This window comes from Dokdonella sp. (genome assembly GCF_051958935.1).
Lineage (GTDB): Bacteria > Pseudomonadota > Gammaproteobacteria > Xanthomonadales > Rhodanobacteraceae > Dokdonella_A.
On record NZ_JBQCFP010000181.1, the window covers coordinates 1 to 43,530 of the forward strand.

Annotated in this window: 39 protein-coding genes; 16 read left to right on the forward strand and 23 right to left on the reverse strand. The window is 69.3% G+C overall.

The annotated features are described in order from the left end of the window. Positions 1–123 precede the first annotated feature (123 nt). Complete coding sequence (locus ACTHK2_RS16695) at positions 124–510, forward strand: hypothetical protein (protein ID WP_440246867.1); 387 nt, start codon at positions 124–126, stop codon at positions 508–510. Between the two features lie 468 nt (positions 511–978). Here the strand turns inward: ACTHK2_RS16695 and folP are convergent, their stop codons facing one another. From folP to rlmE, 4 genes are all read right to left on the reverse strand, one after another. Beyond that, complete coding sequence (gene folP, locus ACTHK2_RS16700) at positions 979–1,872, reverse strand: dihydropteroate synthase (RefSeq protein ID WP_440246868.1); 894 nt, start codon at positions 1,870–1,872, stop codon at positions 979–981. Positions 1,873–1,987: 115 nt separating this feature from the next. After that, complete coding sequence (locus ACTHK2_RS16705; RefSeq protein ID WP_440246869.1) at positions 1,988–4,624, reverse strand: S8 family serine peptidase; 2,637 nt, start codon at positions 4,622–4,624, stop codon at positions 1,988–1,990. A 196-nt stretch (positions 4,625–4,820) separates the two neighbouring features. Beyond that, positions 4,821–6,758, reverse strand: coding sequence for an ATP-dependent zinc metalloprotease FtsH (gene ftsH / locus ACTHK2_RS16710; RefSeq protein WP_440246870.1), 1,938 nt, complete (start codon positions 6,756–6,758; stop codon positions 4,821–4,823). 106 nt (positions 6,759–6,864) lie between these two features. After that, positions 6,865–7,485 carry a 23S rRNA (uridine(2552)-2'-O)-methyltransferase RlmE gene (gene rlmE, locus ACTHK2_RS16715; protein WP_440246871.1) on the reverse strand — a complete coding sequence of 207 codons (621 nt, stop codon included), beginning with the start codon at positions 7,483–7,485 and terminating at the stop codon, positions 6,865–6,867. Between the two features lie 140 nt (positions 7,486–7,625). Between rlmE and yhbY the strand changes: the two genes are divergently transcribed. The 5 genes from yhbY (at position 7,626) to ACTHK2_RS16740 (ending at position 12,527) form a co-directional block, all read left to right on the forward strand. After that, positions 7,626–7,922, forward strand: a complete 297-nt coding sequence (gene yhbY / locus ACTHK2_RS16720) for a ribosome assembly RNA-binding protein YhbY (protein ID WP_440246872.1) — start codon at positions 7,626–7,628, stop codon at positions 7,920–7,922. Between the two features lie 4 nt (positions 7,923–7,926). Next, positions 7,927–8,325 carry an Mth938-like domain-containing protein gene (locus ACTHK2_RS16725; RefSeq protein WP_440246873.1) on the forward strand — a complete coding sequence of 133 codons (399 nt, stop codon included), beginning with the start codon at positions 7,927–7,929 and terminating at the stop codon, positions 8,323–8,325. A gap of 100 nt (positions 8,326–8,425) precedes the next feature. Then, positions 8,426–8,806, forward strand: coding sequence for a DUF2946 family protein (locus ACTHK2_RS16730; RefSeq protein WP_440246874.1), 381 nt, complete (start codon positions 8,426–8,428; stop codon positions 8,804–8,806). Positions 8,807–8,868: 62 nt separating this feature from the next. Next, the gene (locus tag ACTHK2_RS16735) at positions 8,869–11,172 is read left to right on the forward strand and encodes a TonB-dependent receptor (RefSeq protein WP_440246875.1); all 2,304 of its coding nucleotides are present in this window, start codon (positions 8,869–8,871) and stop codon (positions 11,170–11,172) included. Then, complete coding sequence (locus ACTHK2_RS16740; protein WP_440246876.1) at positions 11,172–12,527, forward strand: PepSY-associated TM helix domain-containing protein; 1,356 nt, start codon at positions 11,172–11,174, stop codon at positions 12,525–12,527. Before ACTHK2_RS16735 ends, ACTHK2_RS16740 begins: the two co-directional genes overlap by 1 nt. 37 nt (positions 12,528–12,564) lie before the next feature. Here ACTHK2_RS16740 and ACTHK2_RS16745 read toward each other — a convergent pair whose 3' ends face one another. The 4 genes from ACTHK2_RS16745 to ACTHK2_RS16760 form a co-directional block, all read right to left on the reverse strand. After that, positions 12,565–12,948 (reverse strand): VOC family protein, encoded by a 384-nt coding sequence (locus ACTHK2_RS16745; protein ID WP_440246877.1) that lies wholly within the window; start codon positions 12,946–12,948, stop codon positions 12,565–12,567. A 64-nt stretch (positions 12,949–13,012) separates the two neighbouring features. Next, positions 13,013–13,273 (reverse strand): hypothetical protein, encoded by a 261-nt coding sequence (locus tag ACTHK2_RS16750; protein WP_440246878.1) that lies wholly within the window; start codon positions 13,271–13,273, stop codon positions 13,013–13,015. 178 nt (positions 13,274–13,451) lie between these two features. Further along, entirely contained in the window at positions 13,452–13,721 is a 270-nt protein-coding gene (locus ACTHK2_RS16755; RefSeq protein WP_440246879.1) for a hypothetical protein, read from the reverse strand. After that, complete coding sequence (locus ACTHK2_RS16760; protein ID WP_440246880.1) at positions 13,718–14,020, reverse strand: hypothetical protein; 303 nt, start codon at positions 14,018–14,020, stop codon at positions 13,718–13,720. Before ACTHK2_RS16760 ends, ACTHK2_RS16755 begins: the two co-directional genes overlap by 4 nt. 186 nt (positions 14,021–14,206) lie before the next feature. Between ACTHK2_RS16760 and ACTHK2_RS16765 the strand changes: the two genes are divergently transcribed. Together ACTHK2_RS16765 and ACTHK2_RS16770 are read left to right on the forward strand one after the other, a co-directional pair. Beyond that, positions 14,207–15,715, forward strand: a complete 1,509-nt coding sequence (locus ACTHK2_RS16765; protein WP_440246881.1) for a PAS domain-containing protein — start codon at positions 14,207–14,209, stop codon at positions 15,713–15,715. A 173-nt stretch (positions 15,716–15,888) separates the two neighbouring features. Continuing rightward, entirely contained in the window at positions 15,889–17,937 is a 2,049-nt protein-coding gene (locus tag ACTHK2_RS16770) for a hypothetical protein (protein WP_440246882.1), read from the forward strand. 99 nt (positions 17,938–18,036) lie between these two features. Here the strand turns inward: ACTHK2_RS16770 and ACTHK2_RS16775 are convergent, their stop codons facing one another. The 5 genes from ACTHK2_RS16775 to surE are packed head-to-tail and all read right to left on the reverse strand — an operon-like array spanning position 18,037 to position 22,112. Continuing rightward, positions 18,037–18,903 (reverse strand): sigma-70 family RNA polymerase sigma factor, encoded by an 867-nt coding sequence (locus ACTHK2_RS16775; protein ID WP_440246883.1) that lies wholly within the window; start codon positions 18,901–18,903, stop codon positions 18,037–18,039. Between the two features lie 55 nt (positions 18,904–18,958). Further along, positions 18,959–19,990 (reverse strand): peptidoglycan DD-metalloendopeptidase family protein, encoded by a 1,032-nt coding sequence (locus ACTHK2_RS16780; RefSeq protein ID WP_440246884.1) that lies wholly within the window; start codon positions 19,988–19,990, stop codon positions 18,959–18,961. 9 nt (positions 19,991–19,999) lie between these two features. Then, positions 20,000–20,605, reverse strand: a complete 606-nt coding sequence (locus tag ACTHK2_RS16785; RefSeq protein WP_440246885.1) for a YqaA family protein — start codon at positions 20,603–20,605, stop codon at positions 20,000–20,002. Positions 20,606–20,651: 46 nt separating this feature from the next. Further along, entirely contained in the window at positions 20,652–21,332 is a 681-nt protein-coding gene (locus ACTHK2_RS16790) for a protein-L-isoaspartate(D-aspartate) O-methyltransferase (protein ID WP_440246886.1), read from the reverse strand. 3 nt (positions 21,333–21,335) lie between these two features. After that, positions 21,336–22,112: a 5'/3'-nucleotidase SurE gene (gene surE / locus ACTHK2_RS16795; protein ID WP_440246887.1), complete on the reverse strand. Its 777-nt coding sequence runs from the start codon at positions 22,110–22,112 to the stop codon at positions 21,336–21,338. A gap of 343 nt (positions 22,113–22,455) precedes the next feature. On the opposite strand from surE, the gene ACTHK2_RS16800 reads away from it, so the two are divergent. Next, a complete protein-coding gene (locus tag ACTHK2_RS16800; RefSeq protein WP_440246905.1) occupies positions 22,456–23,028 on the forward strand; it encodes a Smr/MutS family protein in 573 nt (190 codons plus the stop codon). A gap of 459 nt (positions 23,029–23,487) precedes the next feature. Here the strand turns inward: ACTHK2_RS16800 and ACTHK2_RS16805 are convergent, their stop codons facing one another. The 9 genes from ACTHK2_RS16805 to ACTHK2_RS16845 form a co-directional block, all read right to left on the reverse strand. After that, entirely contained in the window at positions 23,488–23,688 is a 201-nt protein-coding gene (locus ACTHK2_RS16805; protein WP_440246888.1) for a hypothetical protein, read from the reverse strand. Positions 23,689–23,830: 142 nt separating this feature from the next. Continuing rightward, on the reverse strand, positions 23,831–24,856 hold the full coding sequence (gene truD / locus ACTHK2_RS16810) for a tRNA pseudouridine(13) synthase TruD (RefSeq protein ID WP_440246889.1): 1,026 nt from the start codon (positions 24,854–24,856) through the stop codon (positions 23,831–23,833). Next, positions 24,853–25,407, reverse strand: coding sequence for a 2-C-methyl-D-erythritol 2,4-cyclodiphosphate synthase (gene ispF, locus ACTHK2_RS16815; RefSeq protein WP_440246890.1), 555 nt, complete (start codon positions 25,405–25,407; stop codon positions 24,853–24,855). Before ispF ends, truD begins: the two co-directional genes overlap by 4 nt. 154 nt (positions 25,408–25,561) lie before the next feature. Beyond that, positions 25,562–26,275, reverse strand: coding sequence for a 2-C-methyl-D-erythritol 4-phosphate cytidylyltransferase (gene ispD, locus ACTHK2_RS16820; protein ID WP_440246891.1), 714 nt, complete (start codon positions 26,273–26,275; stop codon positions 25,562–25,564). Next, a complete protein-coding gene (ftsB, locus tag ACTHK2_RS16825; RefSeq protein WP_440246892.1) occupies positions 26,265–26,582 on the reverse strand; it encodes a cell division protein FtsB in 318 nt (105 codons plus the stop codon). The genes ispD and ftsB overlap by 11 nt, the downstream gene beginning before the upstream one ends. Before the next feature lie 12 nt (positions 26,583–26,594). Continuing rightward, complete coding sequence (eno, locus tag ACTHK2_RS16830; RefSeq protein WP_440246893.1) at positions 26,595–27,905, reverse strand: phosphopyruvate hydratase; 1,311 nt, start codon at positions 27,903–27,905, stop codon at positions 26,595–26,597. Continuing rightward, positions 27,902–28,201, reverse strand: a complete 300-nt coding sequence (locus tag ACTHK2_RS16835) for a hypothetical protein (protein ID WP_440246894.1) — start codon at positions 28,199–28,201, stop codon at positions 27,902–27,904. Before ACTHK2_RS16835 ends, eno begins: the two co-directional genes overlap by 4 nt. A 193-nt stretch (positions 28,202–28,394) precedes the next feature. Beyond that, the gene (gene kdsA / locus ACTHK2_RS16840; RefSeq protein ID WP_440246895.1) at positions 28,395–29,225 is read right to left on the reverse strand and encodes a 3-deoxy-8-phosphooctulonate synthase; all 831 of its coding nucleotides are present in this window, start codon (positions 29,223–29,225) and stop codon (positions 28,395–28,397) included. Further along, on the reverse strand, positions 29,222–30,895 hold the full coding sequence (locus ACTHK2_RS16845; RefSeq protein WP_440246896.1) for a CTP synthase: 1,674 nt from the start codon (positions 30,893–30,895) through the stop codon (positions 29,222–29,224). Before ACTHK2_RS16845 ends, kdsA begins: the two co-directional genes overlap by 4 nt. A 243-nt stretch (positions 30,896–31,138) precedes the next feature. Here ACTHK2_RS16845 and ACTHK2_RS16850 point away from each other — a divergent pair, with 243 nt between their 5' ends. Both ACTHK2_RS16850 and ACTHK2_RS16855 read left to right on the forward strand, forming a co-directional pair. After that, complete coding sequence (locus tag ACTHK2_RS16850) at positions 31,139–32,734, forward strand: hypothetical protein (protein WP_440246897.1); 1,596 nt, start codon at positions 31,139–31,141, stop codon at positions 32,732–32,734. 153 nt (positions 32,735–32,887) lie between these two features. Further along, on the forward strand, positions 32,888–34,369 hold the full coding sequence (locus tag ACTHK2_RS16855) for a choice-of-anchor Q domain-containing protein (protein ID WP_440246898.1): 1,482 nt from the start codon (positions 32,888–32,890) through the stop codon (positions 34,367–34,369). 44 nt (positions 34,370–34,413) lie between these two features. Here the strand turns inward: ACTHK2_RS16855 and mdtD are convergent, their stop codons facing one another. Further along, the gene (gene mdtD, locus ACTHK2_RS16860; RefSeq protein WP_440246899.1) at positions 34,414–35,829 is read right to left on the reverse strand and encodes a multidrug transporter subunit MdtD; all 1,416 of its coding nucleotides are present in this window, start codon (positions 35,827–35,829) and stop codon (positions 34,414–34,416) included. 154 nt (positions 35,830–35,983) lie between these two features. Between mdtD and parE the strand changes: the two genes are divergently transcribed. The 5 genes from parE (at position 35,984) to ACTHK2_RS16885 (ending at position 43,473) form a co-directional block, all read left to right on the forward strand. Continuing rightward, a complete protein-coding gene (gene parE, locus ACTHK2_RS16865; RefSeq protein ID WP_440246900.1) occupies positions 35,984–37,873 on the forward strand; it encodes a DNA topoisomerase IV subunit B in 1,890 nt (629 codons plus the stop codon). Between the two features lie 122 nt (positions 37,874–37,995). Beyond that, entirely contained in the window at positions 37,996–39,243 is a 1,248-nt protein-coding gene (locus ACTHK2_RS16870; protein WP_440246901.1) for a serine hydrolase domain-containing protein, read from the forward strand. Between the two features lie 134 nt (positions 39,244–39,377). Next, positions 39,378–41,198, forward strand: a complete 1,821-nt coding sequence (locus ACTHK2_RS16875; protein WP_440246902.1) for a DUF885 domain-containing protein — start codon at positions 39,378–39,380, stop codon at positions 41,196–41,198. Between the two features lie 436 nt (positions 41,199–41,634). Then, entirely contained in the window at positions 41,635–42,117 is a 483-nt protein-coding gene (locus ACTHK2_RS16880; protein WP_440246903.1) for a putative metal-binding motif-containing protein, read from the forward strand. A gap of 246 nt (positions 42,118–42,363) precedes the next feature. Continuing rightward, positions 42,364–43,473: a hypothetical protein gene (locus ACTHK2_RS16885; protein ID WP_440246904.1), complete on the forward strand. Its 1,110-nt coding sequence runs from the start codon at positions 42,364–42,366 to the stop codon at positions 43,471–43,473. Positions 43,474–43,530: the final 57 nt, after the last annotated feature.

Sequence of the window (43,530 nt, forward strand, 5' to 3'; positions counted from 1 at the left end):
GTGGCCGGGCGCCGGGGGCTGATCGACGCGACAACCGGCGCGACGAACGCCGCGACGACCCGCGCCGCGCGCCGGCGGCGCGGACGAGTGACCAGAGGCGGTCCGACGTAGGAACACGGCGACATGCCGTCGATCATCCAGTTCGCCCGACTCGCCGACGCCGAACTCGCGCGGGCCGCGCAACGCCGCGACGATGCCGAGCGCGACTATGCGGCCGCATTCGCGGAGGCGGAGCGCTGGGGGGTACCGCAGGACCTCGCCCTCGTCGTCTTTTCGTACGGCTCGAGCCTGATCGCCGATCGCGAGCTCGACCGCGCCAGCGAGGTCGTCGGCCGCGTCGCCCGCTGGGCCGAGCAGGACTACGACTGCGCCCTGCTGCAGGCGCGACTGTACGAGGCGCTGCACCAGACCGATGCCTGGCGCGCGGCGCTCGCCCGCGTGCGCGCGCTCGCCGGCGAGCGGTCGGTGCCGAATGCCGACGGATCCGGACCGGTGACGGGCAACGGCTGAGCCGGCCGGATTCCCCCCGCTGTTGGCCGCGCCCCCCCCGCTGGACGGCCGCCCAGCCGGCCGTACAGCGCCATGTCAGCTCCACTTCATGTGATACGAACGGAAAGCGAATGAAGATGGAGTGCTCAGGCGCGCCATCCCCGCGATGATGTCCCCACTGCAACCGAGGGGGGCGGTCGCCATGCACCAGCGCATCCTTTCCGGCGTCACGGGCGCCGGTCCGCCCGACCCGGTGAGCCGCCTCGCCACCTGATACCGATGTGGCCGCGACGAAGCGGCCGCGAGCATCGTCCTCGATGCAAGGTCCCCCCGGTCGGGGTACCCCCCAACAGCCCCGACCGGCCCCGCCGTCGCCTCCCTCTCTCCCTCGCGCGACGGCGGGAATTTCTCCCGGGCGCTTCCGGTCCGCCGTTTTGGGCGAATCGGAACGCGTGCGTGTCGGGCCACCGCGAGGACCGAGCAAATCGCTCAGTCGTCGTCCCAGAGACTCGTCTTCTTCGCGGCCGCCGGCTTGCGTCCGCTACCGTCGCCGGCGGCGACCGCCTGCCAGACCGCGAGTGCATCGCGCGTCGGCGCGACGTCGTGCACGCGTACGATCGCCGCACCGCGCTGCGCGGCGATCAAGGCCGCGGCGACCGAACCTGCAACGCGCTCGTGCGGGTCTTCGCGCCCGGTCAGCACGCCGATCGAGCGCTTGCGCGACAGGCCGGCCATGACCGGCGCGATCTCCGTAAAGCGATCGAGCGCGCGCAGCAGCGCGAGATTGTGCTCGAGCGTCTTGCCGAAGCCGAAACCGGGATCGACGAGGATCTTCTTCTTGTCGATCCCGGCCATCTGCAACGCGAACAGGCGCTCGGCGAGGAAGCGATGCACCTCACCAACGACATCGTCGTAATGCGGCGCATCCTGCATCGTGCGCGGCTCGCCCTGCATGTGCATCACGCAGACCGGCATGCCGAGCGCGGCCGCCGCGTCGAGCGCACCATCGCCGCGCAATGCGCGGACGTCGTTGATGAGTCCCGCGCCCGCGCCGACCGCCGCGCGCATGACCTCGGCCTTCGATGTGTCGATCGAGATGGGCACCTCGACCTGCCGCGCGAGCGCTTCGATCACCGGCACGACCCGCGCGATCTCGGTCGCCGCGTCGACCTCGCCCGCGCCCGGCCGCGTCGACTCGCCACCGATGTCGAGCAGGTCCGCGCCCTGCTCCACCAACGCGAGGCCGTGTGCCACCGCGCGCGCGGGATCGAGGAACTCGCCTCCGTCCGAGAACGAATCGGAGGTCACGTTGACGATGCCGCAGACGAGCGTGCGGTCGAGCACGAGTTCGCGGCCGTTGCAGTCGAGGCGGGGATGGAACATGCCGGCATCCGCGTGGGCGAGACACGGATTATTCCATCCCGCGCACCTTCGCGGATGCGCGCGCGTGGCGACGACGGATCGGGCCCTCGCGGACGGCAGGACCCGAACCGGGCGCCTACATCGCCGGCTCGAAGCCGTCCGCGAAAAGGACGTCGTCGAGCGGCGTCGACACCGACGCGATGTCGTCGGTGGAGTCGGCATCCGTTTCGTCGGCCGAGACCGCGAACGCGGCCACCACCGGGTCGCCCGGGGTCGCACCGACGGTCGCATCGAGCACGAGGGTCGAGGTCGCACCGGCGGCGAGGGGTTCGGCGCGCGTGCAAGCCACATTCGCGTGCAAGTCGGAGCAGGTCCACCCCTGCCCGTCGGCTGCGGCGATGTCGGCGAGGTCGGGCGCATCGATCGCGACGCGCACGTTCGTCGCCGCATCCGGGCCGTCGTTGTGCACGTCGATCGTGTACCGGATCGCCTGGCCCGCGACGACGGCGCTCGCGTTCGCGCTCGCGGTGACGGCGAGATTCGCCGACGCCGCCGCCTCGCCGACGCAGTTGTAGCAGACGAGCGCGAAGTCCTGGTCGGTCGCGTCACCCGAATGCGGCAGCGCGTCCGAATTGATGTCGCTCGCGAGCACCTCGACGGTGACGGAGCCCGCGTGCTGCGCCGCCTGCAGGAATACGGCTTCGGTATTGTTCTTCGCATCCGCGCTGCCGCCCCCGGTCGACCAGCCCGCGTTGTCGAGCACGTTGCCGCGATAGACGTTGCCGTTCGCGGTCACGCGCAGGTCCAGGTCGTTGTTCCACGCCGGCGTCGAACCACCGAGGCCGTGGCCGGGCGCGTCGGTCCAGGTCAGCATGATGCGGATCGGCTTGGCCGGATCGGCCGCCGTGTAGGTATGCGTCCAGCTCTCGCCGGTATTGTCGAGCACGGTCGTCTGGTCGACGTACTCGACCGCTTCGGTCGGCACGAGCACGGGCGGCAGTTGCAGGCGCCCCCAGCCCTGCTTGTTGTCGAACAGGCGGGTGAGGACGACCCCGTCCGCATCGCGGTTGCCGGTGAGATTCTTCGCGACCGCGGTGAACGCGGCCTTGATCATCGCCGGGCTCGGATCGCGGCCGAACAGGTTGCGGTAGTACTCGACGAACAACGCGGATGCACCGGTCACGTGCGGCGAGGCCATGCTCGTGCCACACATGAGCTGGTAGCCGGTCGAACTCGCGCTCGAGTCGACGCTGCAGCCGGGCGCGACCATCGCCGGGATGCTGCGGCCGTCGAGCGCGGGACCATGCGCGCTGTTCGAGGAGATGTCGTCGATCTCGGTGATCTGCACGGTCGGCGAACTCTGCATCTTGGTCGAGCCGATGGTGAATATGTTCTTCGCTTCGTCGGGCGTGCCCTGCGAGCTCACGCCGCCGTTGCCGTTCATGATCGACAACACGAAGTGGAACGGCTGGTCGCCCGCGGCCGCGGGATCGGCGTCGCGCACGCCGACGTCGACCTGGCGCGTGTCGTCGTCGTAACCACGCGGCGAACCGGCCGGACCCCAGCTGTTGCCGGACATCACCGCACCGTTGCGCTGCGATTCGGTCATGAGCAGCAGCATGCCGCCGGCCTGCGTGAAAGTCGGGTCGTACAACTGCTCGACGAGCTTCGCGCCGGGCGCCATGCCGAGCCCGCGCAGGAAACCGTTCGCGAGCGTCCCGGAGCTGCCGTCCGCAGCCATGATGCCCGCCGTGTGCGTGCCGTGCGCGTCGGTCGCGGAACCGCCGCAGGTCGTGCCCGTGCACGGCAGCATGCGGTGCACGAGATCGGGATGGGTGTCGTAGATGCCGCCGTCGACGTCGGCGATGATCACGCCGTTGCCGTTCACGCCGGTCTGCGCGAGCCAGGCGAGATAGCCCGGCACGGCGAGATTGTTGCCGCCGTAGTTGCCGGCAACGATCTGGTCGCTCATCTCGCCGCGCATGCCTCCGTCACGCGGCACGGGCTGGATGCTGTAGACGCCGGCAACGCGCGCGAGCGTACCGAGACGATCGCCGCGCACGCGCGCGTCGACGATCGAGAACCCGCGATCCACGGCGCGCTCGCCGACGACCCCCGCCCCGGCAGCGCGCAATCGCACGGCGACGTCGCCGGCGCCGCGATACGTGCTTACGTGCACGTCGATGAGGTCGGCGGACAGCGCACGCCATTGCGGCAGCACGCGGTACGCGGGCGCGAAGTCGCCGCTCCAGCGCACCGCGGCGCGCGAGCGGGCCGCCTGCATCTGCGACGGGCGCGCCCACACGACGTAGGTGAACGGATGGATGTACTGCACCGGCTCGACACCGGCCACGCGCAACGCGTCGAGTTCGACTTGGCGCACCGGGCCGCCGAACTGCAGGAGATGCAGATCGCTGCCGTCCGCATCGGCGCGCGCGCCGTCGCGCCAGTCCGCGGGAAGTGACGGCGATGCCTGCGCGGGATCGAAGCGCACGCCGCCGAGATCGAGCACGAACGGCTCGGCGATCTCGTCCACATCGAGCCCCGCGGCATGCAGGCGCTGCAGCTGCGCATCGTCGACCGCGAGCCATTGGAAACGCCCGTAGTCGCTGCTGCCCGCGGACGTGCCGCGCACGCGTTCGAGCTGTTGCGCGCCGGTTTCCACGCGCACCCAGTGCGCGCGTGCCGACGGATCCGGCGCGGCGACCGCGGTGATGGACGATGCCACGGCGACCGCGGCCGCGATCAGGGTCGGACGATTGCTGCGAGCCATGCGCTACTCCCCGGAGCGGCTGGGGATCCGCCGGTGCGGCCACGCCATGAGGATGGTCGGACGTCCCCAGGGCGTCCGCCGCATCGCGTGGCAAAAATCCAGTGTATACCAGCGCGCACGTCGGCCGGGTCCGGCGCACGCCAAACGAAAAGGCCGTCCCGGGGGACGGCCTTCGTCATGCTGCGGACGGATGCACTCAGTCGTCGAGGCGTTCGCGCGGCTGCACCGCGGGGCCGCCGATCGGGCTTTCGCCGCGCGGCTTGTCGCCACCGCTGCCGGGCTTCTTGTCGCCGCGCCAGTCCTTCGGCGGGCCCGGGGTGCGGCCGGCCATGATGTCCTCGATCTGCTGCGCGTCGATCGTCTCGTACTGCAGCAGCGCCTCGGCCATCGTGTGCAGCTTGGAGAGGTTCTCGGTGAGCAGTTCCGTGCTGCGCGCGTAGGCGCGGTCGAGGATGTCGCGCACTTCCTCGTCGATGCGGCGCGCGGTCTCGTCGGAGACGTTCTTGTGCTGCGTGACCGAACGGCCGAGGAACACTTCGTCCTCTTCCTCGCCGTAGGCGATCGGGCCGAGCTTGTCCGACAGGCCCCACTTGGTGACCATGTTGCGCGCCATCTTGGTCGCGCGCTCGATGTCGTTCGACGCGCCCGTGGTGACCTTGTCGGCGCCGAAGATGAGTTCCTCGGCGACGCGGCCGCCGTACAGCGAGCACAGCCGGCTGATGATGTTTTCCTTGTTGTAGCTGTAGCGGTCGTTCTCGGGCAGGTACATCGTCACGCCGAGCGCGCGGCCGCGCGGGATGATCGTGACCTTGTAGACCGGGTCGTGGTCGGGCACGAGGCGACCGACGATCGCGTGGCCGGCCTCGTGGTACGCGGTCAACTTCTTCTCGTCCTCGCTCATGATCATCGAGCGCCGCTCGGCGCCCATCATGATCTTGTCCTTCGCGCGCTCGAAGTGGTCCATGCGCACTTCGCGCGAGTTCTCGCGCGCGGCGAACAGCGCCGCCTCGTTGACGAGGTTGGCGAGGTCGGCGCCGGAGAAGCCGGGCGTGCCGCGCGCGATCGTCATCGGCTCGACGTCGTTCGACACCGGCACCTTGCGCATGTGCACCTTGAGGATCTGCTCGCGGCCGCGCACGTCCGGCAGCGGCACGACGACCTGGCGGTCGAAGCGCCCCGGGCGCAGCAGCGCGGGATCGAGCACGTCGGGGCGGTTGGTCGCGGCAATCACGATCACGCCCTCGCTGCCCTCGAAGCCGTCCATCTCGACCAGCAGCTGGTTCAGCGTCTGCTCGCGCTCGTCGTGGCCGCCGCCGAGGCCGGCGCCGCGATGGCGACCGACCGCGTCGATTTCATCGATGAAGATGATGCACGGCGCGTGCTTCTTCGCCTGCTCGAACATGTCGCGCACGCGCGCGGCGCCGACGCCGACGAACATCTCGACGAAATCGGAACCGGAAATCGAGAAGAACGGCACCTTTGCCTCGCCGGCGATCGCCTTCGCGAGCAGGGTCTTGCCCGTGCCGGGCGAGCCGACCATGAGCACGCCGCGCGGGATCTTGCCGCCGAGTTTGGTGAACTTGGACGGGTCACGCAGGAACTCGACGAGTTCGGAGACTTCCTCCTTCGCCTCGTCGCAGCCGGCGACATCGGCGAACGTGACCTTGACCTGGTCCTCGCCCTGCAGCTTCGCGCGCGAACGGCCGAACGACATCGCGCCGCGCCCGCCCGCACCCGCCTGCATCTGGCGCATGAAGTAGATGAGCAGGCCGATGAAGATGAGGATCGGCACCCAGTCGAGCAGGATGCGCCAGAGCGGCATCACATTGTCGGCTGGGGCCTGCCGCACCTCGATCCCGTTCTTCGCGAGCAGCTCGAGCAGTTCCTTGTTGCCCTCCCACGGCACCATCGTCGACACCGTGTTGGTGCCGTCCTTGAGCTTGGCCGTCGCCTTCGTGGGGATGTCGGCACTGAACGTCACGGACGCGACGCTGCCGTTGCCCACCTTCTGGGTGAACTCCGAGTACGGCACGTCCGACGGCGGCGCAGTGCGCGGATTGAAACTCTGGAACACGGTCAGCAGCACGACGGCGATGACCACCCAGAGCAGCAGATTCTTGGCCATGTCGTTCATCGTGCGGATCCTGCGCAAGCGCCGGCGCGGTATTGCGCGAACGTCTCACGAAAAGCGTCGGTGGTCTGGAAGTCGGTGGTCTGGAAACGGTCGAACATGAATGCCCTCACGCGCGCTTGGCCGTGGCCAGCGCATATACCTCCGGGCTACGCGCCCGGGAGGCCTTCGGCTTGCGGATGCTGACTCGCTCATAGCCTGCACGCAAGCGCCTTACGAAATCGTCAAATCCCTCGCCCTGGAAGACCTTGGTGAGGAATGCCCCGCCCTTGCGCAGATGCTGGGCGGCGAATTCCTCGGCAAGTTCGACCAGATGCATCGAACGGGGCTGATCGACCGCGTTCACGCCACTCATGTTGGGGGCCATGTCGGAAAGCACAAGATCGACCTGTGCCGCGCCGAGCGCCGTTTCGAGCTGCGCGAGCACCGATTCCTCGCGGAAATCGCCGAGGATGAACTCCACCCCGCCGATGCCCTGCATCGGCAGGATGTCCAGCGCGATCACGCGGCCCTTGTCGCCGAGCCGTTCGCGCGCGACCTGCGACCAGCCGCCCGGCGCCGCACCGAGATCGACGGTGACCATGCCGGGCTTGAGCAGGCGATCGCGCGCGATCAGTTCCTCGAGCTTGAACACCGCGCGCGAGCGCCAGCCTTCGGCCTGCGCGCGCTTCACGTAGGGGTCGTTGAAATGCTCCCGCAACCAGCGGGAACTCGATTTGCTGCGTGCCATGGGCCCGAACCGCGATTCATGCCCGTGGCGGCCGCGCGCCGATGGCCGGCAGGCGCCTGCGAGGGACTCGTCCAGTGGGGCATGATACCCTGTCCGACCCGCAGACGGTTCCTCCGCCTGCCCCGATTCGGTTGCCGTTCATGCCCTTGTCCTCGTCCCAGAAGCGCCATCTGCGTGGGTTCGCCCACGACCTGAAGCCGGTGATCCTGGTCGGGCAAAAAGGTGTCACGCAAGCGCTCCTGGCCGAATTCGACGGCGCGCTCGACCACCACGAGCTGGTCAAGGTCAAGCTCGCGGACGACGACCGCGAGTCGCGGGCGGCCTCGATCGAGGCGATACGCGCGCATTCGGGCGCCGAACTCGTGCAGGTGATCGGCAAGATGGCGTGCTTCTTCAAGCGCAATCCGGACCGCAACCAGTACCCGCTGCCGAAATAGGGCCGTGCAACTCACCCACGAACTGCCGGAAGGCCATTTCTTCTTCCGTGCCTGTGCGCCGGATGCGGTCACGGTCGTCGATCGCGTACTCACGGCGAGCCTCCTGCTTGCACCCGACCGCATCGTCGAGAACTGGCCGGTCGCGCGGCCTGGCGACTTCGACGTCGCGGCTGCGGAGTCGATCGCCGCGCTCGAACCCGAGGTGGTGCTGCTCGGTACCGGCCAGACGCAGGTGTTTCCGCCTCGCGAAGCGCTGGTCGCACTGCTCCGGCGCCACATCGGCGTCGAAGTGATGGCGAACGCGGCCGCCTGCCGCACCTACAACCTGCTCGCCGGCGAAGGCCGCCGCGTCGTCGCGGCGATCATCCTGCCGCATCGCGCCGCGCCTGCTTCGGCCGACTGACCCCGCGACAACCTTCCCGCATCCTCGCGGTACCTACCTGCAGGCGGCAGGCTGGGACGGTTTGCCGCATCGCCGCTTCGGGGATCTGGGCAACAATCGCATGATGGGGATCGCACGCCACCGGCTGCACCGCGCCGTCGCATGGATGGGCCTCGTCGCCATCCTGTTGCTCGCGCTCGTGCCGACGGCTTCGCGGCTCGCGAGCGCGTGCACCCCGCTCGAGCAAGGCGCGCATGCGGAGCACGCGCATCATCACCCCGGCGCCGATGCGCACGAGCCGTCGCTGCCCGGCGAGGATTGCTGGAGCAAGTGCGGCTATTGCGACTTCCTCGCGCATTCGCCGCCGATCGCGAGCGCCGCCTACGTCGCGCCGCTCGTGCTGCCGCCACCACGGGTGCCGACGCAGCCCTTCATCGGGCTGCGCTCGCGTGCGCCGTTCACCGCCGCACTGCCGCGCGGCCCGCCTCCGTTCCTCGCCTGAGCCCATGACCCTCGGCCGCCGCATGCGCGGCCGGTCCGTCTTCGCCTGCACGAGGAACACCCATGGTTCGCCGAACCTGCGGTCGCGCGCGTCTGCGCGGTGGCTGCACGCGCCCACCGCTCCGACCCGTCGCGCTCGCGATCCTCATCGTCCTCGCGCCGAGCGCCGGCGCAAGCACCGAGGCCGCACCCGATCCGCTCTCGACGACGCCACTGCCCGGCATCGTCGTGCATGCGGACGGCAACGACGCGATCGAGTCCCCGGCCTTCCCCGCGTCGACCGCGACCGTGGATGCCGCGCAGATCGACGAGTCCATCAATGCGATCGATGTCGAAGACGCGATCAAGTACCTGCCGAGCCTGTTCGTGCGCAAGCGCAATTACGGCGACACGCAGCCCGTGCTCGCGACGCGCACCTGGGGCGTCGGCTCGAGCGCGCGCACGCTCGTCTACGTCGATGACATCCTCATCTCCGCGCTGGTGGCGAACAACAACACGCTCGGCGCACCGCGCTGGGGCGTGGTCGCGCCGGACCAGGTCGAGCGCGTGACGATGCTGTACGGCCCATTCTCTGCCGCGTACGCCGGCAACTCCATCGGCGGCGTGCTGCGCATCGCCACGCGTACACCCGAACGCACCCGGTTCTCGTTCGAACAGAGCGGCGCGCTGCAATCGTTCGACCACTACCGCACGAGCGGCGACTATCCGACGTCGCAGTCGAGCGCGACCGCGGGCGGGCGCGCGGGCGCGGCGACATGGTTCATCGGCGCCAACCAGCAGAACAGCTTCAGCCAGCCGCTTTCCTACATCACCGGCGCGGCGCCGCCCGCCGATACCAGCGGCGCCATCGACGCGACCAACAAGCTCGGCCAGCCGGCCGACGTGTTCGGCGCGGGCGGGCTCCTGCACACACGCATGCATGGCCTGAACGGCAAGATCGGCTGGGACTTCACGCCGTGGCTGCACGCGACCTGGCTCGCCGGCTGGTGGGACAACGATGCGGATTCGCGCGTCGAAACCTACCTCAGGGACGCCGCCGGCCGCGCGACATTCGGTCGCGTCGCAGGATTCGCGAGCAACCACTACATCGTCGACCAGTCGCACCTGATGCAGGCGCTGTCGCTGCGCTCGGACACGCATGGCCGCTGGGACGGCGAAGCGGTCCTCACGCACTACGAATACCTGCACGATCGCCAGCTCTCCCCGGCGGGCGTCGGCGACGGCACGACGTTCACGCCGAACGGGCGTTATGCCGACCTCGGCGGCACGAACTGGTCGACTCTCGATCTCAAGGGCATCTGGCGCAGCGCCGCGCACGAAATCGCGTTCGGCGCCCACGCCGACGAATACACGCTCGACAATGCGACCCGCAACACCACCCTCTGGCAGGACGCGGGCAGCGCGACGAGCCTCTTCACCGCGGGTGCGGGCAAGACCCGCACGAGCGCGCTCTGGCTGCAGGATGCGTGGTCGATCGCGCCGGCATGGTTCGCGACGCTCGGGGTGCGCGCGGAACGCTGGCGCGCGCGCGACGGCTTCAATTTCAGCGGCGGCACCGCGGTGGTGCAGCCGGACCGCTCGACCACGGCATGGTCGCCGAAGGCAACACTGAGCTGGACGCCATCGGCCGACTGGCGCGTGACCGGTTCGCTCGGCAAGGCGGTACGCTTCCCGACCGTGAGCGAGCTCTACCAGATCGTCTCGACCGGATCGACGTTCGTGTCGCCGAACCCCGGCCTGCGCCCGGAGCGCGCGCTCAGCGGCGAACTCGCACTCGAACGATCGGGCGAACTCGGTACGTGGCGCGTGTCGCTGTTCGAGGAAACGACCCGCGATGCGCTGATCTCGCAAACCTCGACGATCGAAGGCGTCGCCTCGCCGGCCACCTTCGTCGACAACGTCGGCAAGGTGCGCAACCGCGGCATCGAATTCGTCGCGCAACGACGCGATGCCGGCCTGCGCCGCCTCGATCTCGCCGCGAGCATCACCTTCGTCGATTCCACGATCCTCGAAAACGACGGCTTCGTCGGCGCGGGCGGCAGCACCTCGGTCGGCAAGCACGCGCCGAACGTGCCGCGCTGGCGGGCGACCGTCGTCGCCACCTTGCGTGCCAGCGATGCGTGGACATTCACCCTCGCCGGGCGCTACAGCGGCAAGCAGTATTCGACGCTCGACAATATCGACACGACGCCGCACGTCTACGGCGCCTTCGACCGCTTCGCCGTGTTCGACGCGCGCGTTCGCTGGAAGGCGGGGGAACACGTGTCGGCCGCGCTCGGCATCGACAATCTCGCCGATCGCGACTACGTGCTGTTCCATCCGTTCCCGCGACGCACGATCGTCGCCAGCGTGGACGTGCGCTACTGATGGGCGCCGCACGCGACGAACGCGACGATGCCGCACGTCGCCATCGCATGATCTGGCGCTGGCATTTCTACGCGGGCCTTTTCTGCATCCCGTTCGTGCTCTGCCTTGCGGTGACGGGGTCGGTCTACCTGTTCCGCCCGCAGATCGAGGCCTTGCTCGACCAGCCGTACACGGGCATCGCAACGTCGACCGCACGCGCAACGCCCTCGGCGCAAGTGCGGGCCGCGCTCGCGGCCGTGCCCGGCTCGGCGCTGCGCGCATACCAGCTGCCCGCGAACGACGGCGATGCCGTGCAGGTGCTCGTCGACGCGGACGGCCGTGCATCGCGCGTGTACGTGCACCCGGTGTCGGCGGTCGTGCTCGCCACCGTCGCCGAGGATGCGCGGCCGATGCGCGTGCTCGCGCGCGTGCACGGCGAGCTGCTGCTCGGCGATCGCGGCTCGATGTTGGTCGAACTCGCCGCGTCATGGGCGATCGTGATGATCCTCACCGGGCTGTATCTCTGGTGGCCACGCCGCACGGCGGGATTCGGCGGCGTGCTGTATCCGCGCCTGCGCGGCGGCGAACGCATCTTCTGGCGCGACCTGCATGGCGTCACCGCGTTCTGGATATCGGGCCTCGTGCTGTTCCTGCTCGTCTCGGGCCTGCCGTGGGCGAAGTCGTGGGGCTCCCTGCTCGAGGAAGTGCGCCAGTGGAGCGGCGAACGCAGCATGCGCCGGGACTGGCCGATCGGGACGTCGTCGGTCGCCGCGAGCGGCGTCGCCGAAGCAAGCGCCGGCAGCGTCGGACATCACGACCACGGCGCCCCCTCGCCGATGCATGCCGACCTCGCGGTACTGGATCGCGTGGTCGCGGCGGCGAGGCCGCTGTCGCTCGCGCCGCCCGTGCTCGTGTCGCCCCCCTCGTCGCGTGATGCGCGCTGGGTCGCGAAGTCCGATGCGGCGAACCGGCCAAGACGCACCGAAGCGTCGTTCGACCGCGAAGGACGGCTGCTCGCGCGCAGCGCGTTCGCAGCCCGGCCGCTGATCGACCGCATCGTCGGCTATGGCGTCGCCGCGCACGAAGGCCAGCTGTTCGGAGTCGCCAACCAGCTGCTCGGCGTGCTCGCCGCCCTCGGCCTCGTCGTCGCCTGCATCAGCGCGATCCGCCTGTGGTGGAGGCGCCGCCCCGCGCACTCGCTCGGTGCACCGCCGCCGATGAACGGGGCGCGCGCGTCGGTCGCACTGCTCTCACTCGTCGCCGCGCTCGGCATGCTGCTGCCGCTGCTCGGCTGTAGCCTCGTCGCGGTCGTGATCGGCGAGCGTCTCGTGCTGCGCAGGATCCCGCGCGCGGCGCGCTTCCTCGGACTCGCGTGAGAAGTGCGGGAGCGCGCGTACACCGGCCGCGATGCGATCAGGACCAGGCGCTGACCGTCACGTAGTAGCCGTCGGGATCGCGCAACGAGAACTCCATCGTCGTGGTGTTCGGGTTGCGGTTCGGTTCCTCTTCGAACCGTTCGACCAGGTCGCGCGCGCGCGACAGCGCGGCACCGAAGTCGTCGACGCGAAAGAACAGCAGCAGGCCGTTGCCGGGTTCCGCCCGCGCGGCGCTGGCCAGCGTCGGATGCTCGTGCGCGCCCCACGCGTGCAGGCAGAGCAGGACGGTGCCGTCCTCGTCGAGGAGCTGGCCGAAATACCCGTGCGCCGGCGCGCCAGGCGGCTGGCCAAACAGGCGCCGGTACCACGCGAAGCTGTACGCGACGTCGCGTACAGCGATGACCGTCCAGGTGCGCTTCACGACGTAGCTCCGTCCGCCGGGACATGTGCCATGATGCCCGGCACCGTGGAGACCCGAACGTCGCTCAGTCGCAGGCTACGTCGAGATCGACCACGCGTGCGGCGGTCGTCGTGCGCAACATGCGCAGGAGGATGCCCGCGGAAGCGGCACCGGACAGCTCCCCCTGTTCGTAGTTCACCATGAGTTCCCAGTGCGACAGTGATTCGCACCGGGAAGGAAGCCGCCGGCTACGGAAGTGCGCGGGCTCGGCATCGCATACGTCGCTCACCGCGGTATTGAGGATCGGCGTGCTGACGACGGCGACGACGCGCCACTCGGGATTCATGACTGCTTCCGGCTGTGTACCGATGACGTCAATATGGACCCGTAGCCGGAGGCGATTCGGTGACCGGCGTCGCGAAATGCGAATCGCATCACACCCATTCGCCGTCAGGAACCCTCATGGCGACACCGCGGCGCCGCCGGGGGCTGCGCACCGGGTCCTTGCGATGATCTGCTCACGCTCAGTCGAGCAGGATCGCGCCGCCGGCATAGGTGCCGCGCACGGCGCGCAGGTCGTCCTCGATATCGCCCACCGGTACGCCCATGCGGTATGAGCCGATGGTCGTGTCTGTCGCGCCGCACGGCGCGATGTCGGCACCAACCGACCAGAGGATGTCGCCGACGGCATTCGACCAGACCGTCACGTCGCCGTCCGCGAGTGCGGCATGGATCGCGATTGCGGTCGCGCCGAGGTCACCCGACAACGCGTGCGCACGAGCCCCGCGCTTCATGCGCCGTGCCCCGACGCCTCGGGCGGATCGTCGCGCAGCACCCACGATCCCCAGACGATGCGCAAATGAGCGAGGCGGCCGATGTCGGCGAAGTGCAGCAGGGCCTCGAGCACTGCGCGCGTGGTCGCGAGCGCGTCGTCGGTTTGCGATACCGCGACGCACACGCTGTACCAGGACGTGCCGTGCGGAGAACGGATGAAGTGCTCGATGCGGAATGGCGCCGCGCTCGAGAAGCCCGCGAGCAGCGCGCGCACCTCCTCCAAGGAGGCGGTCGTTTCGACCACCGCAAGCGTATGCATTCCAGGCACACCCGAAGTCACTTTCGTTCCATTCATTCGTCAGGGCATCATGGCCGCCAGAGGTGGCGCCGGAGTCTGCCCGCCCAGCCTGAACGCGTCGCGGGACAGATGCCCCGGATCGACCGGTGCAGGTGTCCCGATACGGACCAACGATGTTCTCGACCCGATTGGATTGAGAGTGCGCCCATGAGCAAAGCCACGTCGCCGCCGGCCGCCCTCGCCGACCTCGACCAGTTGCGGCAGATCCTCTCCGGCCTCGGAGAAGGGGTCATCCTCGTCGACCGACGCGCGTTGCTGTGGGCGAATCCGGCTGCGTGCACGATGCACGACGTGCAGGCCCCGGAGCAGCTCGGCCGCACGATCGCGGAATACCGGAAGCTGTTTCGCTTGAAGTACCGCAACCATCGCCCGCTCACGGCCGCGCAGTACCCCCTGCAGCGCGCCGCTTCGGGCGAGGCGTTTCGCGACGTCGTGGTCGAGGTGCAGTCGCGCGCCGATCCGGCATCGCACCGCGTGCATCGCCTGCGCAGCCAGGCCATCGACGCCCGGCAAGGCGGCACCGTCGTGCATGCGCTTTTCGTCACCGACGTCACCGATTGGGCGAGCTCCGAACAGCGCTTCGAGAAGGCGTTCGGCGCCAATCCCGCCCCCGCGCTCATCTGCCGCGTCGCCGACCTGCGTTACGTGAAGGTCAATGCAGGCTTCCTGCAGATGACGGGCTACGCGAGCGAACAGGTGCTCGGCCGTTCCATCTACGAGCTTGACGTGCTCGCGCAAGCGCGCGACCGCGACACGGCTATCGCGCGCCTGACCGCATGGCAGACGATCGGACAGACCGAAGCGGAACTTGCCGTCGCCGACGGCAGCGGGAAGCTCGTCGTCGTCGCCGGCCAGCCCATCGAGATGGCGGACGAAGCATGCATGCTGTTCACATTCATCGACCTCGAGCCGAGGCGCCGCGTCGAACTCGCGCTGCGGCACAGCGAAGAGAAGTTCGCCAAGGCGTTCGCGATGTCGCCGGTGCCGGCAATCGTCTGCCGCGCGGACTCCCTCGAGATCACCGATGTCAACGAAGCAGCCTCGACGCTCGTCGGACGGCCGCCCGACGAGCTCGTCGCGCGGCCGCTGGCCGCGCTCGGCCTGCTCGGAGCGGCGCCCGAGAAAGGCCGCGTGGTCGCGCAGATCGGCGCACACGGTCGCGTGCGCAATGCCGAGCTGACGCTCGCGCTGCGCGAAGGCGAGTCGGTCGACGTGCTCGTTTCGGCCGAGACCGTGCGCATCGACGGACGCGACTGCGTCCTCCTCGCCTACCTCGACATCACGCACCGGAAGCGCCGCGAACTCGAACTCGCCGACGCGGTCGAGGCGATCATGCAGGATGCGTCGTGGTTCAGCCGCCCGCTGATCGAGCGCCTCGCGCGCGTGCGACGCGGCGACGCGCCGGCGGAACCGGCCGAACTGGCGAGCCTCACCCGCCGCGAGGGCGACGTCCTCGCGCTGATCGGCGAAGGCCTGGCCGACAAGGCGATCGCGACGCGCCTGCACCTCTCGCCGCGCACCGTGCGCAACCACGCGACTTCGATCTACGCCAAGCTCGGCGTGCGCGGCCGTGCCGAGGCGATGCTGTGGGCACGCGAACTCGGCATGCAGGGCCTGCCTGCATCGACACGGCGTTCGCGGCGCGGTCGCGCCTAGGGCGCTTCGATCGAGCGGTCGCCGGGCCGAGGCCGGCGCCGCGTATTCGGAATGGCTGCCCGGCATGTGCGAGTCCCGCCGATGGCCGGATCGGTCGCACAATGGCGTAATCCGGACATCTCCCTCCACTCGAGTCCGCCATGGCCGCCCATCGTCGCTCCGTATGTGCTTGCGTGCTCCTCCTTTCGCTTGCACCGCTCACCCCTTGCGCGCAATCGCTGGTGGTCTACGACGACGCACTCGGGAGCGGCTTCGGCAACTGGTCCTATGGCGGCGGCAGCGACTTCGCGAACACGACGCCGGTGCATGCGGGCACGCACTCGATCTCGCTCACCGGCAACGCGTTCAACGCCGTCTCGTTCACCCACGAAACCGGCCTGCTGTCGACGGCGAGCTGGCCGGTGCTGCATTTCTGGGTGCACGGCGGCACCGCCGGCGGACAACAGCTCGGCATCATCCTGCAGGCGAACTGCAGCGCCGCGGGCAATCCGTGCGCGGTCGTCGCCGAGGGCAATCTCGGGCCCTACATCGCAGGCGGCGCGCCCGCCGTGGGCACCTGGCGCGAAGTCACCGTGCCGATCGCGCAACCGCCGCTGTCGTACTCGGGCAGCTTCGACCGCATCGACCTCACGAGCAATGTCGCCGGCACGCAGCCGACCGTGTACTTCGACGACGTGGCACTGCAGCCGGCAGCCAACGTCGTCGACCTCGTCTTCGCGAACGGCTTCGAGGGCATGCCGGTCGCGGCGAACATGCTGGTGGAAGAGCACGCGGTCACGGTCGGCTCGATGGTCAGCGATCGCTTCACCTGGCGTGATTCGGCGAACAAGCCGCGCGTCGCCGTGCTCGCGCACAACGACGGGCAGACCGGGCCGACCGCGCCCGGCGGCTACCCGAACCGCGGTGGCGCGCTGCGCGAATTCCGCTACCAGATGCCCGACGGTTCCACCCGCGTCGCCGGCGTCACCGACTACGGCAACGCGGGCCAGGGCGGCTTCGGCTACGTCGTGTCGCATTCGGCCTGGCCGAGCAACGGCGGCGGCTGCAACGGTGACGATTCGCCGCTCGGCTACGGCACGCCGGGTTCGTTCCAGCGCGTATTCGAGGGTCGCCATCACGCGATCTTCCGCTTCACGCAGAACTATCCGCGCCACTGCAGCGCCGCGCCTGGCGGTGCAAACATGGTGGTGCCGGTCACGATCGACTGGAGCTTCTCGACCGGCCGCGACAATCCGCTCTGGTCGGTCACCTGGGACATGAGCGCGCTCGGCGCGAACACGCTGTTCGACGATTCGCGCGCGCCGTACGGCGAACTCGAGATCGATGGCGCCGGCGCCGCCGACATCAGCGGCGTCGCGTGGGGTGACCGCTGGCAGTTCACGAGCACCACCGCACCCCTCACGCTCGACAGCGCATGGACCTGGAACACGCCCAACAGCGTGCCGTACGTGAAGCTCTGGGTCGCGTCGACGAATGCGACGATGGGGCTCGTGCAGAGCCAGACGATGACCCAGCAGGATGCGGGCGCGCGCAACGCGTTCTATCACGACGTCACGGCGTACTGGAACCACACGAGCGCGCAGGGCGACGCCGGCGACGGCTACGCGATGCCGTGGCAGGACAGCTGGCCGTACCAGGCGAACGCGTTCTCGATCGACGCGGGCGCGTCGAGCAACAACGCTCGCCTCACCTGGGGCACGTCGTATGGCTTCCTCGGCCAGGCAAGTTACGACGTGCACGACGGCGTCGTCGCGACCGCGCCGGGCTACCCGAAGAAGAGCTACGCGGTGTACGTCGTGCTCGGCCCGCACAGTGCGACGCCGGTCGAAGCGCAGCGCGCCGAGATTGAAACGATCCAGACGCTCGCGTTGAGTGCGAGCGTCGGCAGCGTCGCCACGAGCGGTCCGGCAGGTCCCGCGCGAACCGACACGATCGCGTATTCGCCCGCGGGCTACGACCCGGTCTACGGCGCCCTCACGTTCACCGCGGCCGGCAACGCGCTCGATGCGAACATCGCGGTCGGTGCCGGTCGCACGCTCAGGCACCCGCTACTCGTCGTGCGCGGCATGAGCGCCTACCCGCGGACCGTGAAGTTCAACGGCACGACGCTGACCGCCGACGTCGACTACTACCCGTCGCTGCGCGCGGGCGCGAACGAACTCTGGCTCACGCTCAACCGCGACATCACAGGGAGCGCGAACCGGTTGCAGTTGCAACCCTGACCCTGCTCGCCGGCGCGCGGCGCGCTTTGGCGCTCGCGCCCCCAGGCGTCCGCGCCGCAGCACTTCATCGCGCTGCCGCGGCGACGACCGCCGTGCATGCTATTGCGCGGCGAACTTGCGCAGGCGCTTCAGGCCTTCTTCCTGGATCTGCCGCGCTCGCTCGCGCGAGATGCCGAGGTCGCGACCGATGTCGGCGAGCGACTGCACCGGCGTGCCATCGAGGCCGAAGCGACGCTGCAACACGAGGCGCTGGCGCTCGCTGAGCCGGCCGACGAGGTCGGCGAGGCGCTCGCTGCCGATCGCGCCCGCGGGTTCGCTCGCACCATCCTCGCCGTCCTGGATCGTGCCGATCAGCGCACGCTCGCCCGCGTCGAGCGCATCCAGCGAGTCGACGCGTTCGCTCACGCGGAAGAGTTCGGCGACGTCCTGCACGCTCTTGCCCACCATCTCGGCGATCTGGTCGAGGCTCGGCGCGGCGCCGATGCGCGCGGCGAGTTCGCGCTCGGCGCGCAGTACCTGGGCGAGTTCGCGCAGCACGTGCACGGGCAGGCGCACGGTGCGCCCCTGGTTCATCACGGCCGACTGCACGGCCTCGCGGATCCACCACACCGCATAGGTCGAGAAACGCAGCTTGCGCGCGGGATCGAACTTGCCGACCGCGCGGATGAGGCCGAGGTTGCCCTCGGCGATGAGGTCCATCAGCGGAACGCCGCGGCCGACGTACGGTCGTGCGACGCTGACGACGAGGCGCAGGTTCGCCTCGATGAGGCGTCGGCGCGCGTCGGCATCGCCGGCCTGCACGCGTTCGGCGAGCGCCCATTCCTCGCGCGCGCCGAGCAGGTCGATATAGCCGATCTCGCCGAGGTAGGCGCTCGCGGAGCTGCGCGCTTCCTCGTCCTGAGGCTCGATCGCGTCGACGAGGTCGAGCATCTCGTCCTGCGCGCGGGAATCGGGAGCGTCGGGCATCACGCGCGCAGCTTACCGCCGCCGGGACCCGTTGCGTCACTGCGGTGCACGACGCTCAACGCCGCGGCAGGAAATCGATCGGATTGGCCGGCTTGCCGTTGCGCCGGATCTCGAAGTGGAGCGAGTCGCGGCTCGCGCTGCTCGACCCCATTTCCGCGATGACCTGACCCGCCTTCACGCGATCGCCTTCCTTCACCAGGCGCTTGCTGTTGTGGCCGTACGCGGACAGGAAGCTCGGGCTGTGCTTGATGATGACGAGCTCGCCGTAGCCGATGAGGCCGTTGCCGCTGTAGACGACCGCGCCATCCGCGGCCGCTCGCACAGGGTCGCCGGCCTTGCCGGCAATGTCGATGCCCTGGCGCGTCGGATCGCCCGCCACGTAGGTGCCGACGACCGCGCCGTCGGCGGGCCAGCGCCAGCTGACTTCGCCCGCCGGCAACACGGGTTCGGGCACCGGCGGCGTGTCCGGTTTCGGCGGGACGGTCGCTGCGCTGCCGGCCGTGGCAGGTGTCGATGCGACCGTCGGCGACGTCGGTGCGGTCGGAGCCGTCGCTGTCGCACCTTTGGTCGCCGTGGACGTCGTCGGCGTCGCAGCGGATGCCGCGGCCGGCGCGGGCGCAGGCGTCGCCGCGAGCGGTTCGAACGCGCCCGGTTTGGGGACACCGGCCGGCGCTGCCTTCGGCGGCGTCGCGACGGTCGCCGCGCGCGGCGACGGCGCGGCGGTCGATGCCGGCGGGGCCGCGACCGCCGTGACCGTGGGCGTCGTGCGGCCGCGTGGCGCGCGCGTGCGCAGGTCCTGGCCGACGTAGATCGTGTACGGCGCACCGATGCCGTTCCACTGCGCGAGGTCGCGGTAGTCGACGCCATGGCGGAACGCGATGCTGTAGAGCGTGTCGCCGCGCTGCACGCGGTACGTGTCGGCGACGGCGGGTAATGGCGGCGCGGGTTCGCGTCGAGGCGGCGGGCCGCCGAGGCTGCGATCCTCGACCGGCGCGGGACCCGTCGATGCGCATCCCGCGAGGAGCGTGGCCAGGATCAGGCCCGCGACTCCGTGCGGTGAAGGCGCTCCGCGCAAATAACTCGGCATGCCAATATGTTACCGCATAAACTTAAAGTACACGACAAGGCCGACGAGCAAGACGACGACGGCCCAGCCGATCCATTCGATCCAGCGGTGCAGGAGGTCCTCGGCACGCTTGCCGCCGAGCCGGATCGCGCCGGCGAGCAGGAATACGCGCTTGCCGCGTCCGACCACCATGCCGCCGACGAACGGCAGCAACGGCATGCCGACGATACCGGATGCCCAGGTGAAGATCTTCAGCGGCACCGGGATGAAGCCGGCGGCGACGAGCATCCAGAATGCCTGCCACGGATGCGCGCCGACCTCGGCGCGGAGCTCGGTGACGAGCGCATCGATCTTCGGCAGCCAGCCGAGCCACGCGAACAGCGGGCGCATCGCGTCGAATGCGTAGTGGCCGAGCACGTAGGCGACGAGCGCGCCCACCATCGAACAGGCGAGGCTTACGCCCGCGTAGCGCGCCCAGCGCAGCGGCTTGGCGAGCACCATCGGTGCGAGCATGATCTCCGGCGCGATCGGGAAGATGATCGCTTCGACGAAACTCAGCACGCCGAGATAGCGTTCGGCATGCGGATGCGAAGCCCAGACCAGCGCGCGTTCGTACAGCGGTCGGAACAGCTTCATGCGCGCGCCTTTCGTGCCGCGGGGCGTTGCGCCGTCGGAACGATCGTCATCCGACGCCTCCGAGCAGCGGCACGAAACTCACGGCGCCGAGGTTTTCCGAAACGAAGCCGTCCTCGCCCGGGTGCACGCGCAAAAGGCCCTGTCGCCCGGAAGGCCCGACCGGCGCGACGAGGCAGCCGTCCGGCGCGAGCTGGGCGAGCAACGCGGGTTCGAGCGCGGCACCGGCGGCGGTCACGATGATCGCGTCGAACGGCGCTTCGTCCGGCCAACCGAGCCGGCCGTCGTCGTGCCTGGATCGGATGTTGGAAAGACCGAGCTTGCGGAAACGGCGGCGCGCATTGCGCAGCAGCTCGTCGATGCGCTCGACCGTGTAGACCTGTTCGACCAGCGCGGCGAGCACCGCGCACTGGTAGCCGGAGCCGGTGCCGATCTCGAGCACGCGGCGCGGCAGTTTCGTTTCGATGAGCGCCTCGGTCATGCGCGCGACGACCCACGGCTGCGAGATCGTCTGGCCCTGGCCGATCGGCAGTGCGGTGTCCTCGTAGGCACGCGAGGCGAGCGCCTCGTCGATGAACAGGTGGCGCGGCAGCTGGCGCATGACGTCGAGTACGCGCCGATCGCGGATGCCCTCGGCGACGAGCCGCTCGACCAGCCGGTCGCGCGCGCGCTGCGAGGTCATGCCGAGGCCGCGCGACGAAGGGTCCTGGCGCGAGAACAGCGGGCTCATCGCTCAGGCCGCTCCGGCCATGGCGGGCTGCAACGCGGCGACCCAGCCGCTCACCTTCTCGAGCGCCTGGAAACGCGTGAGGTCGACGTGGATGGGCGTGATCGAGACGTAGCCGTCGCGCACCGCATTGAAGTCGGTGCCCGGGCCGTCGTCGGCCGCCTCGCCGGGCGGGCCGATCCAGTAGATGGGCCGGCCGCGCGGATCGGCCTGCGCGATGCACGGCGCCGAGCGGTGGCGCCGGCCGAGCCGCGTGACCGCGAGGCCGCGGATCTCGTGCCACGGCAGATCCGGGACGTTGACGTTGAGGATCATGTCGGCCGGCAGCGGATCGACGAGCAGGCGACGCATGAGCAGCAGCACCGCCTCGGCGGCGCTGTCGAAGTGCGTGCCCTTGTGGTCCTTCGTCACCAGCGATACCGCGATCGCCGGCAGGCCGAGGAAGCGCCCTTCCATCGCCGCCGACACGGTGCCCGAATAGATCACGTCGTCGCCGAGGTTGGCCGCGTTGTTGATGCCGGAGACGACGATGTCCGGCTCGCGCTCGAGCAGGCCGGAGAGCGCGAGATGCACGCAGTCGGTCGGTGTGCCGGCGACGCGCCAGCGGCGCTCGTCGAGGCGCAGTGCGCGGATCGGTGCGTCGAGGGTCAGCGAATTGCTCGCGCCCGAACGATCGCGATCGGGTGCGACGACGGTGACCTCGCCGACGGCGCCGAGGCGCTGCGCAAGCACGTGGATGCCCGGTGCGTCGACGCCATCATCGTTTGAAACAAGGACTCGCATGCGGCTTCCTGCGCTGCGCCAGCGCGCACGGCGCACACCAGCGGGAAGGGTTCTCGGGGAAGCGTTAATGATAGCGGATCGAATCCGCGGACGCAGACGCGCAGCACCGCTGCCGCCGCCCGCGGGTTGTCCGTACCGGGCCGCATCGGTACTCTCGGATCGATCGCCGACGCTGGAAATCCTGCATGAATGCGCTCGCGAACATCGATGGCCGCGCCCGGCTGGTGGCCGCCGCGGCGGGCTCCTGGCCGGCCGCGCAGCCGGTACCGCACGCAGGCGCCACCGGGCCATACCGTTGAACCGATCCGGCAACAGGCCGTGGTCGGCGCGCGTGCGCGATGCGCTGCGGCGCCGTGCCGATGCCGCGCCCTCGTCCGGCGCTGACGCGGTCGACGACGACGACGCGCGCCTGTTCCGCGAAGCGATCGGTGACGTGCGACGCCTCGAGGAACCGGCCGCCGCGGAGCCGACGCGGCCGCGACCGGCGCCGGAGCCGCTGCAATCCGAACGCGACGAGGCGAGCGTGCGCGGCGAGTTGCTCACGCATGCGATCGATCCGGGCGCGGTCGAACTCGGCGAAGCGATCAGCTACCTGAAACCCGGGCAGCCGCTGAACCTGCTGCAGAAGTTGCGGCGCGGCCAGTTCAGCGTGCGCGCCGAGATCGACCTGCACGAAATGAGCGCCGCCGTCGCCCGCGAGGCGATCCGCGAGTTCCTCGACGACTGCCGTCGCCACGACGAACTGTGCGTGCGCATCGTGCACGGCAAGGGGCTGCGATCGAAGGCGCAAGGCCCCGTGCTCAAGCAGCTCACCGACACCCTGCTGCGCCGGCGCGCGGACGTGCTCGCATTCGCCTCCGCGCGCCCCGCGCAGGGCGGCACCGGCGCCGTCGTCGTCCTCCTGCAACGCCTGTAAGGCGGTCCGCGCAACGCGCGTGCCGCCGCAAACACGCGACGACACCGCGGAGCGGCGGCGGGACTCGCCGCTGCGCGGCTCGACCCCGCCCTCCGCGGTGGCCATGCGCGCATGCATGATCGTGGGCGGGACGCGCAACGCGCGTGCCGCCGCAATACGCGAAGATAACGCGACGTGGCGGCGGGACTCGCCGCTGCGCGGCTCGACCCACCCTACGCGGTGGCCATGCGCGCATGCATGATCGTGGGCGGGACGCGCCGCGCGCGTGCCGCCGCAAGTACGCGACGACACCGGGGCGTGACGGCGGGACTCGCCGCGGCGGGGCTCGACCCGCCCTTCGCGGTGGCCATGCGCGCATGCATGATCGTGGGCGGGACGCGCAACGCGCGTGCCGCCGCGGCTACGCGGTGTGCCGCACCAAAGCGCGGTACGCGGCAGGCCGTCCCACGGACGTCCACACTAGCCGTCGTTGCGTGCGAGGCGCTCCGGGCGTGTCGGGTAGTTCACCCACATCACGGTCGCGTGGCGACGCAATGCCCACTGGTTCACCGCGATGACCTTGCCGTAATCGATATCGCCGTCGTACGAGCCGCGCGCGACGCCGTTGCGGCCGCCGCTGCCGGCGCACGCCGACAGGCCCGTGCAAAGCAGTACTGCCACTCCAATCGCCAGCGATCGCATGACCACCTCCGCGTCGGGATGCCGCGACCACGGCGCCGATCGCCGTGATCGCACGACCACGATACGCCCGATCGGCGCGCCGGACACGTGTCCTGCCGTGCAGAACCCACGCTTCGCCGCATCACGCCATCGCGGCATGCCAGTCGCACAGTTCCCGCAACACGGTGGTGGCGAAGCTGCCGGCGCCGAGGCCGAATTCGACGACGAGCCGGTCCGGCGCCTCCCACGCGTACGCGAGGCCGGCGGCCCGCAGGCGCAGCGAGCGCCGTTCCTGCTCGAGCCCGGCGCGCTCGAGGCCATCCGCCAACCCACCGTGCGAGGCCGTCGCGTTGCGCTCGAGCACGGCGACATCGCCACGGGTGCGCAGCTCGCCGCGGCCCCACAGCGGCCCGGTCGGATGGATGTCGAACGCGGCGAGGCGCCGCGCGAGCTCGTCGGTGAACGGCTCGGGTCCGAAGATCGCGTGCGTCCCGTCGAGCATCCACACCTCGCCGTCGAGCGCCCGGTCCCAGTCGCCCCGCTCGACGCGCGCGGCGAGCACGGCATTGAACAGCTCCGAGCGCGCCGCCGACAGCGCGATGCCGCGGCGCTCGCGCGGCATGCGCTCGCCCGCGAACAGGCGCGCCGCGAGGGCGAGATTGCCGCCGTCCCGGCCGAAACGCTGTTCGCCGAAATAGTTGGGCACGCCGCGCGCGGCGATCGTCGCGAGGCGCTGCTCCATCGCCTCGCGCTCGCCGCGCACGCCTCGCAGCACGATGCGGAAGCGATTGCCGCGATGCGCACCGCGCTTGAGCTTGCGATTGTGGCGCGTGGCCGACAGCACGCGCACGCCGTCGATCGCGAGCGAGGACCAGTCCGGATCGGCGCGCCCCGCGAGCTGCACCGTGAAGGCCTGCCGGGTGACCGCGTGCCGGTCCTTGAGCCCGGCGAAACCGACCGCGAGCGGCGCGACGCCGGCCGCACGCGCGAGTTCGCGCGCGACCCATTCGGTGTTCGCACCGCTCTTCTCGACCACGACGAATGCGTGCTCGCCGCTGCCGCTCGGCTCGAAGCCGAGCTGTTCGTCGACCCGGAAATCGGCTGGCTCGGCGCGCAGCACGCCGCTCGCCGGCGGACTGCCGTGCGCGTACGGCAACGCGCCACTCACTCGAGTTCGTCCGGTTCGAGGCGGCGCACGAAGGTTGCGAGCGCGGGCGCGTCGGGCGGCGCGACGGTGGCGGACGCGCGATGCCGGTGCAGCAGCACGACCGCGAACGCGGCGATGCCCTCGCCGCGACCGGTGAAACCGAGCGTCTCGCTGGTCGTCGCCTTCACGCTGACGTCGCCGACCGCGCAGCCGAGATCCGCCGCGAGGTTGCGCCGCATCGCCTCCACGTGCGGCGCGACCTTCGGCCGCTCGCACACGACCGTGATGTCCGCATTCGACAGCGCATAGCCGCGTTCGATCGCGAGCGCCATGCAACGCAACAGGAAATGCCGGCTGTCGACATCCTTCCAGCGCGGATCGCTGGGCGGGAAATGATGGCCGATGTCACCGAGCGCGAGCGCGCCGAGCAGCGCATCGCAGAGCGCATGGATGACCACATCGCCGTCCGAATGCGCGACGACGCCGTGCGTATGCGGCACGCGCACGCCCGCAAGCGTGACGTGGTCACCCGGACCGAATGCGTGGACGTCGATGCCTTGGCCAATGCGCATGGGGGAATGGGAATGGGGAATGGGAATGGGGAATGGGAATGGGGAATGGGAATGGGGAATGGGGAATGGGGAATGGAGAATGGAGAATGGAGAATGGGATGGAGGTTACAGCCTGGCTTCAACCGTGCAAGCGGACGGACCAAGCCCGCTCCTCCTATTCCCTGTTCCCTATTCCCCATTCCCTGCCCAACAGATACTCCGCCAACGCCAGATCCCCCGGCGTCGTCACCTTGATGTTGCTCTCCGCGCCCTCGACCAGCAGCGGGCGGTGGCCGGCGCGTTCCATCGCCATCGATTCGTCGGTGATCGCGACGCCTGCGGCCTCGGCCCGTTCGAGCGCGGCGACGAGTTCGCCTCGGCGGAACAGTTGCGGCGTGAGCGCGCGCCAGCGCGCCTCGCGCGGTTCGGTCGCGGCGACGCGCGCGTCGGCATCGGCACGCTTGAGCGTGTCGCGCACGGGCGCGGCGAGCAGGCCGCCGCCGGCGGCGGCGCCGCGCTCGACCAGACACGCGATGTCCTCACTGCGCACGCAGGGCCGTGCGGCATCGTGCACGAGCACGAAGGCGTCGTCGCCGACTTCCCGCGGCAATGCGCGCAAGCCCGCAAGTACCGACCCACTGCGCTCGGCCGCCCCGTTCGCGGTCAGCAGCGGCGTGTCGCCGATGCGTTCACGCGTCCGCCATTCACGGTTGCCGGCAGCGAGCACGACGAGGATGCCGGCGATGCACGGCGTCGCGGCGAGACGTTCGAGCGTCCATTCGATCAACGGGCGGCCGGCAAGCGCGACGTACTGCTTCGGGCGCTCCGCGCCGAAGCGCGCGCCGCGGCCGGCAGCCGGCACCACGCACCACAAGCGGTCAGTGGTCATGCGCGTTCGCGTCGTCGCCCTTCGCCGGTCCGTCCGGTTCGACGACCTGGTAGAAGGTTTCGCCGGGCTTGAGCAGGCCGAGTTCGGAGCGCGCGCGTTCCTCGATCGCCTCCTCGCCGTGCTTGAGATCCTCGACCTCGGCCGACAGCGTCTCGTTGCGCTTCTTCAGGCGCTCGTTCTCCGCCTTCTGCTCGGCCACCCGCTGTTGCAACCGCCATACGTCGCGCAGGCCGCCCTGCCCCGTCCACAGGCGAACCTGCAGCGCGATCAGCACGATCACGAGGACGAGGGCGACCCAGCGCAGCACGCGAGTGGAACCTCAGCGGCCGAAGTCGGGGAGGTTCGGGAATGCATCCTTGCCGGCGTAGCGGGCGGCGGACCCGAGCGCCTCCTCGATGCGCAGCAGCTGGTTGTACTTGGCGACGCGGTCGGAGCGGCACAGCGATCCGGTCTTGATCTGCGTCGCCGCAGTCGACACCGAAAGGTCGGCGATCGTCGTGTCCTCGGTTTCACCGGAGCGATGCGAGATGACCGAGGCGTACTTCGCCGCGTCGGCCATCGCGATCGCGTCGAGCGTTTCGGTCAGCGTGCCGATCTGGTTGACCTTGATGAGGATCGCGTTGGCGATGTGCTTGTCGATGCCTTCCTTGAAGATCGCGGTGTTGGTCACGAACAGGTCGTCGCCGACCAGCTGCACGCGCTTGCCGAGGCGCTCGGTGAGCCGCTTCCAGCCGTCCCAGTCGCCTTCGGCCATGCCGTCCTCGATCGTGACGATCGGGTATTTCGCGCACCAGCCGGCGTAGAACTCGATCAGCTGGTCCGCGCTCAGCACCTTGCCCTCGCCTTCGAGGTGGTAGGCGCCGTCCTTGTAGAACTCCGAACTCGCGACGTCGAGGCCCAGGAAGATCTCGGAGCCGACCTTGTAGCCAGCCTTGGCGATCGCTTCGAGGATGGTCTCGATCGCTTCTTCGTTCGACGCGAGGTTCGGTGCGAAGCCGCCTTCGTCGCCGACGGCGGTATTGAGGCCGCGCCCCTTCAGGACAGACTTCAGCGCATGGAAGATCTCGGTGCCCGCACGCAGGCCCTCGGAGAAACTGGGCAGGCCGACCGGCAGGATCATGAACTCCTGCATGTCGACGTTGTTGTCCGCGTGCGCGCCGCCGTTGATGATGTTCATCATCGGCACGGGGAGACGCAGCGCCGTGGGCCGAGGGCTGAGGACCGAATTGACGTAGCGGTACAACGGAAGCTTCTTCGAAGCCGCTGCCGCGTGCGCGTTCGCGAGCGACACGCCGAGCAGCGCGTTCGCGCCGAGCTTGCCCTTGTTCGGCGAGCCGTCGAGCGCGATGAGCTTCTCGTCGAGGCCACGCTGGTCGGTCGCATCGAAGCCCTTCAATGCCGCGGCGATCGTCGTGTTGACGTTGCCGACCGCGTGGCGCACGCCCTTGCCGAGATAGCGCGCCTTGTCGCCGTCGCGCAGCTCCACCGCTTCGCGCGAGCCGGTCGACGCGCCGGACGGCACCGCGGCGCGGCCGAACGAGCCGTCGGCGAGCGTGACTTCGGCTTCGAGGGTCGGGTTGCCGCGCGAATCGAGGATCTCGCGGGCATGGATGCGTTCAATTCGGCTCACTGCTTGCACTCCGGCATCTTCATGGTGGGATCGGGGAACAACGTGCGATCGGGCTGCCACGATATGCGCGTGACGCCGTACGGCTTGAGCGCCTTGAACGTCTGCTTCGAGAGCGCCGCGTCGCGGCACGAGGCGAGCACGATGACGCAGCGCAACGCCTTGCCTTCGCGTCGGCGCACGACTTCGGCGGGGAACGTGGACGGCGACATGTGCTGGCCATCGATGCCGAACTGCAGTTTCGGTGAGTAGGTGGCGACGACGCTCGCACCCGTGCAGTCGTCACGCCCGGTGTTCACCTTGGGGCCTGGCTGGCCGGGGCTTGGCTGGGTGGCGGCAGGCTGATCGGGCGCTCGCTCCGCAGCGGCCGCGACTGCGCACGCGAACAGTGCCGATGCAGCGAACGCGCGCGCATTGCACACGCCGGCGACGCGCGACTGCGCGCCGCATGCCGTGGAGAATGGACGACCGCGGTACCGCATCTCGCCTCCGTCAGATCGATTCGAGGTAACCGTTGCGCTTGCCGATGCGGTCGAGTTCGACCAGTGTTTCGAGCAGCGCGGCCATTTTGCCGAGCGGCCACGCATTCGGGCCGTCGCTGAGCGCCTTGTCCGGGTCCGGATGCGTTTCCATGAAGATGCCGGCGATGCCGACCGCGACCGCGGCGCGCGACAGCACCGGCACGAACTCGCGCTGGCCGCCCGACTTGCCGTCGGCGCCGCCCGGCAGCTGTACCGAATGCGTCGCGTCGAAGACGACCGGGCAGCCGGTGTCGCGCATCACGCTGAGGCTGCGCATGTCGGAAACGAGGTTGTTGTAGCCGAAGCTCGCGCCGCGCTCGCAGACCATGATCTGCTCGTTGCCCGTCGCCTTCGCCTTCGCCGCGACGTGCTTCATCTCCCACGGCGAGAGGAACTGGCCCTTCTTGATGTTGACCGGCCGGCCCGCGCTCGCGACGTTCTGGATGAAGTCGGTCTGGCGGCAGAGGAACGCCGGCGTCTGCAGCACGTCGACGACGCTCGCGACTTCGGCCATCGGCGTGTATTCGTGCACGTCGGTGAGCACCGGCACGCCGATCTGCCGCTTCACTTCGGCGAGCACCTCGAGGCCCTTCTCGAGGCCGGGGCCGCGGAAGCTCGTGCCCGACGTGCGATTGGCCTTGTCGAAGCTCGACTTGAAGATGAAGGGCACGCCGAGCTTGCCGGTGATCTCCTTGAGCGTGCCGGCCGTGTCGAGCTGCAATTGCATCGACTCGATCACGCATGGCCCGGCGATGAGGAACAGCGGTTTGTCGAGGCCGACCTCGAAGCCGCAGAGATTCATGCCACCGCTTCCTTCGCGTCCGTCGCGGCGAGGCGCGGCGCCTCACGCACCGCCTTCTGCTCGCGCGCCGCGCGCACGAAGCCGATGAACAGCGGATGGCCGTCGCGCGGCGTCGAGGTGAACTCCGGATGCGCCTGGCAGGCGACGAACCACGGATGGTTCGGCAGCTCCACCATCTCGACCAACAGGTCATCCATCGACTTGCCGGAGATCATGAGGCCGAGGTCCTCGAATGTCTGGCGATAGCGGTTGTTGACCTCGTAACGGTGGCGATGGCGCTCGCGCTCGACGTCCTGGCCATAGAGTTCGCGCGACAGCGTGCCGGCCTTGAGGCGGCACTCCTGCGCGCCCAGGCGCATCGTGCCGCCCTTGTCCGAACTCTCGTCGCGCTTCTCGACCTCGCCCGCGCCGGTCGTCCACTCGGTGATCAGCGCGATCACGGGGTCGGCGCAGTTGCGGTCGTTCTCGCTCGAATTCGCGCCTTCGAGGCCGGCGATGTTGCGCGCGAAGTCGACCACCGCCGCATGCATGCCGTAGCATATGCCGAAGTACGGGATGCGATGTTCGCGTGCGTAGCGCGCGGCGGCGATCTTGCCTTCGAAGCCGCGCTTGCCGAAGCCGCCCGGCACGAGGATGCCGTCGGCGTCCTTGAGCATGTCGGCGCCCTTGCGCTCGATCTCCTCGGATTCGACCCAGCGCAGGTTCACGCGCGTCTTCTGCTTGATGCCGCCGTGGCGCAGCGCCTCGCCGAGCGACTTGTACGCGTCCTTGTGCTCGACGTACTTGCCGACGATCGCGATCGTGACCTCGCCCTGCGGGTGCTCGACTGCCTCGACCGTGCGCTCCCACGCGGAAAGATCCGCTGTCTTGGCGGCGAGGCGCAGCTTGTCGATGACGATCTCGTCGAGCCCCTGGCTGTGCAGCCACATCGGCAGCTGGTAGATGACGTCGACGTCGGTCGCGCTGATGACGGCCTTTTCGGGGACGTTGGTGAACAGCGCGATCTTGCGCCGCTCGCTCTGCGGGAGCGGCTGCTCGCAGCGGCACAGCAGCACGTCCGGCTGGATGCCGATCGAGCGCAGCTCCTTGACCGAATGCTGCGTCGGCTTGGTCTTGATCTCGCCGGCGGCCTTGATGAACGGCACCAGGGTGAGATGCATGAAGATCGCCTGCTCGGCGCCGTGTTCGATGCGGATCTGGCGGATCGCCTCGAGGAACGGCAGCGACTCGATGTCGCCGACCGTGCCGCCGATCTCGACCAGGGCAACGTCGTAGCCCTGGGTCGCCTCGTAGATTCGGTGCTTGATCTCGTCGGTGATGTGCGGGATCACCTGCACGGTAGCGCCGAGGTAATCGCCGCGGCGCTCCTTGGCGATCACGCTCTCGTAGATCTTGCCCGTCGTGATCGAGTTCTTGCCGGTCAGCCGCGTGCGCACGAAGCGCTCGTAGTGGCCGAGGTCGAGGTCGGTCTCGGCACCGTCGTCGGTGACGTAGACCTCGCCGTGCTGGAACGGGCTCATCGTGCCCGGGTCGACGTTGATGTAGGGGTCCAGCTTCATCATCGTCACGCGCAGGCCGCGCGCTTCGAGGATGGCAGCCAGCGACGCGGCGGCGATGCCCTTGCCAAGCGAGGACACCACGCCGCCGGTCACGAAGATGAGGGGGGTCATGGGCGGAACTTTCTGCCGGAAACCCATATTCTAGTGGCTCCGCCCGTCCCGCGCACCCTTGCGCGCACGCACGAATCGCCGCCCCGCCCGCTGGCTCACGGCGTTGCCGCCTCCTCGCCGACCAAGCTGAATGCCCGGCTAACGGCCGCGGCTGGCTGCGCCCGTCGGGATGATAGGAAGCCGGACACGGCCTCGTTTGTGACGCGTGACGGCCGCCATGGACGGTCACGACGGAGCACCTCGATGCGATTCTTCTTCCTGTTTCCCGGCCTCGCCTTCGCGGCGGCCGGTTCCCTGCACGCGGCCGAGATCAGTGTCGGCGCCGGCCCCGCCTGCACGACGCACACGATCGGCGAAGCACTGACCCTCGCCGCCGCGACACCGGACATCGATACGATCCGCCTCGCGGACGACCAGGCCTACACGGGCCAGGCGGTATTCATCGGCACCTCGGTCAACCTCATCGGCGGCCACGCCGCCTGCGGCGCGACGGCGCCGGCCGGCACCACTGCGCTGGTCGGTACCGGCGAATGGGCGACGCTCGCGATCGGCGGCACCGCCGAAGGTATCCGCGTGCGCCTCGAGCACCTCGACATCAGCGGCGGCGGCGCCAGCGGCGAGATCGGCAGCTGGGGCGGACTCAACATCGCGGGCCATGCCTTCGTGTCGCTCGCCGACCTCGCGATCCACGACAACCACAACCGCTTCGGCGGCGGCGTGGAGGTTCGCGGCGGCGCGATCGTCGAGTTCGAGCGCAACATCGACGTGCACGACAACCACGCGACCGCCGGCGGCGGCCTCTTCGTGGATGGCGCGACCCTGCGCGTGCGCCCGCAGAACGTCGTCGTGCGCGACAACGACGCGCTCAACGGCGGTGGCATCGCGCTGTTCAACGGCGCGAACGCGAGCGTCGGCAGCAACCTGGACGACCCGGCGACGCCGGTCGACGGCTTGCTGATCGCGCACACTGCAGCCGAGAACTACGGCGGCGGCATGATGGTGAGCGGCAGCGGCACCTCGCTGCTCGCCGACGACACCGTCGTGCGCGACAACGTTGCGGCTGAAGGCGGCGGCGTGTTCGCCGGCAACGGCGGCTACGCGCAGTTCGCGCGCCTGCGCGAGGGTCCGTTCCGCCACTGCCCACTCGAACTCGAATGCCTGCGCCTGTCCGGCAACACGGCCGAGCGCGGCGGCGCGATGTCGGTGCGCGACGGCGGCAGCGCCCACGTCGACGAGACGATCGTGCGTGGCAACGCATCCGCGGGCGGCTCGGCGTTCTGGCTCTACGGCGACGCATCGCAACTGCGCATCTATTCGAGCCTCGTCGTCGGCAACGGCTGCATCCAGGGCGCGCCGGGTTGCCCGACGATCTACACCTCGGGCGGATCGCTGCGCTTCGAGCACACGACGTTCGCCGACAACGCGAGCGCTAATACACTGATCTGGGGTGACGGCGCGCAAGGCGCGATCGTCACCGATATCAAGGGCTATTCGAGTCTCGTCTCCGGCCACGCGAAGATCTTCGACTTCCTCGGAGCTTTTCCGACCGTGTCGTACGACTGCATGCTCAAGGACAGCGGCAACGACGAAATCGCCGCCACGCGCAGTGCGGTCATGGCGTTCGCGTTCCAGGACGCCGCACGCGGCGACTACCACCTGCCGGCCGACAGCGCCGCGATCGACTGGTGCGACGGCGCGCCGGTATCGAGCCAGTCGCCCGACATGGACGGCACGCCGCGCGGCCTCGATGCGGACCAGGATGACCTGTTCGGCACGTTCGATCTCGGCGCGTTCGAAGCGGACCGCATTTTCGCGACCGGCACCGAAATGCGCCGTTGAGTCGCATCGCATCCGGCAGGCGACGCGCGCCTGCCGATGTGTTGGCTTGTCGGATATTGCGCATTGCGATCGAGGGCTAAGGGATCGGCCGCGTGCCCGCGTAGTTGGCTGGACACCCGTCGTGTGACGGGTACCGGCTATCTGGAGTACGCAATGATTCGAACCCGGCCCCTCTTCTTCGCGATCGCCCTCGCCGCCGCATCGACGGCGCATGCGGCGACGTTCACCGTCGACACGCTCGCCGACAGCGGCAACGGCAGCCTGCGCGACGCGATCAACCGCGCCAATGCGAGCGCCGACGCGGATGTCATCCAGTTCAACCCGGGCCTTGCGGGCACGATCGATCTCACCGGCGGCGAACTCGTCGTTGGCGCCAGCGTCAGCATCATCGGCCCCGGCGCCAACCGGATCACGCTCGACGCCAACGGTCGCAGCCGCGTGTTCCGCTTCGACAACCCGGCTGGCGAGACGCGCAGTTGGGCGATCAGCGGCCTGACCGTCACGCGCGGCTCGGCGACCGCGGCGAACGCCGACAGTGGCGGCGGGCTGTTCTACGAGAACCCCGCGTCGTCGTCGTCGCGGCCGTCGCTGGCGATCAGCGGTGTCGTGTTCTCCGCCAACACGGCCTCGCGCAAGGGCGGCGCCGTGAGCGTGTCCGGTGCGAACCTCACGCTCGCGGGCGTCACGCTGAGTGCGAACGAGGCGCGCGGCGGCTTCCAGCCGTCGGGCGGTGCGCTCTACCTTGATCGCGGGTTGCTGTCGATGCAGCACTGCCGCGTCAGCGACAACAGCGCGGAGCTCACCGGCGGTGGCATCCGGCTCGCTTCGCCGGGCATCAGCGCGGTCATCACCGACACCCTCATCCAGGGCAACAGCACGACGTTGAGCGGCGGCGGCATTCACGCCGGAACGATGCAGAGCCTGCGCATCTCGCGCTCGAGCCTGGTCGACAACCGGGTCACCAACCAGACCGAAGGTGGCGGCCTCTATTTCAGCGGTTCGACCGATGCCGGCGCGGCGGAGAACATCATCGAAAACTCGACGTTCTCAGCCAACCGCACGCAGCACGAGGCGGGTCGCGGCAGTGCCATCGCCGTTGCCAGCGGCAACCTGACCGTGCGCAACAGCACGTTCGCGAACAACGCGACCTCGCCCGCCACCGCGCCTGCACCGAATGCGGGCGGCGCGGTGTGGGTCGCCAATGGCACCGCCACGCGCGTCACCGTGCAGAGCACGCTGTTCAGCCGCAACACGCACGGCAACTCGAACCTGCGCGTGGACCTCACGCGCCAGACCGGCGTGCCCGAGAGTTCGCTCGTCGCGGACCACAACCTGTTCGAAGCGTCGCCGGCGATCGGCGTGCTGACCAGCGGCAACGCGAACAGGGAAGGCGATGCGCGACTGGGCGAACTCGCGTATGCCGGCGGCCCGTTGCCGGTGCATCCCATCGCCGCCGACAGCCCGGCGATCGACGCGGGCGCGAACCCGGGCGCGCTCGGGACCGACCAGCGCGGCGCGGGCTTCACGCGCACGATCGATGCGAATCCCTGCCGGCGACCGCTCGTCCATGCCACCGACATCGGCGCGTACGAGTACCTCGGCGACTCGATCTTCTGCTGCGGCTTCAACGGCTGACCCGGCATCGACGCTCCCGCGACCTCGCGTCGCGGGAGCATCCGTCACATCGGATCGACCGGCGCCGACACCGGGAAGCGCCGCTTCGCCTCGAGCTGCCAGAAGATCCATGACGACACCGCGGTCACGAGCCCCATGCAGACGAAGGTCGCGTGGAAGGCCGGCAGGGTCGCCGCACCGGGCACCGCGCCGAACACCGAGGTGAATGCGGCGAGCAGGCCGCTCGCCATGGCAACGCCGAGACTCATCGACAGCATCATCACCATGGACAGCAGGCTGTTGCCGCCGCTGGCGAGATCACCCTCGAGATCGCGCAGGGTGACCGTGTTCATCGCGGTGAACTGCAGCGAGTTGACCATGCCGAACGCGGACAGCTGGACGATGCGCAGCCATGCGGGCTGCTCCGGCCCGATCAGGGCGAAGCTCGCCATCGCCGCACCGACGAGCACGGTATTGACCAGCAGCACGCGGCGATAGCCGTATGTCCTGACGATCGGCACGATCAGGCGCTTGGACACCATCCCCGCCAGCGCGACCGGGATCATCATCATGCCCGCCTCCATCGGCGAATGGCCGAGGCCGACCTGCAGCAACAGCGGGATCAGGAACGGCATGCTGCCGCTGCCGAGCCGCGCGAACAGGTTGCCGAGCACGCCGACGCGATAGCTGTGCACCGCGAAGAGGCCGAGCGGGAACAGCGGCCGCGGGCTGCGTGTCGCGTGCAGCCAGTAGGCGACGAAGCTCGCGAGGCCGAAGATCAGCAGCACGAGCATGCCTGCATGCCGGGTGCCCAGTTCGGTCAGGCCGTCGAGCGCGAGCGAGATCGCGACCATGCTGAAGGACAGCATGACGTAGCCGCCGAGGTCGAAGCGCCCGACCGCGCTGCGCGCATCGGGCATGAAATGCAGGGTTGCGAGCGCGGCGAACACGCCGACCGGCAGGTTGATCAGGAAGATCCAGTGCCAGGAAATCGCCTCGACCAGCCAGCCGCCGAGCGTCGGGCCGATCAGCGGGCCGATCAGCCCGGGGATCGTCACGAAGCTCATCGCGGCGAGGAAGTCCTTGCGCGGCACCGAACGCAGCACGGCAAGCCGCCCGACCGGCAGCAGCATCGCGCCTCCGACGCCCTGCACCACGCGCGAGGCCGCCAATTGCACGAGCGTGCGCGACTGCGCGCAGAGGAGCGAGCCGAGCGTGAACAGCACGATCGCGACGAAGAACACGCGACGCGTGCCGAAGCGGTCGGCGAGCCAGCCCGAGGCGGGAATCAGCATCGCCATGGTGAGCGAATACGCGATCACCACCGACTGCATGCGCAGCGGGCTTTCGCCGAGGCCCGCCGCCATTGCCGGCAACGCGGTGTTGACGATGGTCGAATCGAGCATCTGCATGAACACGCCGAGCGCGACGAGCCACAACAGGGCGCGGGGCGGCGGCGCGGCGGTCGATTCGGTCGTCATCGGCGGCGCAGTGTAGTCCTGGATCGCTGAACCGCCCGCTTGACCCCCGGCGCGGTGCTCGCCATGCTGTTTTGCTGCATGCGCCCGCGAGGGCGCGACCACCCGCGCCGGCGCCCTGCCGGGCGCGCCGACGCACGTACCCAGAGCCTTTTGCATGAGCAGTCGCTACAACGCCGCCGACATCGAAGTCCTTTCCGGCCTGGACCCGGTCAAGCGCCGGCCCGGCATGTACACGGATACGTCGCGGCCGAACCACCTCGCCCAGGAAGTCATCGACAACTCGGTCGACGAGGCGCTCGCCGGCCACGCGAAGACGATCGACGTGACCGTGCATGCGGACGGCTCGGTCGAGGTGTCCGACGACGGCCGCGGCATGCCGGTCGACATCCACCCCGAGGAAGGCATCCCCGGCGTCGAACTCATCCTCACGCGCCTGCACGCGGGCGGCAAGTTCTCCAACCGCAATTACCAGTACTCGGGCGGCCTGCACGGCGTCGGCGTGTCGGTCGTCAACGCGCTGTCGCAGCGCGTGGAAGTCACGATCCGCCGTGACGGCCAGGTCCATCGCATGAACTTCAAGGACGGCGAGCGCGCGAGCAACCTCAGCGTGACCGGCACGGTGCCGAAGAAGCAGACCGGCACGACCGTGCGCTTCTGGCCCGACCCGAAGTACTTCGACTCGCCGAAGATCGCGCTGGCCAGGCTCAAGCACGTGCTGCGCGCGAAGGCCGTGCTGTGCGCCGGCCTCACCGTGCGCCTCCTCGACGAGGCGAGCGGCGAGAAGCTCGAGTGGTACTACGAGGACGGCCTGCGCGACTACCTGCGCTCGATGCTCGGCGCGGTCGAATACCTGCCCGCCGATCTCTACGTCGGCCACCACCAGCGCGACAACGGCGCGGTGGAGTTCGCGGTCGCGTGGCTGCCCGAAGGCGAGCTCACCCAGGAAAGCTACGTCAACCTGATCCCGACCGCACAGGGCGGCACGCACGTGAACGGCTTGCGTTCCGGCCTCACCAATGCGCTGCGTGAATTCTGCGAGTTCCGCAACCTGCTGCCACGCGGCATCAAGCTCGCGCCCGAGGACGTCTGGGACCGGCTCTGCTTCGTGCTCTCGCTCAAGATGACCGACCCGCAGTTCTCCGGCCAGACCAAGGAGCGCCTGTCTTCGCGCGACGCTGCCGGTTTCGTCGAGAACGCGGTGCACGACGGCTTCTCGCTCTACCTCAACCAGCACGTCGACATCGGCGAGAAGATCGCGCAGCTCGCGATCGAACGCGCGACGCTGCGGCTCAAGGCCGAGAAGCAGATCGTGCGCAAGAAGATCACGCAGGGCCCGGCCCTGCCCGGCAAGCTCGCCGACTGCGCGTCGAGCGACCTGTCGCGCACGGAGCTGTTCCTCGTCGAGGGCGATTCCGCCGGCGGCTCGGCGCGCCAGGCGCGCGACAAGGACTTCCAGGCGATCCTGCCGCTGCGCGGCAAGATCCTCAACACCTGGGAAGTCGAATCCGGTTCGGTCCTCGCCTCGCAGGAAGTGCACGACCTCGCGGTCGCGATCGGCTGCGATCCGGGCAAGGACGACATCTCGGGCCTGCGCTACGGCAAGGTCGTCATCCTCGCCGACGCCGACTCCGACGGCCTGCACATCGCGACCTTGCTGTCGGCACTGTTCCTGCGCCATTTCCCGCGACTCGTGCGCGACGGCCACGTGTTCGTGGCGATGCCGCCGCTGTTCCGCGTCGATGTCGGCAAGCAGGTGTTCTACTGTCTCGACGAGGCCGAGCGCGACGCGATGCTCGACAAGATCCAGCGCGAGAAGATCAAGGGCGCGGTCAGCGTCACGCGCTTCAAGGGCCTGGGCGAAATGAATCCCTCGCAGCTGCGCGAATCGACGATCCACCCGGACACTCGCCGCCTCGTGCAGCTGACGATCGAAATCGACGACGGCACTTCGAAGGTGATGGACATGCTGCTTTCGAAGAAGCGCGCGGGCGACCGCAAGGAATGGCTCGAGACGAAGGGCGACCTCGCTTCGCTCGAGGTCTGAAGCGGCGCACGATCGGCGCGGCTAAACCCATGCACGCCCGCACGCATCGAAGCGGGGTCGATGCCGTCGACGGCGTGCGCGCACTGCGTGCACGGTACCGTGCCTGCCAGGGGAGAACCGCCTTGTACCGAACGCCCGCATCGTTCCTGTTCCGCCCGCTCGCCGCGCTGGCCTTCCTCTGCGCGGGTTGCGCGAACCTGCGCCCGCACGAATCGCCGCGCCTCGATCCTGCCACGCTCGATCGCCGCGTCGAATCGCTGATGGCGCGGGCGCACGTGCCAGGCCTCGCCCTCGCGGTGATCCGCGACGGGCGCGTCGCCTACGCCAAGGCCTACGGGGAGCGCGATACGCAGCGGCAGCTACCCCTCGAGACGGACACGGTCATGTACGCGGCATCGCTGACCAAGGCGACGTTCGCGTATGGCGTGATGATGATGGCCGATGAAGGACAGATCGACCTCGATCGCCCGATCGACATGATGCTCGCCAAGCCGCTGCCCGAGTACGAAAAATACGCCGACCTCGCCGGTGACGAGCGCTGGCGCGCACTCACGCCGCGCATCCTGCTCAGCCACCGCTCCGGCTTCGCCAACTTCCGCTATTGGCAGCCGGGCAAGCCGTACGACCCGGACGGCAAGCTGTTCTTCTATTTCGATCCCGGTACGCGCTTCGCCTATTCGGGCGAGGGAATCAACCTGCTGCAGTTCGCACTCGAGAATGGCGCCGGCATCGATGTCGGCGACTACCTCGGTACGCATGTCATCGAACGCTTCGGCATGACGCGCACGTCGCTGACCTGGCGCGAGGACTTCGCCGGCAACGTCGCGATCGGCTACGACGAAAAGGGCCAGCCGCTCGGCCACAAGCAGCGCGGCAGCGTGCGCGCCGCCGGCTCGATGGACACGACCGTCGCCGACTACGCGCGGCTGCTCGCGGCGATGGTGCGCGGGGAAGGCCTCGCGCCAGCGGCGCATGCGGCCTGGCAGGCCCCGCAGGTACGCATCCGATCGGAGCGCCAGTTCCCGACGATGGGCGTCGCCGATACCGACGACAACGACGGCATCGCGCTGTCGTACGCGCTCGGCATCGCGCGCTACGAATCGCCGCGCGGCCTCGCCTGGTTCAAGGGCGGGCACGACGACGGCACCAACAACCTCGCGCTCTGCCTCGCGCGCTCGCGCGACTGCGTGCTGCTCATGAGCAACAGCTCGAATGGCGAGTCGATCTTCCCCCACCTGATCGAGGCGACGCTCGGGCCAGTCTGCTTTCCCTGGTACTGGGAAAGCTACGTGCCCTTCGACCATCCGGAGTGGGCTGCGCCCGACGCATCGCACGCGCCGTGCCGGCGTCTCGACGAGGTCCCGCGCTGAGCACGCGGACATCGGGCGGCTGGACACCCGATACGCCGCAGGGCGCACGCGCGGCGCACCGAGGTGACGTTCGTCACGTTCCCTGCTCCGCAGCGGCTGCGCTAGGCTGAGCGCTTCTCCGGGGAGGAATCGTGATGCGTACCTTGTTGAAATGGCTGCTGCGCCTGCTCCTGCTCGCACTCGTGCTCGGCGGCGCGTTGTTCGTGCACGTGTGGTACTTCAAGCCGTATTCGATCGACTGGTTCTACGGCCGCGTGTTCGCCCAGTTCGCGCTGAAGAGCCCTGAACTCCTCAGCAGCCTGCGCATCCTGCCGCCGTGGGTGGACTTCTACAGCAGCAAACTCGACGACGCCTCGCCGCGCCACGAAGCGGAAATGGCGCAGATGGTGCGCGACGACCTCGATCTCCTGCACCGTTACGATCGCGCCGCACTCGACGCCCAGGGCCAGTTGTCCTACGACGTGCTCGAGTATTTCCTCGCGATCCAGGTCGAAGGCGACCGCTTCCGCGGCCACGACTTCCCCGTCAACCAGATGTTCGGCGTGCAGTCGAGCCTGCCGAACTTCATGGCGCAGACGCATCAGGTCGCGAACCGCCACGACGCCGACGCGTACGTCGCCCGGCTCGATCTGTTCCCGCAGAAGTTCGCCGAGGTCATCCAGGGCCTCGACGAGCGCGAGGCCAAGGGCGTCGTGCCGCCGAAGTTCACCGTCGACGAGGTGCTCGCGCAGATGCGCGGCTTCATCGCGCCGCCGCCCCAGGAGCACATGCTCTACACGAGCTTCAAGGAGAAGCTCGACAAGCTGCCGGAAGACGCGATCCCGGCCGCCGACCGCGACGCACTCCTCGCGCGTGTCGCGGCGTCGATCGAAAGCAGCGTGTACCCGGCCTACCGCAAACTCGTCGATCACTTCGCCGCGCTGCAACCGAAGGTCACGCGCAACGACGGCGCCTGGAGCTTGCCCGACGGCGACGCCTACTATGCGTGGTGCGTGCGCATGCACACGACCACCGACATGACGCCGGAACAGGTGCACGCGCTCGGTCTCGCCGAAGTGGCGCGCGTGACCGCCGAGATGGACGCGATCCTGAAGTCGCAGGGCCTCGACGAGGGCCCGATCGGACCACGCGTGCAGCAGCTCGCGCATGCGGCCGATGCGACCTTTCCGAACACGCCCGAAGGCAAGCGGGCGATGCTCGAGCGGTACCAGGCAATCCTCGACCAGGTGAACGCGGGCCTCGGCTCGGCGTTCCACGTGCGGCCGAAGCTCGGTGTCGTCGTCAAACCGGTGCCTGCGTTCTCCGAGAAGACCGCGCCCGGCGCGTACTACGAGCCCGGCTCGTTCGACGGCACGCGCCCCGGCGTGTTCTACGCGAACATGCGCGACACCACCGAGAACCCCAAATGGGGCATGCGCACGCTGGCCTACCACGAGGGCATCCCCGGCCACCATTTCCAGATCTCGATCGCGCAGGAACTGCAAGGCGTGCCGTTCTTCCGCCGCGTGCTGCCATTCACCGCGTACGCCGAAGGCTGGGCGCTCTATGCCGAACGCCTCGCCTGGGAACTCGGCTTCGAGAAGGATCCGCTCGACGACCTCGGCCGCCTGCGCGACGAGATGATGCGTGCGGTCCGCCTCGTCGTCGATTCCGGCATCCACTACAAGCACTGGACGCGCGAACAGGCGATCCAGTACATGATGGACAACACCGGCATGGCGGAGAGTGCGGTCACCTCCGAGATCGAACGCTACTTCGTCGACCCGGGCCAGGCACTCGCCTACAAGGCCGGCATGCTGAAGATCCTTGAGTTGCGCGAGCATGCGAAGCAGGCGCTCGGCGCGAAGTTCGAGCTCGCCCAGTTCCACGACCAGGTCCTCACCCACGGCTCGCTGCCGCTCGCGCTGCTGCAGCGCGTGATCGAGGACTGGATCAAGCAGAAGCAGGCCGGGTGACGACGCCGCAGGACGAATCAAGCCGCGCAGCGGCGGATCCGCCTCGTGCGCAGCGGGCGAATGGGCCAGAGCTTGAAACACAGAGCACACGGAGCACGGGAAGAGCCCATGCTTCGTGTGCTCTGTGTGCTTCGTGTTTGAAGCTCTGCGCGTTTTTCATGCCGCACTTCGATCGACGGGCGCGGCGCTAACGGAATCCGAACGCGCACTCGGGCATGCTCGCCTTCCCGTGGCGACCGCACGCGGGCCCGCTGTGAAGCGCGCCGGGGACGTGGCGGCGTCGCGGACCAATCCGCGCCCGGGCGGGTGCGTGCATGGAGCCGCCCGGGTCTTGCTCGTCAAGGTTCTACCCATGCCGGATCCTCGTTCGGCGCCCTGCCGTGCCGAACCTGCGCGGCCGTGCGACACTTGCACCGGCGCCCTGCGGAGCAGTCCGATGAATGCTCTTCGCTTCGTCCGTTCGTCGACGGTGGCCCTCGCCCTCGCGGCCGCACCGACCGCGTCGGCGGGCACGTCGGAGGCCCTCCTCCGACCGTTCGGCGCGGTCCCCGGTGGCGGCGACTGCAACGACAACGATCCGAGTATCCATCCAGGTCACGCCGAGATCGCCGACAATCGCCGTGACGACGATTGCGACGGGCTCGCCGACGAGGACATCGACGACGTCCCATCGAACGACACCGGCGATCTCGACGGCGACAGCTTCAGCCCTGCGACGGGCGACTGCGACGATACGAGCGCGTCGATCCATCCGGGCATCGCGGAAATCGTCGGCAACTACGTCGACGACGATTGCGACGGCCTGGCCGACGAGGACGCCGCTAACCATCCGTCCAGCGACTCCGCCGACCGCGACGGCGACCAGGTGATCATCGCGCCGGACACGATCTTTACGGCAGGATTCGAAAGTCCCGCCTGATCACCTGCCGCGCGATGCCCACCCGCCCCGTGATCGCCCGGCGCGCATGCGTGCCGGGCCAGTCCCGCAGGCGCGGCGCGGTCGCATCCCTGGCCGCGCAATGTGGAGATTGCGCAGCCGCCACGAAGCGTTTTACATCCTCACCTGCATGGGACTACATTGGCGCTGAAGCGGCGCAGCCGACGGTGCGTCGGTCGTCCGCGCAGGGGGCAGGCTCGCATGGGCCGCGAGTGGCGACACAGGGGGATGCTCGCGCTGGTCTGCACGGCCCTGTTCTGGGTCGAGGTACCGTATCGCGCGACGTTCTTCGACATTCCCGCTCAAGGTTCGCTCGCCCACCTGCACGCCGGATGGCTGTTCGCGGTGGCGATGCTGTATCGCGACCGCGCGAGCCTGGCACTGTGCATCCTCGCCGCGTTCGGCTCCTGGGCGACGCGCGTCGCGCTGTTCGAAGGCGGAGGCGTCGTCGTCTACGCCGGGGGTGCGCTCAGCTACGCACTCACCTACATCGGCCTGCGCGCGGCCGCGCGATGGCTGGTTCCGCCAGCGCGCCGTCCGCTCGCTTTCGCCGCGCGCGACCTGCCTGGCTTCGCGATCGCCGGCATGCTCGCCTATCCGCTCGCGGTCGCCCTGTTCGCCGGCCTGTACGTCAGCCCGTACGCGGGCCCGGTCGTCGCCGCAAACGAAGCGGTGCAGGTGCTGTTCGCGAAGATGTTCGGCGTCCTCGTCGTCAGCTTGCCGGTGATCGTGTTCACGACCCACGACGTGCGCGCACGCGCGACCGCCGACGGTGCAATCGGCCTGCCCTGGACGCTGCTGCTGCTCGGCATCGGCGCTCCGGCGCTCGCGCTGCGGATCGCTCCCGCCTCGCCGGTCGCGGACGCGCTGCTCACCGCCTTCACCGACTATCGCCTGCTCGTCGCGGCCCTGCTCGTGCTCGCCGCGAAGCGTTGCAGCCTGCGCTTCAGCATGACCGCGCTCGTGCTGGCCGAATTCCTGTTCGTCTGCGCGATCGCCCGCAACGCGGGACCGAAGACACTGCTCGACACCGCGCTGCTGATGCGCCTGGCGATCGAATGCGTGATCGCACTCTGGCTGGTGCTCGCGCTGTTGCTCTACGGCTTCGAACGCGACGCCGCCGCGCAACGGCACCAGCGCGCGAGCCTGCACGATCCATTATCCGACCTGCCCAACCTTTCGGCGCTGCGCCGGCACTGTGCGGGCGACGCATTGCCACCACTCGGCTTCATCCTGCTCGACCGCAGCGAATCGATCCTCGCCGGCCTCGGGCGGCGCCCGCCGGCCCAAAACACCCGCGGGGTGCCCCAACAGCTACGCGCCCTAGGGCGGACGTAACACACCCGCCCCCGGCCCCCCGGCATCGTGGTGCCCCGTAAAACCCGCCGCAGTGCC

Coding starts and splice junctions, on each gene's coding strand:
- ftsH (WP_440246870.1), bottom strand. CDS start 6,758: ATGAACGACATGGCCAAGAATCTGCTGCTCTGGGTGGTCATCGCCGTC.
- ACTHK2_RS16740 (WP_440246876.1), top strand. CDS start 11,172: ATGGGCGCCGCACGCGACGAACGCGACGATGCCGCACGTCGCCATCGC.
- mdtD (WP_440246899.1), bottom strand. CDS start 35,829: ATGACGACCGAATCGACCGCCGCGCCGCCGCCCCGCGCCCTGTTGTGG.
- yhbY (WP_440246872.1), top strand. CDS start 7,626: ATGCCCTTGTCCTCGTCCCAGAAGCGCCATCTGCGTGGGTTCGCCCAC.
- ACTHK2_RS16875 (WP_440246902.1), top strand. CDS start 39,378: ATGCGTACCTTGTTGAAATGGCTGCTGCGCCTGCTCCTGCTCGCACTC.
- ispF (WP_440246890.1), bottom strand. CDS start 25,407: ATGCGCATTGGCCAAGGCATCGACGTCCACGCATTCGGTCCGGGTGAC.
- ACTHK2_RS16880 (WP_440246903.1), top strand. CDS start 41,635: ATGAATGCTCTTCGCTTCGTCCGTTCGTCGACGGTGGCCCTCGCCCTC.
- ACTHK2_RS16785 (WP_440246885.1), bottom strand. CDS start 20,605: ATGAAGCTGTTCCGACCGCTGTACGAACGCGCGCTGGTCTGGGCTTCG.
- ACTHK2_RS16735 (WP_440246875.1), top strand. CDS start 8,869: ATGGTTCGCCGAACCTGCGGTCGCGCGCGTCTGCGCGGTGGCTGCACG.
- folP (WP_440246868.1), bottom strand. CDS start 1,872: ATGTTCCATCCCCGCCTCGACTGCAACGGCCGCGAACTCGTGCTCGAC.
- ispD (WP_440246891.1), bottom strand. CDS start 26,275: ATGACCACTGACCGCTTGTGGTGCGTGGTGCCGGCTGCCGGCCGCGGC.
- kdsA (WP_440246895.1), bottom strand. CDS start 29,225: ATGAATCTCTGCGGCTTCGAGGTCGGCCTCGACAAACCGCTGTTCCTC.
- rlmE (WP_440246871.1), bottom strand. CDS start 7,485: ATGGCACGCAGCAAATCGAGTTCCCGCTGGTTGCGGGAGCATTTCAAC.
- surE (WP_440246887.1), bottom strand. CDS start 22,112: ATGCGAGTCCTTGTTTCAAACGATGATGGCGTCGACGCACCGGGCATC.
- ACTHK2_RS16755 (WP_440246879.1), bottom strand. CDS start 13,721: ATGAAGCGCGGGGCTCGTGCGCACGCGTTGTCGGGTGACCTCGGCGCG.
- ACTHK2_RS16760 (WP_440246880.1), bottom strand. CDS start 14,020: ATGCATACGCTTGCGGTGGTCGAAACGACCGCCTCCTTGGAGGAGGTG.
- ACTHK2_RS16695 (WP_440246867.1), top strand. CDS start 124: ATGCCGTCGATCATCCAGTTCGCCCGACTCGCCGACGCCGAACTCGCG.
- ACTHK2_RS16750 (WP_440246878.1), bottom strand. CDS start 13,273: ATGAATCCCGAGTGGCGCGTCGTCGCCGTCGTCAGCACGCCGATCCTC.
- ACTHK2_RS16775 (WP_440246883.1), bottom strand. CDS start 18,903: ATGCCCGACGCTCCCGATTCCCGCGCGCAGGACGAGATGCTCGACCTC.
- ACTHK2_RS16705 (WP_440246869.1), bottom strand. CDS start 4,624: ATGGCTCGCAGCAATCGTCCGACCCTGATCGCGGCCGCGGTCGCCGTG.
- ACTHK2_RS16850 (WP_440246897.1), top strand. CDS start 31,139: ATGCGATTCTTCTTCCTGTTTCCCGGCCTCGCCTTCGCGGCGGCCGGT.
- ACTHK2_RS16845 (WP_440246896.1), bottom strand. CDS start 30,895: ATGACCCCCCTCATCTTCGTGACCGGCGGCGTGGTGTCCTCGCTTGGC.
- ACTHK2_RS16780 (WP_440246884.1), bottom strand. CDS start 19,990: ATGCCGAGTTATTTGCGCGGAGCGCCTTCACCGCACGGAGTCGCGGGC.
- ACTHK2_RS16855 (WP_440246898.1), top strand. CDS start 32,888: ATGATTCGAACCCGGCCCCTCTTCTTCGCGATCGCCCTCGCCGCCGCA.
- ACTHK2_RS16730 (WP_440246874.1), top strand. CDS start 8,426: ATGATGGGGATCGCACGCCACCGGCTGCACCGCGCCGTCGCATGGATG.
- ACTHK2_RS16885 (WP_440246904.1), top strand. CDS start 42,364: ATGCTCGCGCTGGTCTGCACGGCCCTGTTCTGGGTCGAGGTACCGTAT.
- ACTHK2_RS16790 (WP_440246886.1), bottom strand. CDS start 21,332: ATGAGCCCGCTGTTCTCGCGCCAGGACCCTTCGTCGCGCGGCCTCGGC.
- parE (WP_440246900.1), top strand. CDS start 35,984: ATGAGCAGTCGCTACAACGCCGCCGACATCGAAGTCCTTTCCGGCCTG.
- ACTHK2_RS16765 (WP_440246881.1), top strand. CDS start 14,207: ATGAGCAAAGCCACGTCGCCGCCGGCCGCCCTCGCCGACCTCGACCAG.